This window comes from Rhodococcus sovatensis (assembly GCF_037327425.1).
Classification (GTDB): domain Bacteria; phylum Actinomycetota; class Actinomycetes; order Mycobacteriales; family Mycobacteriaceae; genus Rhodococcoides; species Rhodococcoides sovatense.
The window spans coordinates 5,920,487-5,977,759 of record NZ_CP147846.1 but is presented as its reverse complement, the minus strand read 5'-3'; the positions used below and the strand labels follow the sequence as shown (position 1 = coordinate 5,977,759).

The 57,273-nt window shown below is 62.4% G+C and carries 55 protein-coding genes and 5 pseudogenes (2 of these 60 only partly in view); 34 read left to right on the top strand and 26 right to left on the bottom strand.

Features of this window, described 5'->3' with window-relative positions; genetic code table 11:
* The 4 genes in view from WDS16_RS28005 to WDS16_RS27990 are tightly spaced (at most 8 nt apart) and all read right to left on the bottom strand, a layout consistent with a single transcriptional unit that may run on beyond the window.
* On the bottom strand, nucleotides 1-1,335 hold the 5' portion of the coding sequence (locus WDS16_RS28005) for a mannitol dehydrogenase family protein (RefSeq protein ID WP_338889506.1). It extends 84 nt beyond the left edge of the window; 1,335 of the gene's 1,419 nt are visible here — the first part of the coding sequence; it begins with the start codon at nucleotides 1,333-1,335; its stop codon lies off the left edge, out of view.
* On the bottom strand, nucleotides 1,332-2,270 hold the full coding sequence (locus tag WDS16_RS28000; protein ID WP_338889505.1) for a sugar kinase: 939 nt from the start codon (nucleotides 2,268-2,270) through the stop codon (nucleotides 1,332-1,334). Before WDS16_RS28000 ends, WDS16_RS28005 begins: the two co-directional genes overlap by 4 nt.
* Before the next feature lie 8 nt (nucleotides 2,271-2,278).
* Entirely contained in the window at nucleotides 2,279-3,484 is a 1,206-nt protein-coding gene (manD, locus tag WDS16_RS27995) for a D-mannonate dehydratase ManD (protein WP_338889503.1), read from the bottom strand.
* A complete protein-coding gene (locus tag WDS16_RS27990) occupies nucleotides 3,481-4,533 on the bottom strand; it encodes a zinc-binding dehydrogenase (protein WP_338889501.1) in 1,053 nt (350 codons plus the stop codon). Before WDS16_RS27990 ends, manD begins: the two co-directional genes overlap by 4 nt.
* A 137-nt stretch (nucleotides 4,534-4,670) precedes the next feature.
* On the opposite strand from WDS16_RS27990, the gene WDS16_RS27985 reads away from it, so the two are divergent.
* The 5 genes from WDS16_RS27985 (at nucleotide 4,671) to WDS16_RS27965 (ending at nucleotide 8,318) form a co-directional block, all read left to right on the top strand.
* Complete coding sequence (locus WDS16_RS27985) at nucleotides 4,671-5,372, top strand: GntR family transcriptional regulator (RefSeq protein ID WP_338889500.1); 702 nt, start codon at nucleotides 4,671-4,673, stop codon at nucleotides 5,370-5,372.
* Between the two features lie 68 nt (nucleotides 5,373-5,440).
* Nucleotides 5,441-5,578 carry a hypothetical protein gene (locus tag WDS16_RS27980; protein ID WP_338889498.1) on the top strand — a complete coding sequence of 46 codons (138 nt, stop codon included), beginning with the start codon at nucleotides 5,441-5,443 and terminating at the stop codon, nucleotides 5,576-5,578.
* 55 nt (nucleotides 5,579-5,633) lie between these two features.
* Nucleotides 5,634-6,350, top strand: coding sequence for a haloacid dehalogenase type II (locus WDS16_RS27975; protein ID WP_338889496.1), 717 nt, complete (start codon nucleotides 5,634-5,636; stop codon nucleotides 6,348-6,350).
* On the top strand, nucleotides 6,347-6,991 hold the full coding sequence (locus WDS16_RS27970) for a GntR family transcriptional regulator (RefSeq protein ID WP_338889495.1): 645 nt from the start codon (nucleotides 6,347-6,349) through the stop codon (nucleotides 6,989-6,991). The genes WDS16_RS27975 and WDS16_RS27970 overlap by 4 nt, the downstream gene beginning before the upstream one ends.
* 82 nt (nucleotides 6,992-7,073) lie before the next feature.
* Complete coding sequence (locus WDS16_RS27965) at nucleotides 7,074-8,318, top strand: alpha-hydroxy acid oxidase (RefSeq protein WP_338889493.1); 1,245 nt, start codon at nucleotides 7,074-7,076, stop codon at nucleotides 8,316-8,318.
* On the opposite strand, the gene WDS16_RS27960 is transcribed toward WDS16_RS27965, so the two are convergent.
* The 6 genes from WDS16_RS27960 to WDS16_RS27935 form a co-directional block, all read right to left on the bottom strand.
* Entirely contained in the window at nucleotides 8,305-9,462 is a 1,158-nt protein-coding gene (locus WDS16_RS27960) for an RNA polymerase sigma factor (protein WP_338889491.1), read from the bottom strand. The two genes, WDS16_RS27965 and WDS16_RS27960, sit on opposite strands and share 14 nt — an antisense overlap.
* Before the next feature lie 2 nt (nucleotides 9,463-9,464).
* Complete coding sequence (locus WDS16_RS27955; RefSeq protein WP_338889489.1) at nucleotides 9,465-9,872, bottom strand: YciI family protein; 408 nt, start codon at nucleotides 9,870-9,872, stop codon at nucleotides 9,465-9,467.
* Between the two features lie 110 nt (nucleotides 9,873-9,982).
* On the bottom strand, nucleotides 9,983-10,819 hold the full coding sequence (locus WDS16_RS27950) for an ABC transporter permease (RefSeq protein ID WP_422395730.1): 837 nt from the start codon (nucleotides 10,817-10,819) through the stop codon (nucleotides 9,983-9,985).
* Nucleotides 10,816-11,760, bottom strand: a complete 945-nt coding sequence (locus tag WDS16_RS27945; RefSeq protein ID WP_338889487.1) for an ATP-binding cassette domain-containing protein — start codon at nucleotides 11,758-11,760, stop codon at nucleotides 10,816-10,818. The genes WDS16_RS27950 and WDS16_RS27945 overlap by 4 nt, the downstream gene beginning before the upstream one ends.
* Before the next feature lie 33 nt (nucleotides 11,761-11,793).
* Nucleotides 11,794-12,675 carry a hypothetical protein gene (locus tag WDS16_RS27940; RefSeq protein WP_338889485.1) on the bottom strand — a complete coding sequence of 294 codons (882 nt, stop codon included), beginning with the start codon at nucleotides 12,673-12,675 and terminating at the stop codon, nucleotides 11,794-11,796.
* Nucleotides 12,676-12,766: 91 nt separating this feature from the next.
* Nucleotides 12,767-13,249: a histidine kinase gene (locus tag WDS16_RS27935; RefSeq protein WP_338889484.1), complete on the bottom strand. Its 483-nt coding sequence runs from the start codon at nucleotides 13,247-13,249 to the stop codon at nucleotides 12,767-12,769.
* Nucleotides 13,250-13,366: 117 nt separating this feature from the next.
* On the opposite strand from WDS16_RS27935, the gene WDS16_RS27930 reads away from it, so the two are divergent.
* Both WDS16_RS27930 and WDS16_RS27925 read left to right on the top strand, forming a co-directional pair.
* Complete coding sequence (locus WDS16_RS27930) at nucleotides 13,367-14,164, top strand: alpha/beta fold hydrolase (protein ID WP_338889483.1); 798 nt, start codon at nucleotides 13,367-13,369, stop codon at nucleotides 14,162-14,164.
* 39 nt (nucleotides 14,165-14,203) lie between these two features.
* Nucleotides 14,204-14,749, top strand: coding sequence for a DinB family protein (locus tag WDS16_RS27925; RefSeq protein WP_338889482.1), 546 nt, complete (start codon nucleotides 14,204-14,206; stop codon nucleotides 14,747-14,749).
* Nucleotides 14,750-14,873: 124 nt separating this feature from the next.
* On the opposite strand, the gene WDS16_RS27920 is transcribed toward WDS16_RS27925, so the two are convergent.
* The 4 genes from WDS16_RS27920 to WDS16_RS27905 form a co-directional block, all read right to left on the bottom strand.
* Nucleotides 14,874-15,026: a hypothetical protein gene (locus tag WDS16_RS27920; RefSeq protein ID WP_338889481.1), complete on the bottom strand. Its 153-nt coding sequence runs from the start codon at nucleotides 15,024-15,026 to the stop codon at nucleotides 14,874-14,876.
* 172 nt (nucleotides 15,027-15,198) lie between these two features.
* Nucleotides 15,199-15,369, bottom strand: coding sequence for a CsbD family protein (locus tag WDS16_RS27915; protein WP_338889480.1), 171 nt, complete (start codon nucleotides 15,367-15,369; stop codon nucleotides 15,199-15,201).
* A gap of 182 nt (nucleotides 15,370-15,551) precedes the next feature.
* A complete protein-coding gene (locus WDS16_RS27910; protein WP_338889479.1) occupies nucleotides 15,552-16,727 on the bottom strand; it encodes a 4-hydroxybenzoate 3-monooxygenase in 1,176 nt (391 codons plus the stop codon).
* Nucleotides 16,728-16,777: 50 nt separating this feature from the next.
* On the bottom strand, nucleotides 16,778-17,527 hold the full coding sequence (locus WDS16_RS27905) for an IclR family transcriptional regulator (RefSeq protein ID WP_338889477.1): 750 nt from the start codon (nucleotides 17,525-17,527) through the stop codon (nucleotides 16,778-16,780).
* Nucleotides 17,528-17,663: 136 nt separating this feature from the next.
* On the opposite strand from WDS16_RS27905, the gene WDS16_RS27900 reads away from it, so the two are divergent.
* Nucleotides 17,664-18,113 (top strand): hypothetical protein, encoded by a 450-nt coding sequence (locus WDS16_RS27900; protein ID WP_338889476.1) that lies wholly within the window; start codon nucleotides 17,664-17,666, stop codon nucleotides 18,111-18,113.
* A 140-nt stretch (nucleotides 18,114-18,253) separates the two neighbouring features.
* Here the strand turns inward: WDS16_RS27900 and WDS16_RS27895 are convergent, their stop codons facing one another.
* The 6 genes and pseudogenes from WDS16_RS27895 to WDS16_RS27870 all read right to left on the bottom strand — a co-directional run bounded on the left by WDS16_RS27895 (nucleotide 18,254) and on the right by WDS16_RS27870 (nucleotide 24,116).
* Nucleotides 18,254-18,721 carry a hypothetical protein gene (locus WDS16_RS27895; RefSeq protein WP_338889475.1) on the bottom strand — a complete coding sequence of 156 codons (468 nt, stop codon included), beginning with the start codon at nucleotides 18,719-18,721 and terminating at the stop codon, nucleotides 18,254-18,256.
* On the bottom strand, nucleotides 18,721-19,983 hold the full coding sequence (locus tag WDS16_RS27890; protein ID WP_338889473.1) for a molybdopterin-dependent oxidoreductase: 1,263 nt from the start codon (nucleotides 19,981-19,983) through the stop codon (nucleotides 18,721-18,723). Before WDS16_RS27890 ends, WDS16_RS27895 begins: the two co-directional genes overlap by 1 nt.
* A gap of 101 nt (nucleotides 19,984-20,084) precedes the next feature.
* Nucleotides 20,085-20,693 carry a TetR/AcrR family transcriptional regulator gene (locus tag WDS16_RS27885; RefSeq protein WP_338889472.1) on the bottom strand — a complete coding sequence of 203 codons (609 nt, stop codon included), beginning with the start codon at nucleotides 20,691-20,693 and terminating at the stop codon, nucleotides 20,085-20,087.
* The gene (locus tag WDS16_RS27880; RefSeq protein WP_338889471.1) at nucleotides 20,690-21,343 is read right to left on the bottom strand and encodes a class I SAM-dependent methyltransferase; all 654 of its coding nucleotides are present in this window, start codon (nucleotides 21,341-21,343) and stop codon (nucleotides 20,690-20,692) included. The genes WDS16_RS27885 and WDS16_RS27880 overlap by 4 nt, the downstream gene beginning before the upstream one ends.
* Nucleotides 21,344-21,422: 79 nt before the next feature.
* A pseudogene (locus tag WDS16_RS27875) lies at nucleotides 21,423-22,472 on the bottom strand (D-alanyl-D-alanine carboxypeptidase); the annotation flags it as partial.
* A 33-nt stretch (nucleotides 22,473-22,505) separates the two neighbouring features.
* Nucleotides 22,506-24,116 carry a D-alanyl-D-alanine carboxypeptidase/D-alanyl-D-alanine-endopeptidase gene (locus WDS16_RS27870; protein WP_338889469.1) on the bottom strand — a complete coding sequence of 537 codons (1,611 nt, stop codon included), beginning with the start codon at nucleotides 24,114-24,116 and terminating at the stop codon, nucleotides 22,506-22,508.
* 218 nt (nucleotides 24,117-24,334) lie between these two features.
* On the opposite strand from WDS16_RS27870, the gene WDS16_RS27865 reads away from it, so the two are divergent.
* A complete protein-coding gene (locus WDS16_RS27865) occupies nucleotides 24,335-25,696 on the top strand; it encodes a serine hydrolase domain-containing protein (protein ID WP_338889468.1) in 1,362 nt (453 codons plus the stop codon).
* Between the two features lie 106 nt (nucleotides 25,697-25,802).
* Entirely contained in the window at nucleotides 25,803-26,465 is a 663-nt protein-coding gene (locus WDS16_RS27860; RefSeq protein ID WP_338889466.1) for a PadR family transcriptional regulator, read from the top strand.
* A 12-nt stretch (nucleotides 26,466-26,477) separates the two neighbouring features.
* Here WDS16_RS27860 and WDS16_RS27855 read toward each other — a convergent pair whose 3' ends face one another.
* Complete coding sequence (locus WDS16_RS27855) at nucleotides 26,478-27,356, bottom strand: DUF1295 domain-containing protein (RefSeq protein WP_338889464.1); 879 nt, start codon at nucleotides 27,354-27,356, stop codon at nucleotides 26,478-26,480.
* Nucleotides 27,357-27,467: 111 nt separating this feature from the next.
* Between WDS16_RS27855 and WDS16_RS27850 the strand changes: the two genes are divergently transcribed.
* On the top strand, nucleotides 27,468-28,268 hold the full coding sequence (locus tag WDS16_RS27850) for a MerR family transcriptional regulator (RefSeq protein WP_338889462.1): 801 nt from the start codon (nucleotides 27,468-27,470) through the stop codon (nucleotides 28,266-28,268).
* Nucleotides 28,269-28,460: 192 nt separating this feature from the next.
* Here the strand turns inward: WDS16_RS27850 and WDS16_RS27845 are convergent, their stop codons facing one another.
* A complete protein-coding gene (locus WDS16_RS27845) occupies nucleotides 28,461-29,147 on the bottom strand; it encodes a HemK2/MTQ2 family protein methyltransferase (protein ID WP_338889460.1) in 687 nt (228 codons plus the stop codon).
* A gap of 117 nt (nucleotides 29,148-29,264) precedes the next feature.
* Nucleotides 29,265-30,437 carry a glycosyltransferase gene (locus tag WDS16_RS27840; protein WP_422395872.1) on the bottom strand — a complete coding sequence of 391 codons (1,173 nt, stop codon included), beginning with the start codon at nucleotides 30,435-30,437 and terminating at the stop codon, nucleotides 29,265-29,267.
* 290 nt (nucleotides 30,438-30,727) lie between these two features.
* On the opposite strand from WDS16_RS27840, the gene WDS16_RS27835 reads away from it, so the two are divergent.
* From WDS16_RS27835 to WDS16_RS27760, 16 genes and pseudogenes are all read left to right on the top strand, one after another.
* Nucleotides 30,728-32,359, top strand: a complete 1,632-nt coding sequence (locus tag WDS16_RS27835; RefSeq protein WP_068374608.1) for a methane monooxygenase — start codon at nucleotides 30,728-30,730, stop codon at nucleotides 32,357-32,359.
* An 83-nt stretch (nucleotides 32,360-32,442) separates the two neighbouring features.
* A complete protein-coding gene (locus WDS16_RS27830) occupies nucleotides 32,443-33,486 on the top strand; it encodes an FAD-binding oxidoreductase (protein WP_338889456.1) in 1,044 nt (347 codons plus the stop codon).
* Nucleotides 33,487-33,532: 46 nt separating this feature from the next.
* Nucleotides 33,533-34,460 (top strand): annotated as a pseudogene (locus tag WDS16_RS27825) (IS5 family transposase).
* Between the two features lie 59 nt (nucleotides 34,461-34,519).
* Nucleotides 34,520-35,644: an aromatic/alkene monooxygenase hydroxylase subunit beta gene (locus tag WDS16_RS27820; protein WP_338889455.1), complete on the top strand. Its 1,125-nt coding sequence runs from the start codon at nucleotides 34,520-34,522 to the stop codon at nucleotides 35,642-35,644.
* Nucleotides 35,641-35,985 (top strand): propane 2-monooxygenase effector subunit MimD, encoded by a 345-nt coding sequence (gene mimD, locus WDS16_RS27815; protein WP_338889453.1) that lies wholly within the window; start codon nucleotides 35,641-35,643, stop codon nucleotides 35,983-35,985. The genes WDS16_RS27820 and mimD overlap by 4 nt, the downstream gene beginning before the upstream one ends.
* 62 nt (nucleotides 35,986-36,047) lie before the next feature.
* Entirely contained in the window at nucleotides 36,048-37,094 is a 1,047-nt protein-coding gene (locus tag WDS16_RS27810) for an amidohydrolase family protein (protein WP_338889451.1), read from the top strand.
* Nucleotides 37,091-37,834, top strand: a complete 744-nt coding sequence (locus tag WDS16_RS27805; RefSeq protein ID WP_338889449.1) for an iron-sulfur cluster assembly protein — start codon at nucleotides 37,091-37,093, stop codon at nucleotides 37,832-37,834. Before WDS16_RS27810 ends, WDS16_RS27805 begins: the two co-directional genes overlap by 4 nt.
* Complete coding sequence (locus WDS16_RS27800) at nucleotides 37,831-38,856, top strand: NAD(P)-dependent alcohol dehydrogenase (protein WP_338889448.1); 1,026 nt, start codon at nucleotides 37,831-37,833, stop codon at nucleotides 38,854-38,856. Before WDS16_RS27805 ends, WDS16_RS27800 begins: the two co-directional genes overlap by 4 nt.
* A 45-nt stretch (nucleotides 38,857-38,901) precedes the next feature.
* Nucleotides 38,902-40,551 carry a chaperonin GroEL gene (gene groL / locus WDS16_RS27795; protein ID WP_338889447.1) on the top strand — a complete coding sequence of 550 codons (1,650 nt, stop codon included), beginning with the start codon at nucleotides 38,902-38,904 and terminating at the stop codon, nucleotides 40,549-40,551.
* Nucleotides 40,552-40,647: 96 nt separating this feature from the next.
* The gene (locus WDS16_RS27790; protein ID WP_338889445.1) at nucleotides 40,648-40,974 is read left to right on the top strand and encodes a putative quinol monooxygenase; all 327 of its coding nucleotides are present in this window, start codon (nucleotides 40,648-40,650) and stop codon (nucleotides 40,972-40,974) included.
* A 137-nt stretch (nucleotides 40,975-41,111) separates the two neighbouring features.
* Nucleotides 41,112-42,869, top strand: coding sequence for a sigma-54-dependent Fis family transcriptional regulator (locus WDS16_RS27785; protein WP_338889443.1), 1,758 nt, complete (start codon nucleotides 41,112-41,114; stop codon nucleotides 42,867-42,869).
* A gap of 159 nt (nucleotides 42,870-43,028) precedes the next feature.
* Nucleotides 43,029-43,718 carry a haloacid dehalogenase type II gene (locus WDS16_RS27780; protein ID WP_338889441.1) on the top strand — a complete coding sequence of 230 codons (690 nt, stop codon included), beginning with the start codon at nucleotides 43,029-43,031 and terminating at the stop codon, nucleotides 43,716-43,718.
* A 42-nt stretch (nucleotides 43,719-43,760) separates the two neighbouring features.
* Entirely contained in the window at nucleotides 43,761-44,363 is a 603-nt protein-coding gene (locus WDS16_RS27775) for a TetR/AcrR family transcriptional regulator (RefSeq protein WP_338889440.1), read from the top strand.
* 79 nt (nucleotides 44,364-44,442) lie between these two features.
* Nucleotides 44,443-45,657, top strand: coding sequence for an MFS transporter (locus WDS16_RS27770; protein WP_338889438.1), 1,215 nt, complete (start codon nucleotides 44,443-44,445; stop codon nucleotides 45,655-45,657).
* Between the two features lie 98 nt (nucleotides 45,658-45,755).
* Nucleotides 45,756-45,986 carry a heavy-metal-associated domain-containing protein gene (locus tag WDS16_RS27765; RefSeq protein ID WP_338889436.1) on the top strand — a complete coding sequence of 77 codons (231 nt, stop codon included), beginning with the start codon at nucleotides 45,756-45,758 and terminating at the stop codon, nucleotides 45,984-45,986.
* Nucleotides 45,987-46,020: 34 nt separating this feature from the next.
* Nucleotides 46,021-48,108 (top strand): heavy metal translocating P-type ATPase, encoded by a 2,088-nt coding sequence (locus WDS16_RS27760; protein WP_338889434.1) that lies wholly within the window; start codon nucleotides 46,021-46,023, stop codon nucleotides 48,106-48,108.
* Between the two features lie 66 nt (nucleotides 48,109-48,174).
* On the opposite strand, the gene WDS16_RS27755 is transcribed toward WDS16_RS27760, so the two are convergent.
* Both WDS16_RS27755 and WDS16_RS27750 read right to left on the bottom strand, forming a co-directional pair.
* Nucleotides 48,175-48,792 (bottom strand): DUF305 domain-containing protein, encoded by a 618-nt coding sequence (locus tag WDS16_RS27755; RefSeq protein WP_338889432.1) that lies wholly within the window; start codon nucleotides 48,790-48,792, stop codon nucleotides 48,175-48,177.
* A 77-nt stretch (nucleotides 48,793-48,869) separates the two neighbouring features.
* Entirely contained in the window at nucleotides 48,870-49,271 is a 402-nt protein-coding gene (locus WDS16_RS27750) for a hypothetical protein (protein WP_338889430.1), read from the bottom strand.
* Nucleotides 49,272-49,673: 402 nt separating this feature from the next.
* On the opposite strand from WDS16_RS27750, the gene WDS16_RS27745 reads away from it, so the two are divergent.
* From WDS16_RS27745 to WDS16_RS27710, 7 genes and pseudogenes are all read left to right on the top strand, one after another.
* Nucleotides 49,674-50,720, top strand: coding sequence for an ABC transporter substrate-binding protein (locus WDS16_RS27745; protein ID WP_338889428.1), 1,047 nt, complete (start codon nucleotides 49,674-49,676; stop codon nucleotides 50,718-50,720).
* Between the two features lie 92 nt (nucleotides 50,721-50,812).
* Nucleotides 50,813-51,740, top strand: a pseudogene (locus WDS16_RS27740) (IS5 family transposase).
* 66 nt (nucleotides 51,741-51,806) lie between these two features.
* Nucleotides 51,807-52,772, top strand: a complete 966-nt coding sequence (locus WDS16_RS27735) for a FecCD family ABC transporter permease (RefSeq protein ID WP_338893629.1) — start codon at nucleotides 51,807-51,809, stop codon at nucleotides 52,770-52,772.
* A complete protein-coding gene (locus WDS16_RS27730) occupies nucleotides 52,769-53,590 on the top strand; it encodes an ABC transporter ATP-binding protein (RefSeq protein ID WP_338889426.1) in 822 nt (273 codons plus the stop codon). The genes WDS16_RS27735 and WDS16_RS27730 overlap by 4 nt, the downstream gene beginning before the upstream one ends.
* 132 nt (nucleotides 53,591-53,722) lie before the next feature.
* Nucleotides 53,723-54,457: pseudogene (locus tag WDS16_RS27725) on the top strand (amidase family protein); the annotation flags it as partial.
* Nucleotides 54,458-55,405: 948 nt separating this feature from the next.
* Nucleotides 55,406-56,560, top strand: coding sequence for a TIGR03364 family FAD-dependent oxidoreductase (locus WDS16_RS27715; protein WP_338889424.1), 1,155 nt, complete (start codon nucleotides 55,406-55,408; stop codon nucleotides 56,558-56,560).
* Nucleotides 56,557-57,093: pseudogene (locus tag WDS16_RS27710) on the top strand (HAD family hydrolase); the annotation flags it as partial. The gene WDS16_RS27715 and the pseudogene WDS16_RS27710, both read left to right, overlap by 4 nt.
* Nucleotides 57,094-57,112: 19 nt before the next feature.
* On the opposite strand, the gene WDS16_RS27705 reads toward WDS16_RS27710, so the two are convergent.
* Nucleotides 57,113-57,273, bottom strand: the end of a protein-coding gene (locus WDS16_RS27705) for a GntR family transcriptional regulator (protein WP_338889422.1). The gene runs 580 nt beyond the window's last position; 161 of the gene's 741 nt are visible here — the last part of the coding sequence; the start codon falls outside the window, past its right edge — the gene reads right to left on this strand; its stop codon occupies nucleotides 57,113-57,115.

Sequence of the window (57,273 nt, the reverse complement as noted above, 5' to 3'; positions counted from 1 at the left end):
TTCTGCACCGAGATCGGTTCCGAATATGCGCTCGATACCGAGCAGTGCTGCCACCGGGTCGGGGGACGATGCTGCCGCACCGAGGATCCCAGCCATCGGGTCGTCCAGCACGCGGCCATCCAGGGTCTCGTCGATCACGAACCGAACCCATGCCGCGACCGCAACCGCGAGCCAGATCGTCGGTCCCCTCATCGCCCGAGCATCGCGCACGGTCCCGAGGATGCGCGGCCCCAGCTTCTGCGAGCCGTCCATCGCCACCTGGCCGGTGGTGTGCGGCAAGTTCGGATTCGCGAATCGACGCAGCACCTCCTCGCCGTACGCAGACACATTCAGCCCGGGATCGATTGTGGGAGAGATATTTTCGACTATCATACGCCGCGACAGCGACGCGAGGGCCGGGTCCGCGACCGCTTCGGCTATCGTCACGTATCCCGCTCGCCCACCCAGGTACGCCAGGAGTGAATGCGTCGCATTGAGGACACGAAGCTTCATCGTCTCCCACGGTTCGACATCGGCGACGAACTGCACTCCGACCAAGTCCCAGGCAGGCCGGTCGGTAGCGAAGGCATCCTCGACGATCCACTGCCTGAACGGCTCGCTGACGACGAGAGCTTCGTCGTGAAGACCGGTTTTCTCGTGAAGCCAGCTACGGTCTTCCTCGGTGGTGGCGGGAACGATTCGATCGACCATGGAGCTCGGAAACGCAACGTTCTCGGAAATCCATCGTCCGAGTCGGTCCGAATCCTGGCCCCGAGCTACGTAATCAGCGACCACATTCGCGAGCAACCTGCCGTTGTGCGGGAGATTGTCGCAACACAACACTGTCAGCGGTGAATCAGTCTTTCGGCGCAGGGCGATCCCCGCGACGAGCTGTCCGATGACGGTGCGCGGCGCGCGGCCGGCCAAATCAGCCACGATATCCGAGTCGTCCAATCGCAACCTGCCGGTAGCTGGGTCGAGCCGGTAGCCCTTCTCGGTGACGGTCAGCGACACGATCCTGACATCGGGGTCGCCGATGGACTCGACCACGGCCGCCGGATCCTCTACGGCACTGATCACTTCGATGATCGACCCGATCACCGATGCGCGCTCGACACCCACTCCCTTCTCCACCAGGGTGAACAGACCATCCTGCGGCAGCAACTGTGCTGCGACTCTGCTGCTCCGCTGGGTGACTCCTACGATGCCCCAGGATGTATCCCCGGTCAGCAGCGAAGCCTCATGCGTGAACGCCGCCTGATGCGCTCGGTGAAACGCACCGAGCCCGAGGTGGATGATTCCGCGAGTCGTCGGCCGTACGACATCGGGTGCCGTTGCACCTGATAGACGAGTCATGCGGTGACGCTGTCTCGGTGCGCTCTAACTTGTTCCAGCGACCCGATGAGTCCGGTACCGCCGCGACCACCGACACTGAGCGACGCAGCACTTGCAGCCAGTCCGACGGCTTCGACGAGATCGTCGCCCACTGCCAGTCGGCCGGTCAGTGTTCCGGCGAACACGTCGCCCGCGCCTGTCTGATCCACGACATCGAGAGCAGGCACAGACGGCTGGTCATGTACACCGTCCTCGGTCACCACGGTCACTCCGTCGGCCCCGCGAGTGACGGCGACCGAGCGAGCACCCCAATCGCGAAGCTGCGCTGCTGCAGCGAGGGGCTCCTCGATCCCGAGCAGCGCATCGATTTCTCCTGGGGCGGATGGAACGACGACGGCGCACTGTGGAGCGATTTCACGTAGGAAGTCGGCTGCGTGCGCGGCTGTGGTCAAGCGCGGCCTGAAGTTCGGGTCGTAGACGAACGTGGACGCCTTCCGTGCCGCGAACAGCACTGCCCTACGCGCAGAATCGGACAGTGCGACAGTGATTCCACTTGCGAGCACCGCGCCGGCCGACTCCACGACGTCCACCGGTACATCGGATACATCCAACTGGGAACCGACCGAACCTGAACGCGCGTAGGAGAACTGACGCTGCCCTTTCGGATCGATGTGAAGGAAGTAGACCCCTTGTTGACCGTCCACTCGCCGCACGTAAGTGTCGTCGATACCGAGTTCTCGAATCCGTTCGCACACAGCGTCGCCGAGTTCATCGTTGGACACGCGTGCAATCAGCGCGACAGAAGCACCGGCCGCAGCTGCCGCGGCACCAGCGTTGACAACATCGCCGGAGACACCGAGCACACTGGATGTTCCATTGGCAAAGGGTTCGGTCGTCGAGATCTCGATGAGCGGTTCGCCCAACAGAACGACATCGAAATTACGGTTACCGGCCATGATTCGTGTCACCAATCGTGCATGCTGCCGTCGAGACGGCGGTTGACGGGTAGGTACCGAGGGTTGTACGGGTATTTCGCGGCCGCAACCTCGTCGAACTCCACACCGATGCCGGGCTTGTTGCCTGGATGCATGAAGCCGTCGGAGAACGTGTAGTCGGTGTGGAACACGTCCTCGGTGGGCGAGACGTGCCCCATGTACTCCTGGACCCCGAAATTCGGGATCGACAGATCGACGTGGAGCGCTGCGGCCAGCGACACCGGCGACAGATCGCCAGCGCCATGCGATCCCGACTTCACGCCATATAGATCTGCCAGCGAAAAGATCCGACGGAGGTGCGTGATGCCCCCCGCGTGCGAGACCGAGGCTCGAATGTAGTCGATCCACCGATTGGTGATGAGATCTTGGCAGTCCCAGATGGAGTTGAAGATCTCACCGACAGCGAGAGGTGTAGTCGTGTGTTGACGAATTGTCGCGTACGCACTCTGGTCCTCGGCAGGCGTCGGATCCTCGATCCAGAACATCCTCATGTCCTCGAGGTCACGACCCAGTCGTCCTGCCTCGATAGGGGTGAGTCGGTGGTGGACGTCATGCAGAAGGTGAAAACCGAAGCCATGCCGCTCTCGGACGGCGCCGAGCATTTCCGGTGCATACCTCGAGTACGGCGCGGTGTCCCACGTGTCTTCCTGCGGCGCAGAATCGGAGGCTGGCTCGTAGAAACCATTCTTCGGAATTCCGTAGGTCTTGTCGAGTCCGGGAATCGCAGACTGAGCACGAATGGCTTTGTAGCCCTTCGCAAGATGATCGGCGACGTCGTCGAGCATCTCGTCGACACTGGTCCCACTGGCGTGGCCGTACACCATGATGCCATCGCGGGCGGCGCCGCCGAGTAGCTGGTACACAGGCATATCCGCGGCCTTGCCCTTGATGTCCCACAGTGCGACATCAACTGCTGCTATCGCTGTCATCGTCACCGGACCACGACGCCAGTAGGCACCTTTGTACAGGTATTGCCAGGTGTCTTCGATCCGCTGCGCGTCTCTGCCGATCAACAAGGGCGCGATGTGATCCCGCAGATACGATGCGACGGCGAGCTCACGCCCGTTCAAGGTGGCGTCACCCCAACCGACGATGCCCTCGTCCGTTGTGATCTTCAGAGTCACATAGTTGCGGCCCGGCGCCGTGACGATGACGGTGGCGTCGATGATCTTCATCGGTCTTCCTCTGAATTCTGTGCTGCTGTCTCGATGACAATCTTCAACTGGGTCGGGTCGCTGAGCGCCGCTTCGAGCGCTGCAGCGGATTCGCTCAATGGGTAGCGAGAAGTGACGAGCGAATGCAGATCTACTCGGCCTCGAGCTGCCAGACCGATGGCCTGCGCGAACGCGTCGGGTCCGTAGCGAAAGCACCCTCTGATGTCTAGTTCCCATCGCTGAACGAGGCTGATGGGGAATTCTGCTTCCTGCCGCCCCGGCACCCCGACAAGGGCGAGCACGCCAGCAGGACCCAGCGATCGGGCGGCGGCGGCAATCGCGCCCGGGTTGCCGGAACAGTCGAACGCCGTGTCTGCCGGCCCGAATTCGATTGCATCTCCCCCGGACAGCACGGCCGTCGTAGCGCCGAGTTCGACCGCAGCGTCGAGGCGAGCCTGCGATACGTCGGTGATGGTGACCTCGCGGGCACCGAGCGCGAGAACGGTCTGCAGGACCAACAACCCGATGGGTCCGGCGCCGGTGATCAGGATGCGTTTTCCGAGCACCGATCCCGCGCGCGACACTGCCCAGGTAGCGACGGCCAGCGGTTCGATCAAAGCCGCGACATCATCGGTGACCGCGTCCGGCAGCGAATGCGCGAATGCCGCAGGCATGACGACCGACCCGCGAAGCAGACCGTTGTTCGGGGGTGAACCGAAGCAGACGACGCTCGGATCGACGTTGTAATGCCCGCGCAGGCCAAGGGGGCTGTGCGGTGCAGGAACGGTCGGCTCCACCGCTACACGATCGCCGACACGATCGGCATTGATATCGGCACCGACCTCGACGATCCGACCGAACCCTTCATGGCCCAGAACCGTCGGCTGGGTCAAGGTATTGCTGCCGTTTCGGCCATCGGCGTAGTAGTGCAGATCCGAGCCGCACAGGCTCACACCATGCATCTCGACGCGGACCTGGTCTGGTCCGACATCGCCTCGTTCGATGTGTTCGATCCGCAGATCTCGACGCCCATACAGCATCGCAGCGAGGTCCTGGCCGTCCGTGTCCATGTGAGTACCTCGTGAATTCATTGCTACCGATCTCTTGAATACCAGTGCTGCCATACTAGTCATTCGGTGATCTGCGTCAAGTGAGGCCGCCTGGTACACGCAAGTCACTCGTCGCCGCGCCCGCTACGCTGACAACGGTGAGCAACCGAAAAGTCACCGCGCGCGAGGCCGCCTACAAGGAGTTGCGGCATCGCATCGTGTCGCTGAAACTTGCACCTGGGAGCCCACTGTCCGAGAACGAACTGGCCGAACACCTCTCGGTCAGTCGTACACCGGTGCGCGAGTCGCTCATCCTCCTCGCCGAGGAAGGCCTCGTACAGGTGTTCCCACAACTGGGCACCTTCGTCTCCCGGGTCGACACGGACAAAGTCGCCGATGCACAGTTCGTACGCGAGGCCATAGAAATCGCGTCCCTGAAAGATGCGGTGGCCTCGCGTTCACAGGACGACGTCGCTGCGCTGCGTTCGAATTTGAAGGACCAGAGCCAGCCAGGGCTGAGCATGGAGGACTTCTTCGAACTCGACGAGAAATTCCATCAGACACTATTGGCGGCCGGCGGGCATTCCGCGGCCTGGAGGTCCGTGGAGTCCGCGAAGGCCCATTTGGACCGCGCCCGACGTCTGGGCCTGCGGGACACCCGCCCGATCCCGGAACTCATTGCTCAACACACTGCCATCGTCGACGCCGTCGAGAATGCCGATTTCGACGCCGCCGAACGGGCAATGCGCCATCATCTGCGCGCTGTGTTCGACGACGTCGAACGAATCAAACAAGCAAGCCCGCACCTGTTCGCGGACAACAACTCTCGACCTACCAGGCGCGTCATTCCAAGCTGGTGACACGGAACCGACCTCATCTTCTCGACGCTCGGCGGTTGAACCGACCGCCCACCGGCTATTCACCACGCATGACAACCGACAAAGCGACCGACAGCACCGAGCACGACGACGAACCGAAGGGCGGGCACCCCGGCCCAGTGGACGAGGGCAAGAACGGTGGCATGGCGACGCGCGAACTGGCGCCGGAGCTCACCGAAGACGAGTGAACCGTCGTTGCGGTGTTACTGTATAACAGTCATACCGCCACACGACAGGATCACGATGGACCTCTCCGCCTACGACGCTTTGAGCTTCGATTGCTACGGCACCCTCATCGACTGGGAAAGCGGCATCACTGCCGTGTTGGCGCCGTGGGCGCGAGAGGTGGGGCTCGCCTTGGGCGACGACGAACTGCTGGCGACCTATGGGCCCAACGAAGCACGGGCCCAGATCTCCTCACCCACAGCGCTGTATCCCGAGATCCTCGCCGACGCCTTTCGCGGCACCGGCGAGGATCTCGGCGTGACGGTGTCGGATCAGTGGGCACAGCGACTGGGAAGTTCGGTCCCGGACTGGCCCGCGTTTCCCGACAGCCATGACGCACTCGCCTCGCTCGCCGAGAGCTACACGCTCATCATTCTGTCCAACGTCCATCACGCGGGGTTCGCCGGCAGCAACGCCCGACTGGACGTGCAATTCGACCGGATCATCACCGCCCAGGACGTCGGCGCGTACAAACCCGCCCCGAACCACTTCGAGGCGCTCGACGCGACCCTGACCGAGCTACAGACCCCCAAGGATCGACTGCTCCACGTCGCCCAGAGCCTGTTCCACGATCACGTTCCTGCGAAAACCCATGGCCTCGAATCGGTGTGGATCAACCGTCGCCATGATCGATCCGGCTGGGGCGCAACACCCGAGCCCACGGGCGAGTTCACCTACGCACTCGAATTCCCGTCCATGCGCGCGTTCGCCGAGGCGGCGCAGGAAGCACGATGAGCGCCCTCAACACCGTGTCGACCCGCGACGCGTTGGTCGACGAAGTTCGAACGCTGATCCTGTCCGGCGAGTTCGAGCCTGGAACTCCGCTCACCGAGACCGGACTGTCGGAGAAATTCGGAGTAGCCCGACCGACGGTACGTTCGGCGCTTCAAGTGCTCACAGCTCGACACCTTGCCGTGCAGTCCGAGGGACGGTCCTTGATCGTCCCCGCTCTCGATATCGCGGACGTCCGGGATCTGTACTTCGTTCGACTGCCTCTCGAACTCGAATGTGTATCGGCCATAGTCGAGCGCAACCTGACGCTCGACGAGGCACAGGCGCAGTTGAGCGCCATGGAACAACTTCCGGACACCGCCGACTGGGTCCGACGGGTCGAGGCCCACACCGCGTTCCACGTCGCGATCGTCGACGCCGTCGGGAGTACTCGACTGAGCCGGGTCTACTCGACGCTGCAGGACGAGATCCAGCTGTGCCTGGCGCAGATCAAGGACTCCTATCCACAGCGTGAGGAGTTGACGAACGAGCACCGCGCGTTGCTCGACGACCTCCGATCCGGCGACCTGGAACGTGCGCGGTCGCAGATGCGCGCCCACTTGGGGGGCGCCGTCACCAACTTCACAAGGCACAGTTCGAGCTGAAAACCTCGATGTCTTGCGGCACCGCCAGCGGCCGCGTTAGTGTGGTCAGACCACACCGAATCTGTACCAGCGAGGACCGTCGATGACTCAGCGCCACCTGCCCAAAATTCGCGATCTCGCACCGCTTATGCAGTTCCAGAAACCGAGTTTCGACTTCAAGGCCAACCGCCTCGCGAAGGCACAAACCGTCTACGACTTGCGCAAAATCGCGCAACGACGCACTCCACGAGCGGCATTCGACTACACCGAAGGCGCCGCCGAAGCCGAAATCTCACTTCGTCGGGCTCGTCAGGCATTCGAGGACATCGAATTCACGCCCTCGGTACTGCGCAATGTCGCGAACGTCTCGACCGGGTGGGATGTTCTCGGCGCTCCGGTAGCACTGCCGTTCGGTATCGCACCCACCGGCTTCACCCGGCTGATGCACACCGAGGGTGAAATCGGAGGTGCGCACGCGGCCGCGAAGCACGGCATCCCGTTTTCGTTGTCCACCATGGGCACTACCGCCATCGAGGACGTCAAAGCTGCAAACCCATCGGGACGCAATTGGTTTCAGTTGTACATGTGGAAGGACCGTGATCGTTCCATGGCGCTCGTCGATCGGGCAGCGCACGCCGGATTCGATACACTTCTCGTCACCGTCGATGTTCCGGTAGCAGGAGCGCGCCTGCGTGACAGACGAAATGGCTTCTCCATCCCTCCGCAGCTGACTCTCGGCACCGTCGTCAACGCCATTCCGCGCCCATGGTGGTGGTACGACTTTCTGACCACAGACACGCTGTCGTTCGCATCTCTCGACAAGTGGTCCGGAACCGTCGGCGAACTTCTGGATACGATGTTCGACCCCACGGTCAATTTCGACGACCTGCGCTGGATCAAGGAACAGTGGCCGGGAAAAATCGTCGTCAAGGGAATCCAGAACATCGCCGACGCTAAGAAGGTCGTCGATGTAGGGGTCGACGGCATCATCCTCTCCAACCACGGTGGCCGCCAACTGGATCGAGCGCCCATTCCCTTCCACTTGCTGCCCGAGGTCGTGAAGGAGGTCGGCAGCGAGTACGAAATTCATGTCGACACCGGCATCATGTCGGGAGCGGACGTCGTAGCTGCAATCGCTCTCGGTGCACGCTTCACTCTTCTCGGACGGGCCTACCTGTACGGCCTCATGGCAGGCGGGGAGGACGGGGTGAACCGCATGATCGAGATTGTCGGTGAGCAGGTGAGCAGGACGATGCGACTCCTCGGCGTCAGTTCGCTCGAGGAACTCACTCCGGCGCATGTCACCCAGCTGGTTCGGCTTGCCCCGCGGGCGCTCACGACTCGGTGATGCCCGGCCTGTGCTGACCGATGCGAGCGGCGCAGAGCGTGAGATGGTGACGCTCGGCAAGGCTGGAGGCGAGCCGTGCGGCTTCGACGTAAAGCTCTGCCGCGGTTTGTGAATCACCCGCTTTCTCATGCAGGTGCGCCGCGGCTGCGGCATACCTCGGGACGCTACGATCGACGGACGCCAAAGCGGCCAGTCCAGCCGCTGCGCCATCGGCTTCCCCCACCGCGACCGCCCTATTCAACTGCACCACCGCACTGCCGGTGATCCGAACCAGCTCGTCGTACCAGCTCACGATCTGCACCCAGTCGGTCTCCTCGACGGGCTGTGCGTCGGCGTGCAGCGCAGCGATCGCGGCATGCACCTGAAACTCACCGAGACGGTCGCGTGCAAGCGCTGCCTGCAGGATGTCGACACCTTCGGCGACGAGAGTGGTGTCCCACCGCGACCGGTCCTGCTCGGCCAGCGGGATCAGACTGCCGTCGGGGCGCGTCCGTGCACTCCGCCTGGCCTGATGCAGCAACATCAACGCCAACAAACCTGCGGTTTCCTCGTCCGCGCTCAGGACTGCCAGCTGCCTGGTAAGTCGAATCGCCTCCGACGCCAGGTCGACATCGCCTGTGTAGCCCTCGTTGAAGACCAGATACAACACCCGTCGCACAGTCGACAGATCTCCGTGCTCCTCGAACCGCACATCGCGAACAGCACGTTTGGCCCGGCTGATTCGCTGAGCCATTGTCGATTCCGGGACGAGATACGCCTCGGCGATCTGCTTGGTGGTCAATCCGGCGACCGCACGCAACGTCAGCGCGACCGCCGACGACGGGCTCAGCAAGGGATGCGCGCACAGAAAGAACAGCTGCAGCGTGTCGTCTGCGTTCTCCGTCGGCCCCGGTGGTGGCTCGGCCCAGGTGCGGAACTCACGCTCGCGTCGGGCCTCCTCGGAACGGTGACCGTCGAGGAACTTTCGCCACGCGACGGTGACCAGCCAGCCCTTCGGGTCCGACGGCATGTCGTCCGTCCACGTCCGAGTTGCCTGGATCAACGCTTCCTGCACGGCGTCCTCAGCCGACGCGAAGTCGAGACCGCGACGGGTGAGGACGCCGATTACCGCAGGTGTGAGCTCCCGAAGCAGCATTTCGTCCATGGTCAGTCTTCGATTGTTGTGGGTGAGCCCATCGCCGGACGCACCTCCAGCCACTCGTGGATGGGCTTACCGCCTGCGCCGGGAGCAGCCGACAGCTCACCCGCCAGTTCGAGCGCCCGGGCGTATGTATCGACGTCGATGAGCATCCACCCGGCGATGAGGTCTTTGGTCTCCGCGAACGGCCCGTCGGTGACAGGCGGTTTTCCCTCGCCGTCGTAGCGGACGAACGTGCCCTCAGGACCGAGTGCTTGACTGTCGACGAACTCGCCTGTGGCGCGGAGCTTGTCGGCAAAGTCCTCCATGTACTGCATGTGCGCGTCGATCTCCTGCGGGGTCCACTGATCCATCGGAACATCGTTGGCCGACGCCGGCGCACCGCGGTAGTGCTTCAGAAAGAGGTACTTCGCCATGATGATCTCCCTATGTTCGTACGAGCATGTGGTCGTACAACCCTGTGGCTGCATCCAACCCTGGGACGAAGCTGGTCGGACGTTTTCGACATCGCCGCCGCGGTTTTCTTTCAGCGGACGGATCGGCGCTCGTAGATTGCCATCGACCATGCGTACCCGACGGCGGTGATCACGACACACCACCCCAGTGCGAGTGCCGGATTCCAGCCCGCGTCGGTACCGAGCAACAATCCGCGGATAGTCTCGACGAACGGTGTGAACGGCTGGTACTGAGCGAACCACTGCAACCATGTCGGCATGGTGTCGGTCGGTACGAAACCACTACCGAGGAATGGGAGCAACAACAGCAACATCGGCGTGTTGCTTGCCGTTTCCACCGACTTCGCTGCCATCCCCATCGCGACAGCCAACCAGCTGACCGCGAACGCGATAGCCGCGATCAACCCGGCGGCGGCGAGTGCATCCACCGGTCCTGCGCTGGGACGAAATCCGACCAGTAGTGCAACGCCGAGCACGACTACCACTCCGATGATCGCTTGCACTGTGTTGCCGAGGACGTGCCCGGCAAGCACCGATGCCCTCGAGATCGCCATCGTCCGGAACCTCGCAGTGATGCCCTCGGTCATGTCCATCGCAACCGTGGTTGCAATACCTCCGGCCGTTCCGGCAATCGTCATCGCCAAGATCCCTGGAACGACATAGGTGACATAGGCAGTCCGCCCACCGGCCGAGTCCACTCCGGGTAACCCTGCGCCCAGTGCCCCACCGAAGACGAAGACGAACAGCAGCAGAAACACCACCGGCGCCCCGATCACGAACACTGTCAGACCTGGGTAGCGCACCATGTGCAACAAGTTTCGACGCAACATAGTGATCGCGTCGAGGAACGTGTGCGTGATTCTGCTGGCACCGGCATTCGGCGACGTCGCAGCTTCGATGGTGGTCATGACTCGACTCCAGTCTTGTGCGCTCGATCGGTGAGTGCGAAGAACACGTCGTCGAGGTTCGGGGTATGGATGCTGATGTCACCGATCTCGACATGCTGCGCGTCGAGGCGGTCCAACACTGTGCGTAGCGTCGACACCACCCCATCGGTAGGCACGGTGAGGGCGAGAGCTGCTTCGTCGCGGGTCGAACCGAGAAGTGAAGCGGCGGCTGTATCGAGCGAGAAGACGTCGGTGAATCCGATCTTGATGTGCCCACCGGGGACGAGTCGTTTGAGCTCGTCCGGAGTGCCGTCGGCGACGACCTTGCCGCCGTCGAGAACCGCGATACGATCGGCGAGGCCATCGGCCTCCGCGAGATACTGAGTGGTCAGAAGAACGGTGGTTCCTTCGGCGATCAGGCCGCGCACGATGTCCCACATCGTCTGGCGGCTGCGCGGATCCAGTCCTGTGGTGGGCTCGTCGAGGAAGATCACGCTGGGTGCGCAGATCAGAGTCATGGCCAGATCGAGACGCCGTTTCATCCCACCCGAGTAGGTGGCCAACGGTCTGCGGGCAGCCTCGACGAGATCGAATTGCTCGAGCAGTTCGGCTACGCGCGCCTTGGTCCGTCGCGGCCCGAGATGACGGAGTCTGGCCATCAAGACGAGATTCTCTTCACCGGTCAGCAGACTGTCCACCGCCGAGAACTGTCCGGTCAGACCGATGGCGGCCCGAACTCCGTCGGGATCACGCACTACGTCACACCCCGAGACCGTGGCCGTACCCCCGTCCGGCCGAACGAGGGTCGAGAGGATGTGGACGGTAGTGGTCTTTCCAGCCCCGTTCGGACCGAGGAGTGCAGTGACGCTCCCTGCCGGGACTGCCAGGTCGACGTCGTCGAGTACAAGACTGTTGCCGTAGGACTTTCGCAACCCACGGGCTTCGATAGCATTGATGTTCATCGGTGCTCATTCCTTTGTCGTAGCACTACTGGGTCAGCGCGAGTTTCGAACATCGGAGTATCGAACGTCGGAGTAGCGAACATCAATGTCGCCGTAGCGGTTTCGAGCTCGGATCGATACCGATTGCTCGGACTCACTGGGCGCGGCGCCGCTGTCGAGGTCGTTGCGCACACGCCCGTCCGTGGACGAGAGATCCAGCCATGCAGCGACACCGCGCCGCACCCCGATCACGAGCCCTCCGAAACCGCTCTCGACGTCCATCGATCCACTCGAGACCTCACCGAGCGTGATCGTTCCGTACGCGGTTTTCGCCCAGACGGAAGTGCCCGCATGCGCGATCTCGAGATCGCCGTAGGAGAGCTTCGCATCGATCTCACCGCCGGATTCGGAGACCGTGATGTTGCCGTAGGACGACCTCAGAAGAGCGTCACCTGCAACGCTGCCGATACGCACCTGTCCGTGGTCGGCGGTGATGTCGACATTTCCGTGCGCGCTGGCGACGGACGCGTTGCCGTGCGAGACGCGCAGCCACAGGTCTCCGGTCGTATCGAGATCGACTGCGCCGGTTCCGCTTTTGATACGCGTAGCACCGAGGGTTCCGTCGGTGCGTACTCCCCCGGCCGCTATTTCCGCAGCGAGCCGAGAGCCGGCAGGAACCTCGATCTTCACGTCGATCGACTCGGACGGACCGAACCAACTCAGGCGCGGTTTCGGCCCCGCAACGACCATCCGTCGACCATCGAAATCGACCGTCGTGTCCGCGGCCGCGCGCTGGTCTTGGTCACTCGACTTGGCCTGTTTGCCGGACGTGACGGTTACGACCGTGTCCTTTCGTGCTGACGCTGACACCTCGATCGACCCGGCCTGCAGGTCTATCGCGACGTCGATCGAGTTCGGAGTGTCGAAGGTGGGCATGATGTGCGCCTCCTGAAGTTAAGCGGATGTGGGCGTGTTTGTTCGGCCCCGCAAGTCGCGTGGCTTCGAAAAGCTTGTGGTGCTGTGAGTCTCAGCGCACCCAGCCGGCGAAGTTGTCCCCCTTGCGAAGGGTTCGCTGCGCAGATCGTCGCTGCTTGGGTTGGAGCGCGTCCGCGACCGCCCGCACGAGCCAGGTGTTGACGGACAACCCATCTGCCGACGCGGCATCGTCGACGCGTGATTTGAGGCTGTCCGGTAGGCGGAGCGTCGTGCGCGAAGTACTCGCGTCATCGAGGTCTACGGGCGACACCGCACGTTCTTCACTGTCGGCCACGGGTTGTGTGACGACGAACTCGACGTCGCGCCCACGGAGCCGGATATCGACGGAGCCGGGCGCGAGGTCCCGGGTGATCTCCCCGACCGCAGTCGACAGAACGTCGAGGATGACCATTCGAGTTGCTGCGTCCAGACCGGCGACCAGACGCTCCGCAACAGCACGGGTGTCCTCGGTACCGCTCTCGGCGGTCTGCATGAGTTGACGCCGCAAATCCTCGACGTGCCGTCCCAATTCCATGACACCATGATGACACCATCCTGGTGTCGCGTCAATGCCAGTTGGTGTCTACGGTTCAGCACGCCGGTCCAACGTTCTGCGCCGAACAGCACTACCCGGACCGCTACCATGACCGACATGACAATGCGCCACGACGTCGCAGGCACCGGCCCTACACTGGTACTCGTCCACGGGGTGGTGCATCGCAGGCAGGCCTGGAATTCGGTCGTCGACTTGCTGACGCCGTACCGCACGGTGGTTACCGTGGATCTCCTCGGCCACGGCGAATCGCCAGCCCTCGACATGAGCGGGCCCGATCTGCTCGGACAAGTAATCGATGCCCTCAGTGCACTGGTCGCCGAGTTCGAGACACCCGACGCACGAGTCCACATCGCCGGCAACTCGCTCGGCGGATGGTTGGCGCTGGCCCTCGCGTGCCGCGGACACGTCGCCTCGGCCACTGCACTCTCGCCCGCCGGTTTCTTCGTCAACGACGCCGACCGCCGCCGTGCCATCGGCACGTTCCAAGCGCTTCGAAAAATCACCCGCGGAATGGGCGATCATGCACCGAAGCTGCTGTCGTACAAAGCTGTACGCTATCCGGCGATCTCTGCATTCTTCGCTCATCCCAGCCGAGTATCCTACGACGACGCCGTCGTCGACGCCGCCTCACTACTGTCGAACGCATTGGTAGACAAGGGTCTCGACGCCACGTTCGAGCTACCGGTCGCAACGGAACCACATGTGCCCATCACCATCGCATGGGGTCGGCGCGACCTCGTACTGCCGATCTATCAGATGGCGCGAGCAAAGAAGAATCTTCCGCATGCTCGATTCGTCACGGTACCTGGCGTCGGACACGTCCCGATGACCGACAATCCCGAACTGATCGCATCAATTCTATTGTCCGGCAGCGAGTCCCCAGCGGTACCGTGACGGTGGCGAGGTGCGGATCGACATAGCAGGGAGCGAATCATGAAGCCCACCGGATCACAGCAGAACTCCGCGCCTCTGACCGATCAGCCCGGGCGCCGTTCACCGCGCCGACGACGCGATGCTCCGCCGCCGAGCACCGGCGCATCCGAGAAAGAAGTGCTGATGGGGTTCTTGAACTACCTCCGAGACTGTGTGGCCGACAAACTCCTCGACCTGGACGAATCTGCTGCTCGCACAGCCATGGTGCCGTCGGGCACCAACCTGCTCGGACTGGTCAACCACCTCACGGCAGTCGAACGATCAACCTTCCTCGGTGAGCACATCCAGAATTGGAAGAAGACCTTCAACGCCCCGACGTCGATGTCCGTCGATGCTGTCGTGTCCGACTACCGCGAGACCGTGCGCCGCGCCAACGAACTCATCGACCAGTGCCAGGATCTGTCCGGTCCCGCCCCATTGCGCGCAGGCCGAAGTACAGGGCCGTCGATGCGTTGGGCTCTGACACACATGATCGAGGAAACCGGGCGCCACGCCGGGCATCTCGACATCCTGCGCGAACTCGCCGACGGGTCGACCGGGAGGTGACGGCAGCGTCTGTCACTGCGCACGTTCCAGCCAACGCGCACTTTGCACGGTAGTTGCAACCTGCGCAGCCGCTGAAACGCGCGCGTTCAGACTCGTTGGGGCACCAACGGTTACAGGCGCCTGGTCACTCCTGGGCTTGTTCGTCTTCTTCCGGCTCGAACGACGATTTCTCCGTATGCCCGACAGCGACGCCGTCCTCGGTGTTGGGGATCGTCCCATCTTCGCCCAACTTGGCGTTCTCGTCAGAACCTGTGCTGTCCGATGCCGGGGTATCCATGGTGAAACTCCTGTCGTTGCCGTGTCGAACTGCTTATCCGCTCGGCCGGCATTGCAAACCCACGACGCGGCGGAAGTAGGCACGCCGCAAGAACCAGCGGGCGTCGGGCGTCGTCCAATCCCATGTCGTCGAATACATGTAAAAGACGCGCCCGACCGCCGCAACCAGTGACTTACTTGAAGGTGTCCTTGATGTTCTCGCCGACCTTCTTGACGCCGGCCGAGCCCTGATCCTTCTTGCCCTCGGCTTCGAGGTTCTTGTTGTCGGTGACGTCGCCGACGACCTCTTTTGCCTTGCCGAGTGCGTCTTCAGCAGCGTTCTTGGCCTTGTCGATGAAGCTCATGATCGATCCTCTCGTTATGGCGTCGACAACGGTCGTTGCCGGAAACACGCCCGCGTTGTGCAGAGAGTTAGTCGGATCCGACGCTCACAATCGCACGTCGATCACCGAGAGATCTGCATCACACCAGATCCGGCAGCGCCGCAGCCTCAGAACCCAGCTCAGCCTCAGAACCCAGCTCAGCCTCAGAACCCAATGGGTAGGCCCGCGTAGTTCTCGGCAAGTCCGGTTGCTCCCGCCTCGCTGCTCGCGACCCATCGCAACTGCGAGAGCTGCAGCTGCGCATCGAACGGATCCTCGGCGGTGTGCAGCATCGTGGTCATCCACCACGAAAAGTGCGTGCACCGCCAGACACGGCGAAGAGCGTCGTCGCTGTACGAGTTCGCCAGAGTGTCGTCGTTCTTTCGAAGCAACGCTGCCAACGCAGGTGCCAGCAGCGCGACGTCGGCGACCGCTAGATTGAGTCCCTTCGCTCCGGTCGGCGGCACGATGTGCGCGGCATCCCCGGCCAAGAACAACCTGCCGTGACGCATCGGCGTCTGCACATAGCTACGCATCGGCAGGACGCTCTTCTCGGTGATCGGACCCGGCGTCAGCTCCCATCCGTCCTGTCCGTGACCGAGCCTGGTGGACAACGCATCCCAGATCCGGTCATCGGACCACGTACTCACGTCGGTCCCGTTCGGCACCTGCAGATACAACCTGCTGACCGTCGACGACCGCATGGAGTGCATCGCGAAACCATCCGGGTGCCAGGCGTAGATGAGTTCGTCGGTCGACGGAGCGACGTCGGCGAGCACGCCTAGCCACGAATACGGGTAGGTGCGCTCCCATACCTGACGCACACTGTCCGGCATTGCCGCTCTGCTCGGGCCGAACGAACCGTCGCACCCAGCCACGACCGACGCGTCGAGGCGGACCTGAGTACCGGACGAATCGGTGAACGTGACGAAGGGCGAGTCACTTTCGATGTCGTGCAAGGCAGTATCGGTCACTTCGTAGTAGATCTGCTGACCGGCTGCTTCGCGTGCCGCAACGAGGTCCTTGGTCACCTCGGTCTGGCCGTAGACCCACACGCTCCGCCCGACGAGGTCCGTGAAGTCGATGTTGTGACGCTCCTCCGGCCACTGCAGGTAGATGCCTCGATGTTGTTGACCTTCGGCGTGCAACCGTGTTCCGAGACCGATGTCATCGAGAAGCTGGACGGTCGAATGTTCGAGAATGCCCGCGCGGATACGTGACAGCACGTACTCCTGCGACCTGGTCTCGATCAGAACCGACTCCACTCCTTGCTCGGCAAGCAGGTGAGAGAGGAGCAAGCCGGCCGGGCCGGCACCGATGATGGCAACTTCAGTTCGCATGCCCGTCAGTACACACCGTGTCTGCGGGCACACCAAGGGATGTTTTCCACTCAGTGAAAACTCCGGCGAATACCCTGCGCCGCGACCTGCAACGCCGCGACCAATGTGGCGCGGTCACGGCCAAGGTTCGGCACCACGATTCCTAGCGCCGCGACCACCTCGTCGTCGCGCCGACGAATCGGAACCGCCACCGAACATGCACCCAGAGTCATTTCCTCGACAGTTTTGGCATACCCGTCACGGTGTACGCGACGGAGCTCGCTTGCGAGCGTGCCGGGGTGCACGACCGTGTAGGGGGTGAGACGGGTCAATGAGCCGAGCACGCGTTCTCTCACCTCTGCGGGCGCGAACGCCAACAGCACTTTGCCCACCCCGGTCGCGTGCAGCGGAAGGCGCGAACCGACGCGACTCACCGCGGGCACCGAAGCGTGTCCCGCAAGCCGGTCGAGGTAGAGCACCTGGTCCCCGTCACGGATCGCGAGGTGAACCGTCGCGAGGGTCGCGCCGTAGATGTCGTGTAGAAACGGTGACGCTACTTCCCTCAGGTCGGCCTGATCGGGGGCGAGCATGCCGAGCTTCCACAACCGCCTCCCGACGACGTACTCACCCGAATCGGTACGGACCAGCGCTCCCCATTCGACGAGTTCGGCCACCAACCGGTGCGCGGTCGCCGGCGCGAGGCCGGATCCGTTCGCGATGTTCGACAGGGAGAGAGACGGGCGCGTCTCGTCGAAGACAGCAAGGATGGCGAGCAACCGCGACGACACCGATTGCCCGGGATTCCTCGTGTTTCCCGCCACGGCACAACTTCACCACATCAGCGACGCAGATCCCGCACTTTCCTGGCGCATACGATGGTCCCGATATGTACGATCCAGCGGGGGTGGACAGCCGTGCACCCCCGCTGACCGAGATTCGTCGATCAGGGGGAACCACGTGAAATTGTCCACGCGCTCGAAGCTCGCGACACTGACAGCACTGACTACGTCGGTATTGGCCGTTGGAGCGATAGCGGCGCCCACCGCCGCCGCAGCACCCGTCCAGATCACCCAGTTGACCCCGCTCATCGGTCTCGGTGGCGGCGACAACCTCAATATCGGCTCCGCAGAACTGCCGATCGGTTTCGTCAACGAAACCATCACCGTACTTGTCGATCAGGAGCAGCCCGGTGTCTCCTTCTTCGACGGGAGCGACTGGTGCCCTTGCCAACTCGAGTGGAAAAACGAGGACACCGGAGCGACGGGCATTTCCAGCGTGGGTAGCGGTGCTCTCTTCCCCAAGGCACCAACACGGGTCGTGACGGGATCGGGCCGAATCAGCACGACCTCCTCCATTCCGTATGGCATCACGTTCCTCCCTGCAGTCGGCAGCTGGCAGGTTCCCTGACAGGTCGCGCCATGGCAGTCCGGGGTCCAGGTCAGTGCAGGAGCTTCCGCCGTTGATATCGATGGTTGCTCCCGTCAGGTCGGTTGCGAGTTCTGCGTCTACTTCTTCTGTGCACACAAGCGTGAGGGTGGCACCGCGAGCTAGGTATACGAGGCCGTATTACGCACGCGTCGGGCAAGAGCCCTGATTCCATAGAACAGGAAGCTAACTGCGAACAGTCCTGCCACGAGAAACAGCCATCGCAGCGCAAACGGCTGCTGTGTCATGCCTGTGGCCGCCTCGTAAGTGGCGCTGCCCTGAGAGATGATTCCGGGGAAGAACAGCAGCAGACTCAGGCCGGCACCAAGCGCCGGAATCCGAACCGCGTTCACCCATCGGCCGAGCCCGAGAACGGACGTTCTGTCGAGCAGTGCGTACAACGGGAACAGAATCAGATCGTGCACAAGCGCCGCCCCGACGAACCACACCGCGATGGACTGCCACCACACGGCAGAACTCCACAACGCCGGAATCCCGACCGTGAGTACGACAAGCCCGACGAGCGCGAAACAGCACGACATCACCGCAAGGTGGATCGGGCCCGCGCCGTAGACACGGCGGAACGTCATCACGACTGCGGCCCGGCGAACTCGATGGAGCGAACCCATTTCGTGGCATGCACCCCCGGTATGGCTGGAATCATGATGCGAGCGGGGTATCCATGGTCGAGCGACAAGTCGACCCCGTTCACCCGGAGTGCGAGCAGGGAATCGGGATGCATCATCTGCGATCGACCGAACGTGACCCGATTGAACGAACCGGAGACCTCCAACGATCGAACCTCGCCGGTGTCGACGTAATCGATACCGGCGAGCGTAGCGAGATCACGCAATCGCACACCGCTCCAGGTCTGCACTGTCGACCATCCCTCGACACAGGAGATCGGCAGATCGACGGTGTGCATGTTCATTCGTTCGAGTTGTGTGCGTGTCAGGACGATGTCGGCGGTTCCACCCAACACCGTCAGCGTCCAGCCATCGCCAGTCTGATCACCGGTGATGCCCGCAGCCTTCGCTGTGCGGTTGACCTGAAAATCGTTGGGTCCGTCGCCGTACGAGCGCCCGCGAGGGAGAAGAATCGCAGCCGATCGCAAGAACCCGCCGGTCGTCTGACCTACTGTGAGCACAGTGACGAACAGTGCGCTTCCACCGACGAGGGCGAGCGCCCCTCGTCGACTCACAGTTGCCGGCGCGGGATCTGTTGATGCCAGACCAGATTCGTCGTCGGCGTCCGGGACGGTGTCGCGGACGCCGATGCGCATGAGTTCCAGGAAGGGTCTGGTTCGCAGTGCGGTCACCATCGTCGGAAGTTTCAGCGTCACGTGAGAAACGAAGCCCCCGAGGAAAACCCACGCGCCCCAGTAGTGGGCAGTGTAAAAGCTGAATCCGAAGATGTAGTCGTATTGGATATTGAGGATGCCAGTGATGATCTCGAACAGAATCCCGCCGACCAGCGCCAGCAGGGACAGCCGTTCGAGCGCGTGGGCGACGCTGCGAACCGGCGGCGTTTCGAACAACTTGGGAACGACCGACCAGAGTTTGGCCAACACAATTGGCACGATCACAAGACCGAGCCCGACGTGAACACCCTGTGTGAGCCTATAGAACCAGGTGGGATCCGTAGGCCACTCGAAAGCCGGGATGCGCAGCCACCCTACATCTCCCGGCATTGCCTGGCCGAATTGAGGACCGTAGGCGACCCAGGATACGAACCCGGTGACGGTGACGATCGGGAGGGCGGCGAGCAGCACTGCACCCAAGACCGACGTGAACCAAACGCCGCGTATCGGACTGCGAAAGCGACTCGGACTCAGGATCGACGCGTGGGTCATCAAGTTGTCCAATCTTCATAAATGTACTCAATGGTACATTTTTCGATGCCCAGCGTAGTCGACCACCCAAAGGAGCGCTATCCCGAATACTCGGTTCGACGTCAGGTTTCGATCCGACGCTTGCGGATTGCGGCGACGGCAGCGTCGAGCACATCGCGGAGCGGTTGCACGTCACCGGCGATTCGAGCCAGCAACATGCCGCCCTGAAGCGCTGCGATGAGCGTGTCCGCCAACGCCGCGGGGTCAGCTTCCACCTCGAGCTCTCCGCGCTCGGTCATTCGCCGCAGTCCGGCTTCGAGGGGCTGCGCCCAGCGACGGAACGCTGCATCGAGCGATGGAACGAACGCCACGTCGTTCTTCAGCTCCGCAGCGAGGGAACCGAGCGGGCAGGAGAACGGACCTCCCGGCTGCTCGTGGTTTCGTACGACCTCCCTGGCCCATGCATCTATGTCCTCGACACTGTCGATATGCGCGAGAAGTGGCTGAGCCGCGAGAACACGTTCCAGCTGCCGCGCGACAACTGCCTCCACCAGGTCCGACTTATCCGAGAAGTAATAGTAGAGCTGGGACTTCCCAGTCTCGGATGCGTCGAGGACGTCATCGAGCGTGGTTCCTGCGACGCCGCGGACGTACATCATCGCGGCGGCGGCATCAACGATCGCAGCCCTCGTTCGCCGCCCCTTCGCAGTCCGCGGTAAATCCCTGCTCACTGTATTCCTTGCATGGTCAGCTCCATGAATACTCGCTCGTCGACTTCGATGATCCGTCGAACATCCAAACCGACGCTCGAAGCGAGTTCATACACTGCACCCATTCCGACGCTCGCCCACGCAAACCACTCCCCCACGGCCTCTGTTGTTTCCCATCGCACCGACCTGCGGTACACACCGGCAGCCACAGTCTTCTCGGCCTCGACGATAACCGTTCCACCGAGACGGAGCAGCGAACAAGCCTGCCGTAGCAACACGGTCGGATCACCACCGATCCCGATGTTGCCATCAGCAAGCAGCACGTGCGACCAATACCCCGTGCCGGGCAGTGCGGAAAATATGTCACGTACGACAGCCACCCCTCCTCGTTCATTGGTGATCTCCACGGCAACAGGTGACGCATCAACACCCAGGGCCGGCACTCCGACCTTCAATAGCGCCTCGGTCAGCCGCCCCGGTCCACAACCGAGATCGAGAGTCGGGCCCGAGCACAGCGCGATCGACGCTGCGTCCGCACGCAGATCGTCGGCAGTCGCCGCTGTGCCACCCATCCACCGCGAAACCGGCAGCACGCTTCGCGATCCGTCGTGTTCGTTGATCCAAGACGGTAGGCCCGCTCGACCTCGACGAAAGACTTCGTCTGCAATCATCGGCACAATGTACCAGCGAGTACAAAGGCTGGTGTCCACGACCACTCGCCCTCAGTGTGGTCACCATGTTGGGTCTGCGTCAGTAACTCTGCTGAATGACGGCCGCGACCTTGCCGACATCCTCGTTCGCGTCGAAGACACCCGCGATCTCGGAGAAGAATCCTTGATTGACGATGATGGTGAATGCCAACCGTCGACCCGATTCTGCGTCGATATAGCCGCCCAATGCCTTGGTGTTGAGCCGAATCCGATTGTTGAACGTATCTCTGTCCACCAGCGATCCAGTCTTCGCGACCACCTTGCCCGCTGCGGGACTGTCCGGCTGTACCTGCGACAGCGAACCGTCGACTCCCAGAATCGGGAGAGTTGCCTTCCACCGATCCGCATCGGCACGCTTCGCCATGATCGTCTGGAGTTCGGTCTGATTGTTCGGAGTGACGTAGTTGCCTTCCAAGCCCGAACCGTCGATCATCGCCACCGAAGTGGTATCCAAACCTGCTGCGCTCCATAGCTTCTGAGCTTCGACTAGCCCCGCGTCACACTCGCTTCCTTTGGGAGCGTCTGCGTCGTACCCTCCCCCGGCGACCGCCAGTAAGCAGATCATCGTCTGCGCACCCCGGTTGTAGCTGACCTTCAATACGTAGGTCGCGTCCTGATCGAAGGGAAGCGAAATCAACTCCGCGATAGACGGGAGGGCCGTGACGGCGTCGACGTCTGCCAACGACGCCGTCGAATTCGGCGCCACCGGATCGCCACCCACCGCTACACCGGCCCGACCGAGCGCCTCGATGAATGCTGTGCGAGCAAACGTCGACGGGTCCTCCAGCACATGTACTTTCAGAGCAGGCCGACTGTCGGCTGCGATGGTGCCCGACAGCAGCAGCGCGCCCTCGGCAGGTGAACTCACCGAAATCTCGGTATCTCCTCCCGGCGCAACCGTCTCGACCTCACTGGTGACTCGCCACGGCGCCACTGCAGGGCTCATGACGACAGTTGCCGTCTCACCTTCGTTTGCGGGCGTCGTCGTCAGGTCGATGATGTTCTGGTTGATCACAATCGGCGTGATCGGTTCACCGGCGAGTGAGGACTGAAAGAGGCGATCGTCGACCACGACCTGGCCACTGACTCGATCGACGCCCGACTCCTAAGCCTCCGACCACCACTACTTCTCCTGTGCTTGCTGGAATGCGGCCGCCACCATGCCGACATCGTCGCCCACCTGGAAGACTCCGCGAGGAAGGTCGGGGAACACGGCGTTGCTTGTCGCGACCACGAACAGCAACCGTCGATCGTCACCCACATCGAGATAGCCCGACAGACCCTGAGTCGTCACGATCAAGCGCCCTGTCCCGGGTTCGACGTCAGCAGAGGTCGACGTCTTCCCGACGACTTTCCCCCTCGCCGGACTGTCGACGCCTACACCGGACAACGAGCCACGCTCACCCAGGATCGGCTGGCCGGCCCAGAACGTATCCGCCCAAGGCTGTTGATTCACCCACTCGAACCAGGTCGCCACGGCTGTCGGAGTCGCGGACGACGGGTCACCACCTTGTCCGTCCATGATCACGAAGTCCGACGCCGGTATTCCTGCCTCTGCGGCCAGCTCACGGACAGCCGGCAGACCATCGGCACACTGGTCCGACCCCGTCGAGGCTGCAAGCAAGCAGACGAACGTGTTCGCGCCGGTGTTGTAGCTGGTTGCGAGGATCATTCCACCGGCCTCACCCAGCGGGGCCGATTCCAATTCCGCCAACCGCAGGCTGTCTTGGTACGAGTCCTTCGGGGGAAGCGCAGCCTCGTCGTTGATCTTCGAGGTCGAAGCCACCTCGACACCTGCGCGCTGCAGGGCTTCTACGAAGAGTTTACGAGCCCAGCCGGCCGCGTCGGTGATGCGGAAAACGGTCAACGACGACTTCCCCGCCGGGACCGAACCGGTGACCCGAATGATCGTCGGGTTCGTGTCGTCTGCGGCGACCACCATCGTGGAATCACTGTCGGCAGCGCCGGTGGTCACCTGCGAGTCGATCGTGAAAAGACCGTTCCCCGGCAGCATCCGAACGGTGGCCGGCTGACCCGGCTCCCCTGGCTCTGCCGAGATATCGACGAGATTGTCGTTCACGAAGATCGACGGGACGAGGCCTTCGACTGTCTCGTACGTTTCCCACAGACGCGGGTCGACGAGTACGTCGCCGTCGATCCGCGTCACACCCGAGGCGAGCACCTGTTCGGCCAGGTCGTCGAGTCCGGCAAGCGGATCACCCGGCGCGAGAACCGCTCCGGGGATGGCGTCGGCGTAGACATGGTCGATTCCGTCGGTGGCGAAGTCGAACTTGCCCTCGGCAGCGTTGCGGCCCCCGAGCGCGAGGTCTCCGGATCCGACCAACACCAGATCACCGGCCAAGGTGCCGCCCGCCGGTACAGCAGTTGCGTAGACCGGGGTCGTGATCTTCTCGTCGATTCCGAGTTCGTCGAACACCGTGCCGACGGTGAAATGCTTCGTCTGCGAGGCGAGAAACATGAACGTGTCGGCCTGATTGCTGTAGATGACTTCGTCGGTCTCGGGGTCGATCACGAGGTACGACCACCGAGCCGCCGAGTATGGATCCGAGTCCATGATCGCCTGCGCATCGGGAGGTAGTGCCTGCCCACCCTCAGTCTGTTCGGTGGAATCCGACGAGCCGCATGCCCCGGTCAGCACAACGCCGACAACGGTGAACGAGGCCAGAATCGATCGACCGCCGAATCTGCGTCCGGGAATTCTCGAGGATGGCATGGGCACCGACTCTCTTGACGCGTTCTCATGGGTCCGTCGTGCTCTACGGACCCCCACCTGCGGACGGCGCAGTGGTATTAATTTAACCGAGTTACTGCAATTTGCACACTGCAATCCGAAATCTTGGGAGAATCGGAAGGCACGCCAGCACCGGCCCCCGGGCAGTCCCGAGCACGCAGCTATCCGCCGAGCCACCCTTCACGTATCAGGAGAGCGCAATGCCAACAGCACACCTGTCGACCCGGCGGCGTATTGCCCGACGGGCCAAGACCACCGGGGCCGCCGCCATCATCCTCACGGCCGCGCTCGTAGCCGCGTCGTGTTCGTCGGACTCGGACAACACCTCGACATCCTCGACACCGAGTGCGGGAGCGGCTGGTTCGGAAGCGTCGAGTTCGGGGGAATCCAGCGCCGCGCTCGTACCGCTCGACACAGCCGCGATGGACACCGTCGTCGACGATCTGGCAACCCAATTCCGCGAGGTCGGCATGATGGTGCTCGTCAAGACACCGGAAGGCGACTACACGAAATCGTGGGGAACACTCGGGCTCGACTCGACGGAAGTCCCCACCGCGGACACGAAAGTACGTATCGGTTCCAACACCAAGACCTGGACCGGCACAGTCATCCTGCAGATGGTCCAGGAGGGCAAGATCTCGGTCGAGGATCCAGTGAGCAAGTATCGGCCTGATGTGCCCAACGGCGAGAACATCACGATCGCCCAACTGCTCGATATGCGAAGCGGGCTGTACAACTACACCCAGACTCTCGAGCTCAACGAAGCCCTCGACAACGATCCGCAAAGAGTATGGGAGCCAGAACAATTGCTGGCCCTGGCCTTCGCCAATCCGCCGGTGGCGGCACCCGGTACCGAATACAACTACTCCAACACCAACACCGTTCTACTCGGTCTCATCGCCGAGCAGCTCGACGGCAAACCGATCGCTCAGATCTACCAGGATCGACTGTTCAGCGCGCTGGACATGACGAGCACATCCTTCCCCGCCAACACCGACACGTCGATTCCCGACACCTACGCCAACGGCTACTCCTACAGCGGCAACGTAGAGACCTTGGGCGAAGGTAAGGAATCGCTTTCGCCCGATCGGCTGGCGGCCATCGAGGCAGGTACGGTCCAACCCAGAATCACGACCAACGACAATCCGTCGTGGACATGGTCGGCGGGCCAGGGCATCTCGACCGCCAACGACCTCGTCACCTGGGTCCAAGCACTCGGCAACGGAGACCTTCTCGACGTAGAAACCCAGGCAATGCGGATGGACAGCGTCCAACCGTCGGACCCGAGCGACCCGTCCGGCAGCAGTTATGGCTACGGCATCGCACAGATGGGACCGATGTACGGGCACATCGGCGAGATGCCCGGGTACAACTCGTTCATGGGATACGACCCGGCCAATGACGTCACCATCGTGGTCTGGGGCACTCTGGCACCGACCCCCGAGGGTGCCCCGCCAGCCGCTGCGGTTGCCAAATCTCTTGTGCCGCTTATCTATGCGAGTTCCACCGACAACACCGGTGAACACATCGACGATGCCGCCGAGGACACCAGCGGCGGATAGAACATGGTAGCCACGATGAGGTGCCGCCGACGGGCCTCATCGTGGCTGGCTAGGCTTGGGCCGACTTCGATGCAAGGAGTCGAATCCACAGGGGAGGAGAGGGCAATTGGTTCAGGGCGACCTCAACACCACGTCGTTCCTGGTGCTCGGGCTCCTGGCATCCAGAGACTGGTCGGCCTACGAAATCGCAGAACAGGTCGGCCGAGGAGTGGCCGAGGTGTGGCCGCGGGCTGACCGCCAGCGCTACAACACCCCGAAGCGCCTTCTCGAGCGCGGACTGGTCACAGCCCGAACCGAGCACACCGGCGAGCGTCGTCGCAGAACCGTGTACTCCATCACGGAGGCGGGTCGCGATGCGCTCACCGAGTGGCTCGGCACCCAGTCCCGTCCACCAGCGCTGGAATTCGAGGGCCTTATCCGGGTCATGTTCGCCGAACAAGGGTCCGTCGAGGACCTTCGAGCCAACCTTCGAAACTTGCGTGAGCAGGCCAGCCAGGCACAGCAACTCTTCGTCTCCCACGCCGGACGGCTCCACGCTCCGGAAGGCGGGACCTTTCCGGAACGGCTGCACCTGATGACGCTCGCCAACAAGTTCATGATCGGCCACTTCGACAACATGATCGAATGGGCAGAATGGGCGCTCGACGAGACCGAGTACTGGCCCGATACCTCGAGTCCTGCGACGACGCACGCCGCACGCAGTCGCGAAATTCTCTCCTACACAATGAAGTTGGCGCGTCCTGCCGGTCCGGAACCTGAATCCTCCTAGACGAAGCGGGGGTCAGGTGCGCCCACTCCGAGGCGGGCTCGGAAGGAAACGGGAGACCCGGCCCATGACCTCGCGGTACTCGGGGCGGCGCTGAAGACTGCGCCGTTCCATCATCGGGATACTCACGCCGAGAAACATCATCAGCATGACGACAGCTCCCGCCATCACCCACCACGCGCCCGGGTCCGCAGCCAGTCCGAAGAGGCAGAACGAGAGCCATATTCCGAACTCACCGAAGTAATTCGGATGCCGCGACCACGCCCACAAACCCTTGTCCATGCTCCGCCCCGACTCGTTGGAGTGAATGAAGCGACGCATCTGCAGATCCGCGATCGTCTCGATACTCAACGCGCCGACACCGACAACGAATGCGACGAGGTCGAGTGGACCGAATACCTCACCGGGCCGCGTCGCAACAACGTAGACGGGTATCAGTCCGGCGAAAACCTGCAACGTCGGGAAGACATGGATGCCGAAAAGATCAGCGAGCCCCTCGAGCCGCCCAGCACGCTCGCGTAGTAGTGGATATCGCCAGTCTTCATGGTGGAGGCCCCGAAAGGTGGAGATCCAATTGCCGGTCAGCCGAATCGACCACGCCACCATGACGATCATCAGCAGCCACCACCGGGCGTCGTCGACAACGGTGCCCGCGTCGAACCACCAGTAGAACGCCAACAGCGGAGGTATGACGCTCCAGTACGCGTCGTAGAAGCTGGAATTGCGATGTATACGACTGGCAGCGAAGATCACCAGCGTCGCGAGCAGATCGGCAGTCAGGCTATCGAGCCACAACTGGCCGGTGCTCGGGCCCAGCACCAACCACGCGAATCCAACGGCGATGGCCACGGCGTATGCGATCGCCACCCGGCAGAGCGATGCGCCTCGGCTCATGGGAGCACTGTAGTGCGTCGGGCGGATTTACTCCCGCGTTGTGCGCACCTGGGGGCGCACGGCGCACAATCGGGGGGTAAATCCGGCAGCGAGTGAGGGAGAATGCCTCCCGTGGCTTCCGTGATGACAATCGGCGACTTCTCGCAGGCGAGCAGATTGAGCGCCAAGACGCTTCGCTTCTACCATCACGCCGGACTTCTACTCCCGGCGTCGATTGACCCCTCGAACGGGTATCGGCTCTACAGCACCGACCAGATCGCCGACGCGCAGGTGATCCGCCAGCTGCGCGCACTGTCGGTACCAGTCGAGGAAATCCGGTCCATTCTCTCCGCTTCCGACGTCGCGACGAGGAACGACCTGATCGCTGCGCACCTGGAACGAATGGAAGCCGAGCTGGAAGCGACCAGAGCCGCGGTCAGATCGCTTCGAGGCTTGCTCGAATACGCACCGACGCCGCTCGTCGTCGAACATCGCAGCGTCCCAGCAACACCGGTGCTGGTCATTCGCGAGACGATCGACCTTCCGAACCTCGGCGACTGGTACACCTCGGCCCTCGCCGAGCTGGATGCGTTGTCTCGGACGGGTCCTCTGCGCGCGGTCGGACCGAAGGGCGGAATCTGGCACACCGACCTGTTCCTGCACGAACGTGGAGACGCTGCGTTGTTCTACCCGATTGCATCTCCGGACGATCATGGCACTCCCCACGGACGAGTCCAGGCAGAGATACTCCCCGCTGTCGACCTGGCCGTCGCAACGCATCGAGGGCCCGACGAGACGATACGGCAGACCTACGGGGCGCTCGGGGCGTACGTCGCCGAACACGAGATCGGCATCGGAGGGCCCATCCGAGAGAACTACCTGGCGGATGCCGTCACCGAGATCGGCTGGCCCATCTTCCGTACCGGCCGCTGACCCTTCGCTCTTGACTTTCCCCAAGGTCGACGCTGTAGGAATGACGAGTATCGCGAGAACGCCGATGGGCTCCTCGACGACGGTCACACCTAGCGCTCGGGCGGTCACGGTTGCACACTTCGGCGAGTTTGGGCGAAATCCCGTCGATTCTCGACGATAGTGTGCACGCCGGTTCGCTGGTTGTGGATTCGGTTACCTGGTAGCACGCCGGCGTGCCTCGATGAGAACGAGTTCTTCACGTCTGCATCCCGGCGCGATACGGCCAGTTTCTTCCATCCAGCTCGCGCGGCTCTGCATCACTGGGCCGAAGTCTATTGTCGTCGTTCGGATCACGTCGCTGACAAGTCCACTGCTGCGCAGTTGTCTCAACGAATCGTCGACCCCCGAGAATTCGGATTGCACGACCAACAGCACTCCCTCCGGTGCGAGAAGCTCAGCAGCTCTGGTACACAACGGATCGAGCACAACTCGTCCGCAGTCGCCCGCATCCCAGGCCCGGTGCACTCCAGCACCGACCGGCGGTTCCGGCGACGGCACATACGGTGGATTCGACACAACGAAGTCGAATCTCGCTTGGCGTAGCGCGTCGGCGATCGTGCCGAGTCGAACGTCCACCTGCACACCGTTGGCAACAGCGTTTGCGGACGCACACGCGAGAGCATCGGCTGAAATATCGTATGCGACAACATCTCGCGCACCCATCCGTGCGGCCTCGATAGCAGCGATACCGCTGCCGGTACACAGATCCAATACTCGCGCCCCAGCCATATTCGATCGTGACGAAATTTCGTCGCGTAGGAGGAACGAATCCTCCTGGGGGACATAAACCCCCGCATCGACATTGATCAGCGTCTGAGTGCGTTCGCGTGCAGCGGTCATGGAGCCTCCCGGTCGTTCGTCTACGAGTGCCCGATCTGCACGATCAGCAAACGTGGGTTTCCCCGATGTCGCCATCGAGGTAGGCGCGAGGAACCACAGCGTGCTCACGGCATCGCCTCATATGCAGTCGGCGGTCAACGTGAGTGCCGACGTCTGCGTTCTCGAGCCTGAATGGTGCCGATGCCCGTGCGGGAGGCGGGCGACCGAGGCGCCGAGCATGTCCCGGTACAGCGCGATGTATGCGTCGACCATGGTTCGCGCCGAGCAGTGCCGCTCCGCGTGAGCTCGGACGCCGGCGCGCGGGAGTTCCGTGGCCCGTGCAACGGCCGCAGCCAGGGCCCGGACGTCCCCCGGAGGCACGAGAACACCACTGTCGGTCGACACGATCTCGGGAATTCCGCCCCGTGCGAATGCTGCCACGGGAGTTCCACACGCGAGAGCCTCCGCCACCACGAGCCCGTACGGCTCGTCCCACAACGGCGTCGCGAGAACCGCTGCCGCGCCACCTACCAGGCCAGCCAGCTCGCGCTGTTCCAGGTGACCGACGTACGTGGTTCGCTCACCGAGACGGGGGCCTACCTCACGAAAGAAGTAGTCCGGATCGGAAATGGGCCCCGCAAGCTTCAACGGATAGCCCGCCATCTCTGCGGCCTCGATCGCCACATGCGGACCCTTTTCCGGTGTGAACCGTCCCGACCACACGAGATACGGACCCCCATCACCGGCCGGCCAGTCGTCTACGCCGACCCCATTGGGCACGATGTCGACCTCGCTCAGGACCGTGTGCCACATCGACGCCGTATGCCTACTCACGGCGGCAAAGCGACCGCTGTTCCCGTCGGATGCCGCGACCGCGGATTCGATCCACGGCGTCGGCGGGGTGTGCAGCGTCGTCAGGAACGGCGTGGTCAACGTCGACGCCATTGCGACCGGAAGATAGTGGAGGCTGTGGTTGTGGACGATGTCGAACCGATGGTCCGACGCCAGATCCAACATCAGACGCTGGTAGGCGTGATGATCGGACATGAAGTCGTCCGACGGCATGGACACGTCGGATTTCGCCCACTGCGTCAGTTGCAACTGCTGGACATCGAGAAGGTCACTCGGCAGATCGGGGTCCGAACCCGGTCCTGCGAACAGAGTGACGCGGTGCCCCGACCGGACCAATTCCCTTGTCAAATGCCAAATATGGGCCTCGAGGCCGCCTGCGAATGGTTGCGCAATAGGGAACCTGTTGGACGCGATCAGTGCAACACTCAATCTGCCGCTGGTCACTGAAACGTCACCGATAACCCCAACTGGTTCGCTCTGTCGTTCACGCCCATCCCTCGCCACACAAGGACGGGCACACACCGCCCGCCGCCGAATGATGTCGATACCCCCCGTGACAACGCTGCAAACTCCCGGGTAACCCCGCCCACCCTCGGTCACCGGCTCACTCGATCGCCACAGGGCAACACCACCCTGTGTTCTGAATCTCAAAGCGAGACGGATGAGACGCAGATCACGGTGTTCAATCGGGTGCACATCTTCCCGACAAGGCCGGCAACCCCGCTGACCTCGCATCCAGGAGGCGCACATTGAGTAGGCAAAGCCTTACCAAGGCACACGCGAAGATCTCGGAGCTTACGTGGGAACCCACGTTCGCCACACCTGCGACTCGCTTCGGCACGGACTACACGTTCGAGAAAGCACCGAAGAAGGATCCGCTCAAGCAAATCATGCGGTCCTACTTCCCCATGGAGGAAGAAAAGGACAACCGCGTCTACGGCGCGATGGACGGCGCCATTCGCGGCAACATGTTCCGCCAGGTCCAACAACGCTGGCTCGAGTGGCAGAAGCTGTTCTTGTCGATCATTCCGTTTCCGGAGATCTCGGCAGCGCGGGCGATGCCGATGGCCATCGACGCAGTACCCAATCCGGAGATCCACAACGGCCTGGCCGTGCAGATGATCGACGAGGTCAGGCACTCGACGATTCAGATGAACCTCAAGAAGCTGTACATGAACAACTACATCGACCCCGCTGGGTTCGACATGACAGAGAAGGCGTTCGCGAACAACTACGCCGGCACCATCGGACGGCAGTTCGGCGAAGGCTTCATCACCGGTGACGCCATCACTGCCGCGAACATCTACCTGACCGTCGTCGCGGAGACAGCGTTCACCAACACGCTGTTCGTCGCGATGCCCGACGAAGCTGCCGCCAACGGTGACTACCTGCTCCCGACGGTTTTTCACTCGGTACAGTCCGACGAGTCTCGCCACATTTCCAACGGCTATTCGATCTTGCTCATGGCACTGGCCGACGAGCGGAATCGTCCGCTGCTGGAACGCGACTTGCGCTACGCATGGTGGAACAACCACTGCGTCGTCGACGCCGCGATCGGCACGTTCATCGAGTACGGGACCAAGGATCGACGCAAGGACCGCGAGAGCTACGCGGAGATGTGGCGTCGTTGGATCTACGACGACTACTACCGCAGCTACCTGATCCCCCTCGAAAAGTACGGCTTGACCATCCCTCACGACCTGGTCGAAGAGGCCTGGAACAGGATCACGAACAAGGGGTACGTGCACGAGGTCGCCCGCTTCTTCGCGACCGGTTGGCCGGTCAACTACTGGCGCATCGACACCATGACCGACAAGGACTTCGAATGGTTCGAGCACAAGTACCCAGGCTGGTACAGCAAGTACGGAAAGTGGTGGGAGAACTACAACCGCCTCGCCTACCCCGGCATCAACAAGCCGATCGCGTTCGAGGATGTCGGATACCAGTACCCGCACCGCTGCTGGACATGCATGGTGCCCGCTCTCATCCGTGAAGACATGGTCGTCGAAAAGGTCGACAACCAGTGGCGCACGTACTGCTCGGAGACGTGCTACTGGACGGATGCGGTAGCCTTCCGCGGCGAATACGAAGGCAAGGACACCCCGAACATGGGCCGTCTCACCGGATTCCGCGAGTGGGAGACCCTGCATCACGGGAAGGATCTCGCCGACATCGTCTCCGATCTCGGCTATGTCCGTGACGACGGCAAGACTCTCGTCGGTCAGCCGCATCTCGATCTGGATCCGAAGAAGATGTGGACCCTCGATGACGTCCGCGGCAACACCTTCCAGAGTCCGAACGTGCTGCTGAACCAGATGACCGAGTCGGAACGGAACGCGCACATCGCGGCCTACCGCGCCGGCGCCACTGTGCCTGCCTGATCTCAGCCTCGGTGGGCAGCGACTGAGAACAGCCGCTGCCCACCGATTTCAGCGTCATCGAACATCCACTTCAGGAGACCCTTGTGGCCGACACACACCGCATCACCTTCGAACCGGTCGACATCGAGATGGAAGTCCGCGAGGACGAACACATCCTCGATGCAGCGTTTCGACAAGGAATCCATCTCATGCACGGCTGTCGAGAAGGACGCTGTTCGGCCTGCAAGTCGTTCGTCCTCGACGGCGATATCCAGATGGAGAATCACTCGACGTTCGCGTGCAACGAAGCCGAGGAAGACGAGGGATTCGTACTGCTGTGCCGCACCAAGGCATACAGCGACTGCACCATCGAGCTGCTGAACTTCGACGAGGACGAACTGCTCGGCGGCATTCCGATCCAGACGGTGACCACAAGGGTCGCGTCCCTTGAATCGGTGACCTCAGACATCGTGGCTCTACGCCTCGAACCCGTCGAACCGGCAGTGTTCGAATTCAAGCCGGGCCAATACGCGGACCTACGAATTCCTGGCAGCGACGACGTGCGTTCCTTCTCGATGGCCTCGACACCATCGACTCCGAATCAGGTCGAGTTTCTCATCAAGAAGTACCCGGGCGGCAAATTCGCAGCGCTGCTCGACGACGGGATTACGGTCGGGGATGAGATCAGCCTGACCGGCCCCTACGGTTCGTCCACTCTCAAGGACGGCCACGTCCTTCCCGTGGTGTGCATCGGCGGCGGTGCCGGAATGGCCCCGATCCTGTCGATCGTGCGCCATATGAAAGAAACCGCGAACACCCGACCCGTCCACTTCTACTACGGTGCGCGCACACCGAACGACCTCTTCTACGTCGACGAAATCAACGCTCTCGGTGATGGTTTGGTCGACTTCACCTTCGTTGCCTGCGTATCCGATTCGGTGGGCGTAGCGTCCTCCGGCGCGATATCAGTGGAAGAAGGCAACGTCACCGACGTCGTCCAACGGCTGGAACCGGACATTGCCAAGTCGGAGGTCTACCTGTGTGGGCCTCCCCCGATGGTCGATGCCGCACTGGAGCTTCTGGACGTATGCGGCACGCCGACGGATCAGATCTTCTACGACAAGTTCACCAGCCCGGCATTCGACTAGAGCGTGTCTCCCAAATTTGAGAGGTGCTGTCAGCGATGATATTTCGATGACGCGCGTGGGAGTGATCAGTGACGAGTTCTGGGAGATCGTCGAGCCAGTGATACCCACCGACGTGGGAAAACGTGGGCGGCGGTTCGCCGAGCACCGGCAAATTCTGGAGGGCATCGCATACCGATTCCGTACCGGGTGTCCGTGGCGAGATCTGCCGGAGGACTTCGGTCCGTGGCAGACGGTGTGGAAACGCCACCACCGATGGTCCTTCGATGGCACCTACGACGAGATGCTTGCCGCGGTGGCCGAGGTGTTCGGTCTCGACCCGGAAGAACTCGACGGCGATATCGGGGCGGTGCTCTCGATCGACTCGACCAGCGTCCGGGCGCATCAGCATGCGGCCGGTGCGCGAGCCGACACTCTCACAGGGGGCCTTGTCGAATTACAAGAAATCCGTCGACGAACCCGCTGACCACGCGTTGGGTCGATCTCGCGGAGGATTCACCACGAAGATCCATGCACTGACCGACCTGACGTGCTCGCCGGTGACGATGCTGCTGACCGGTGGGCAAGCCGGGGACAATCCACAGTTGGTGCCGTTGCTCGATGCCCACCGAGCTGCCGGTGGGGACCAGGACTACCGATTGCTCGCCGACAAGGCGTACACCCATCCCAGTACCCGCACCGAACTGCGTCGCCGCAAGATCAAACACACCATTCCCGAGCGCAGCGACCAGAAGCAGCGACGGGCCGACAAGGGGTCCGCCGGTGGTCGTCCACCGGGTTTCGATCCGACGATGTACAAGCACCGCAACACCGTCGAGCGTGGCTTCGGGCGGCTCAAACAGTGGCGTGGTGTGGCCACTCGATATGACAAGTACGCCATGACATTCCTCGGGGGCGTTGTCCTGTGCGCGGCAGTTCTGCACTCCCGCAACCACAACCACCGCCCGGCGATGAAAACGAAAACGGACCCAATTTAAGAGACACGCTCTAGACCGTTACCCCGATACCAGCCCACACCTCACCCGAGAGGCCAGACATGACTGCAACCCAAGACTCGACAGCCACCGCGGAGCCGAAGCAACGCAGCTTCCCCACGATCGAGTTCACCGACTCCGAAGCCGGCGCGAAGGTATTCCCGAGCTCGAAGAGCCGGACCTACAGCTACTACACGCCGGCCAAACGCCGGGCGACCATGTACGAAGACGTGACCGTCGACGTGCAGCCCGACCCCGACCGGCACCTGACGCAGGGGTGGATCTACGGCTTCGGCGACGGGCCCGGTGGATACCCCCAGGACTGGACGGTTGCGAAATCTTCGAACTGGCACGAGTTTCTCGACCCCAACGAGGAGTGGGACCAGACCATCTTCCGCAACAATTCCGCGGTGGTGCATCAAGTCGAGCTGTGTTTGAGCAACGCCAAACGTGCGCGTGCGTACGACGGTTGGAATACCCCGTGGCTCAAATTCATCGAGCGAAATATCGGCGCGTGGATGCACGCGGAGAACGGTCTGGCATTGCACGTGTTCACCTCGATTCAGCGTTCGGGTCCGACGAACATGATCAATACCGCTGTCGCCGTCAATGCCGCCCACAAGATGCGCTTCGCGCAGGACCTCGCGCTGTTCAATCTCGACCTGTCCGAGGCCGATGTCTCGTTCGACGGATCGGCGCATGTCGACGTGTGGAAGAACGCCCCGGAATGGCAACCGGTTCGGGAAGTCGTCGAACAGCTCACCGCGGTGCCGGACTGGTGCGAGCTGCTCTTCGCCACCAACATTGTCTTCGAACAGCTCGTCGGTTCTCTCTTCCGCACCGAGTTGGTGATGCAGATTTCCGCCCGAAACGGCGACTACATCACGCCCACCATCGTCGGCACTGGCGAACACGATTACGACCGCGACCTCAATTACACCCGCACACTGTTCCAGCTCCTCACCCGCGATCCCGAGCACGGCGAAGCAAACCGGGTTTTGTTCGGTGAGTGGATGAACGTGTGGGTACCGCGGTGCCTCGACGCGGCACGGGCGCTCCAGCCGATCTGGTCTCAGCCTGCAGACAAGGCCGTCACGTTCGCCTCCAGCTTGGACGCAGCCGTCGCCAAGTTCACGGTTCTGCTCGAATCCCTCGGCCTCGACATCCCCAAGGAGTTGGCACGATGACCATGCAATTCGGATCGAACACGGAATTTTCGAACATGTGCGGCGTGACCTTGATGAACACCCCGGTCGGGCGGGTGGTTGCCGAGGTCATGGGCGCCAAGGACGGCGTCGAACTGACCGAGTACCCCTCGATGATTCGCGTCGACGGCACCAAACTTCTGTCGTTCGACTACGAGGAATTGACCGATGCCCTCGGACAGGAATTCGACGGTTCCGTATTCGAGGAGATCAGCTCCACGCACTACGGGCGCATGGTCCACCTCGATGACAAGACGATGCTCTTCGCCAGCCCCGAAGATGCAGCCGAGTACATCGGGTTCGACCTCGCAGAACTCCCCTGACGTACGAGTCAGTCAGCATTTCGCAGCAAAAGAAGAACTCACGAGAGTTGGAGATCGAGACCATGTACGAAAAGAACGGCGACAAATACTTCATCGTTGACGGCCACGTCCACCTGTGGGACGCACGCGAGAAGAACCAGAAGAACATTCACGGCAAGCAGTTCATCGACTGCTTCTACGACTACCACAAGAACCTCAGTCCTGAATCCGAACTGTGGGACTACGAGACCTACCAGTACTACGGCGAGGATCGCCTGTACAAGGATCTGTTCGTCGACGGGTACGTCGACCACGCAATATTTCAAGCGACACTTCTCAGCGACTTCTACCACACTGGTTTCGGTCAGACCGAGGACGCATTCGCTCTGACACAGAAGCACTCGGACAAGCTCACCTACAACCATGCCTACGATCCCAGGTTCGAGGAGGCCGGCCTGGAACAGCTCCGCAAGGACGCCGATCGTATGAACCTGCAGGGCGTCAAACTCTACACCGCCGAATGGCACGGTGACTCCCGCGGATACAAGCTCGACGAGCCCTGGTCGCGGCGCTACCTCGAAGAGTGCATCAAGCTGGGTATCAAGAACATTCACGTGCACAAAGGCCCGACGATCCGGCCTCTGGACCGAGATGCGTTCGACGTCGCAGATGTCGACAAGGTCGCGACGGATTACCTCGATCTGCGCTTCGTCGTCGAGCATGTCGGACTGCCTCGGCTCGAGGACTTCTGCTGGATCGCCACCCAGGAATCGAACGTCTACGGCGGCCTCGCAGTTGCGTTGCCGTTCATTCACACCCGTCCTCGGTACTTCGCCCAGATCATCGGCGAACTTCTCTACTGGCTGGGTGAGGACAAGATCCTCTTCGGCAGCGACTACGCACTGTGGACTCCCAAGTGGCTCATCGAACAGTTCGTGGACTTCCAGATCCCCGAGGACATGCAGTCGGAGTACGCACCGATCACCGTCGATCAGAAGCGAAAGATACTCGGAGCCAACGCGGCCGCGCTGTACGGCATCGATATTCCCGCCGAGCTCCGTCCCGCGGGTAACCCGGGCCAGGAAGGTGTCGAGGTGGCCGCAGGGGCGAAAGAAGCCGTGCCGTCATGACCACCCTGGCCCTGTGCTCTCCTGTCGACGTCGTCGAGGCACTCGCCACCGTCACGGACCCTGAACTCGACGAGCCCATCACCGACCTGGGATTCGTCAGATCGGTGACGCTCGACGACGACGGCGTCGAAGTGCATCTGCGGTTGCCCACGGCGTTCTGCTCACCGAACTTCGCCTACCTGATGGCGTCCGATTCACTCGACGCCCTTCGACTCGTCGAAGGAATCGGCAAGGTCAGGGTCCTGCTCGACGACCATCACGACAGCGCCAAGATCAACATCGGGTTGGCAGCCGACGCCGGTTACCGGGGCACCTTCGGTTCGGAGGCCGAAGACAGTCTCGAGGAACTACGAAGTGTGTTCCTCCGCAAAGCCCATCTCGCCGCGATGGAACGCTCGATCACTGCCCATCTTGCACAGACCGGTGAAGGCGTCGAGCGCATACACACGCTCACCCTCCGCGATATCAGGAGCGAGCGACACACCACCGCTCTGCTTCGCCGGCGCAGCGCGATCGGACTGAGCATCTGCCCGAACAGCCGGGTGTTCGTCGACGAACACGGACGATCCGTTGCACCAGAGGCGATCCCTCTGAAGCTTCGGTTCGCGAAATCCGTTCGGATCTCCATCGAAGGCAACTCCCACTTCTGCCGTGGGCTACTCGCAACCCGATACGACGACACCGAACCGATCGGCGCGTCACCGCGCATCAACGACATCAGAACCAGGAGATTTCCATGAGGGCAGTACAGGTGGTGGGCTACCACTCGAAATTGGAAATGACCGAGATCCCTGCGCCCAGCATCGAAGGGCCCTTCGACGTGATTGTGCGTATAGGAGGTGCGGGCGTGTGCCGCACCGACATCCACATCCTCGAAGGACAGTGGGAGGAGAAAAGCGGAGTCACCCTGCCCTACACCATCGGTCACGAGAACGCAGGCTGGGTGGAGGCCGTCGGAGACGCGGTCCGCAATGTGACGGTCGGCGACAAAGTGATTCTGCACCCGCTGGTGACCTGCGGCCTGTGCCGCGCGTGCCGCTTCGGCGACGACGTGCACTGTGAGAACAGCGAATTCCCTGGAATAGACCGCAACGGCGGCTACGCCGAGTACCTTCGAACCACAGCCCGCAGTGTCGTCAAGATCGACGATTCGCTCGAACCTGCTGACGTCGCAGCCCTCGCGGACGCCGGATTGACCGCCTATCACGCTGCAGCGAAGGTTGCGCGCGATACCCGACCTGGTGACACCTGCGTCGTCGTCGGGGCAGGTGGATTGGGACACATCGGGATTCAGGTCCTCAAGGCCATCTCAGGGGTCAAGGTCGTCGTCCTCGACCGCAACCCCGATGCCATCGCCCTTGCATTGAACATCGGTGCCGATCGCGGGATCGTCGCAGACGGAAACCACGTCAAGGAAGTTCTCGAACTTACCGATGGGCATGGCGCAGAGGCGGTGCTGGACTTCGTCGGTGAAGGCGGCGCCACCCGCGACGGTGTCGCGATGCTCCGCCGGGCGGGCAATTACTACGTCGTCGGATACGGAGAGAACATCGACATCCCGACGATCGACGTCATCTCCACCGAAATCAACTTCATCGGCAACCTCGTCGGGTCGTACAACGACCTGCAGGAACTGATGGCACTGGCAGCCAATGGCCAGGTATCGCTGCACACCACCAAATACCCGCTCGACGACTTTCAACAAGCACTCGACGACCTCGACGCGGGGCGCGTCCGAGGCCGAGCGATCCTCGTCCCCTAGAGCCGCACCAGCGCCCACCAACACACCCTCGAAAGGAACGAACTCATGGCCAAGGAACTGCGGTTCAACACCGAAGCGCGAGCACTACTGGAGCAGGGCGTCAACGCCCTCGCCGACGCAGTGAAGGTGACGCTGGGGCCCAAGGGACGGAACGCGGTGCTCGAAAAACTCACCGGTCCGCCCACGATCACCAACGACGGCGTCACTATCGCTCGGGAGATCCAGCTCCGAGAGCCGTTCGCCAACATGGGTGCACAGTTGGTGAAAGAAGTCGCCATGAAGACGAACGGTGTCGTCGGCGACGGAACCACCACCGCGACCGTGTTGGCGCAAGCGATGGTCCGGGAGGGCCTGCGCGCAGTGGACGCCGGCGCGAACCCGATGCGACTGCGTCGGGGAATCGAAACGGCAGTCGCCTCGGTCGTCGAGTCATTACGTGCACAAGCAGTCGAAGTGGTGGGCAGCAACGACTTGGAGCGCATCGCCACCCTCGCCGCCAGCGACGACGAGGCAATCGGACAGTGTGTCGCCAAGGCCGTCGAGTACGTCGGAAGATCCGGCATCGTCACCACCGAGGAGAGCGAAACTCTCGGAATGGCAGTCGATGTCGTCGACGGTATCGAGTTCGATCACGGATTCATCTCGGGCTACATGATCACCGATCCCGAGCGCGCGGAAGCAGTGCACGAGAACCCGGTCATTCTTCTGACGAACAAGAAGATCAACCAGGTTCAGGACATCATGCCGAGCATCGAGGCTGCCAAGCGCGCAGACCGCCCGCTCGTCGTCGTGGCCGAAGACGTCGACGGACCGGCTCTGCAACTGCTCGTGGGCGGCAACATGCACAAGACCATGCAATCGGTCGTCGTTCGCGCCCCTGGTTTCGGACACCGGCGGGTCGCTGAGCTTCAGGACTTGGCCATTGCGCTCGGCGGGCAGGTGATTGCCAAGGACACTGGCCTCGAACTCTTCGAGGTCACGGTCGACCAGCTCGGGTCGTGCGACCGGATCACCGTCACCGAGAACGCCACCACGATCGTCGGTGGCCGGGGCGATCAGAAGCTCCTCGAAGCGCGAGTCTCTCAGTTGGAGAGTCAACTCGAACGCTCCAAGATCGACGGTGACCGCGACAGCCTCGAATTGCGCATCGCGCGGTTGACCGGCCGGGTCGCGGTGGTTCGGGTCGGCGGTGCGACCAGTGTCGAGCTGAAGGAGCGGATGCTTCGTGTCGAAGACGCCGTCGCAGCTTCCCGAGCCGCACTGGAATCGGGAATCGTCTCCGGCGGTGGGACAGCTCTGGCTCAGTCTCACCGCGCGCTGACGGAGTTGGAATTGACCGGTGATCAGGCGATCGGTGTCGAAGTGGTCCGCAAAGCTCTGACCGAGCCGCTGCGGTGGATTGCCATCAATGCCGGCTTCGAGGGCGACGATGTCGTCGAGGTCGTCACCGGTCTGCCGCTCGGACACGGATTCAACGCACTTACCGGCGAATACGGCGACATGTTCGACGACGGCGTCATCGATCCGTTCAAGGTCACCCGGGCGGCTCTAGAGAGTGCAGCATCGATCGCAGCACTGTTGATCACCACGGAAACCGCTGTCGTGGAAGAGGTCTTCGGCAACCCTGGCGCGATCATGGCACCGGGATTCGGCGATCTCGCCGAAGGAATGGTTCGTCCGTCCAACATCTACTGAGGCCGAGTTCGACTGCAACACAAATGGGATCGATCGATGGGGTGGCGCTGATTCAGTTCCGGCGCCACCCCGTCATCCACCTGGGATCGGAGAGACATGATATTCATCGTCGTCAAGTTCGACGTTCAGGAACAACACGCTCGACAGTGGCTCGACAAGACCGCGAAGTTCACCGCGGCAACACGAGCCGAGCCAGGAAACCTGTGGTTCGAGTGGAGCGTGAGCGCCGACAATCCGCTCCGATACGTACTCGTCGAAGCCTTTGCCGATAGCCAAGCGGGCACCGAGCACGTGCAGTCCGAGCACTTTCGCGCCGGATTGGACGCGATGAGGCCGATGTTGAGCGCAACCCCCAAGATCGTTCACACGATCGTCGACCAACAGGATTGGTCGGAGATGGGCGAGTTGGAAATCGTCGGATGACGACGAGATCGGAAAACCACTACCGGTCGGTGACAATCGGCTAACATCAGCCTGTTACGGCGTGCTCGTCCGAGTCGGGAGCACACTTTTTGCAATCACGGAATCCCCCGTTGCGCTCGATGTGTAGGCGGAGAAGCATGAGCAAGGAAATCTCGGTGCGGGACCTTCGCAGGGCTCGTGAAAAGTACTTCACTGAGCAGCAGTTCGACGATGCCGTACGCGATCCCATCTCCTTTTCCTGGGAACGTTCGCGGTCGTTGAATGTCCAGCCCGACATTTTGCACGCGCCCTACGTCCGCGACCCGGATCTGGAAAGCCCGCTGGTGGTAGCGGCGACACCTGTTCTACGGCAGCTCGCCGACGGACTGGTCGACGAGCCCGTGTCAGTCATCCTCACCTCTGCAGACGGGGTGGTTCTGAACAGAACAGCCGGGAGCAGCCAGTTGTTGAGGATGCTCGACAACGTCAACCTCGCCCCCGGATTCAGCTATTCCGAACAGTTCGCCGGAACCAACGGCATCGGAACTGCGCTCGAAACTCGGCAACCCACCCTGGTCTCTGGGGCGGAGCACTACGTCGAGAGTTTGGGGAGTTTGGTCTGCGCGGGCGTTCCCATCGTGCACCCCATCAGTGGTTCGGTTGTCGGAGTACTCGATGTCACCGGCTGCGTCGAAGATGGCGCCCCGCTTCTCGTCACGCTGGCACGGTCGGCTACCGCGCAGATCGAAGGCCGATTGCTGGCGCAATCGAGCGAGGAGCAGACCTCGCTGCTCAACGCCTACCTCCGAGCCTGCAGACGATCGCAACAAGTCGGGGTTCTCGCGCTCGGCGACGACATAGTCCTGCTCAACAGAAAGCTGCGGCGAGCCCTCGACCCCCAGGATCAGGCAGCGGTGGTCGAGCATGCCGTCGATCTGACCAGCGGCTCTGGAAGTAGTCGGCACATCCTCACGTTGCCCAGCGGACAGACAGTTCGGCTCTCCCCTGCCGTGGACGCCACGTTGTCCGCACGCCGCGGTATGGCCGTCTACTACGCATATCTCACCGATCCCACGGCGACCACGGTCGCCATCGAGAGCGCAAAAGCACTTCCAGGGATCGTCGGCGACAGCTCCTCCTGGAGGCACAGCAGCCAGCAGATCGCACATTGCGCCAGACAGCAAGAGTGGGTGGCCGTATCCGGTGAATACGGAAGCGGACGGTTCAGCATCCTGAAAGCCTCTGCAATTCAACATATCTCGACTACAACGAAGTTCTTCACCGCCACCGAACTCGCGACGGCCGAGGGCACGATGCACTCGCTGGAATCCGAGCTCGAACAAGACGGCTTCAGCGTGATCATCCGCGACGTCGACACATTGCCCGATATCCATCAACGCGCCATCGCGAGCATGATTCAAGGCCGCGAGCACGCAGGATGGATCGGGGTCACGATCGGCACCGAAACCAACAACACGGACAGCAACGCCCTGGTCCAGCCGTTCTTCGGCCATACGGTCCACGTACCTGCCCTCAGACACCGGATAGAAGACGTACACAAACTGGTCCCCTACATACTTCGTCAGCTCAGCCGCGGACAGGACCTGACCATGTCCCCTGCCTCCATCCGCCAGCTCACCAAATACAGCTGGCCCGGAAACGTCGCTCAACTCCGTGAAATCCTGCAAGAAATCGTGCACAACCAAAGGTCGGGGATCGTCGAAGTAGACAAGCTGCCGCCCATCTGTCGGTCGCTGAGTCGCCGCACCCTCACCCCGATCGAAGCTCTCAAGCGTGACGCCATCGTGCACAGTTTGGAGAGCAACGGCGGGAACAAGCAAGCAGCAGCGGACGCCCTGGGGATGTCTCGCGCCACCATCTACCGGAAGATCCGTGAGTTCGGCATAGACCTGTAGCTGCGGCCTACCTGTCGCCGGACCTGTTTGCACACTACCGTCGAAAATCGACGGACTTCCGTCGATTTTCGACGGTAGTGTGCACGGGGGTCCGCGGATTCGTGGACAACTGAACGCGCAACCCGGGTTCTCGGAGCTCGGGCGACCAGGGAAGCGGACATGTCGCGGTACGACGCTTACATATTCGACGTCCAGGGAACTCTCATGGACTTCTACACGCCAGTGTTCGACGCGTTGGCCAACTTTTTCGGGTCGGAAGAGAACTCGGTGCCGATCGGGGATCTCGTACGGGCATGGCGCAGGGACTACTTCTCCCGGGTAGCGTCACTCGACCAATCCGCAGCCCACTGGTCGCCGGTGCAGGATGCGTATACGGCAGGGCTCGATGCAGTCTCGAAAGCGCTGAACGTTCCCATCGATCCTGCGCACCACGCCGAATTGGCCCAAGCCTGGAAGCGCTTGACACCGTGGCCGGACGTCCCAGAAGGACTGCAGAAGATTCGCCAGGATGCAGTGGCGGCGACGTTGTCCAACACCGACATGTCCACTATGGTTCAGCTGTCCAGGACTCATCAGCTCGAATGGGACGCGGTCCTCACCGCGGAGGTGTTCGGTGCGTTCAAGCCTGAACCCTTCGTGTACGAACGGACGTGCCGTTACCTCGGCGTCGAACCGGGACAAGCCGCGATGGTCGCGTCGCATCCGTACGATCTCCGCGCCGCCCGAGCGGTAGGACTCGCGACTGTATTCGTGTACAGGCCATACGAGTTCGGCTGTATCGACGATGCCGTGAACGACGCCGAAGGCGAGTTCGATCACTGGGTCGACGACATTCGCAGCATTCCCTGATCCTTTCTAGACAGATCGATACACAATTGCTACCGTTCACCCATGGGCAGAACCGCCGAATTCGATCGGGACACAGCCATCGAGGCAGCACTCGGCGAGTTCTGGGCCCATGGCTTCAACGGGACGAGCACCGAGACGCTGTGTCAAGTAACCGGTTTGGGTCGAAGCAGTCTGTACAACGCTTTCCGAAACAAGATCGGACTGTACGAGGAATGCATGTCGACGTATCTCGCTGCGGCCGACGAATCCGTAGATTCGATATTGAAACGTGAGTCGTCGACAGTGTACGAGCGAGTGTCGACGTTGTTCGATGACCTGATCGACAGCGAGTTGGAGCGCCGCGCTTCAGGCGGCCCTTCGGGATGCTTCTCCGTCAACACTGCACTGGAGGCTGCAGACAATCCCGAACTGTCAGGCCCGTACGAGCAGTTGCAGACCAACCTGCAGAGAAGGTTGGCCGTCATGACGGACTACCTGCGCGCAGGACAAGCAAGCGGCGATATCGCACGCACTTTGCCGCCTTCCGCTCAGGCCGAGATCATCAACGGGGCAGTCGTCGGAATCAGGGTGGCTGCCCGAGTGGGATCAAGACCTGAGTCGATGCGCGCTATCGCGAGTGGCGCGTTGATAGTTCTGACGCCGTAGACACAAGGCATTTCGCCATTTCCAGAGTCGACAACTCTTTCTGTACAGAACAGTACAGAAAGAAGAGAAGGACAGCCCGATGAGCAGCACCGAATTGTCCGGGTCACACACTTCTGACCTCGACCGGGTCACCCGAGTCCCCCTCCCGGTCTACGTACTCGCATTCACCATCCTGGCGTTCACGACGAGCGAATTCATGGTGTCGGGCTTGATGAACGACCTCGCACGGGATCTGCCTGCATCCATCCCCAGCGTCGGCTACCTGATTGCGATCTATGCCCTGTCGATGGTGGTCGTGGCCCCGCCTGCCTCGATCTATCTCACCAAGTTCCGCCCCAAGTCCGCCCTGGTCGCCATTTCGATCGTGTTCATCATCGGCGAATTGATCGCCGCTGCAGCACCCAGCTACGCCGCCATCGTGATCGGTCGCATCCTTACCGGGGCAGCCGCAGGCACCGCGTACGGCGTGACGCTGTCGATTGCCGCCCAGGCAGTACCGGAGAGCATCCGAGGGCGTGCAATCGGCATTGTCATGGGAGGCAACACGATCGGTACAGTAATCGGACTACCCGTCGCCAGCTTCCTCGGAAACGCGTTCGGTTGGCGAATTGCCTTTGCGTTCGTTGCCGTGCTGGCGGCTAGTGCGCTCGCGGCGAGTGTCGCTCTGATCCCGGCAGTGGGCACCAGCCCGCGACCCAAAGTTCTGGCTCAGTTGTCGGAGCTGAGAAACGGCAGCCTATGGCTCGCCTACGCGACGAGCGGATTGCTGATCGGCGCGGTCTTTTCCATTTTCAGCTACTTCTCACCCGTCCTCACCGAACGCGCCGGTTTCGATCAGAGTTGGGTACCGATCATTTTGGCCGCATACGGAGTCTTGTGCGTTGTCGGTATCACCGTTGTCAGCCGATTCTCCGACAACTTTCCACTGACCGTGGCGAGCGTCGGTGCGGTAGTCGTATTCCTGTCCGGCCTGCTGTTCATCTTCGGTGACACCAACTCGGTGGCGGTCTTGGTCGGCGTCGCAGCGCTCGGTTTCGCGGGTGTGAGCCTCGATCCCGCATTTGCGGTGCGCGTCATGAAGGTGGGCGGAACCTCGTTTGTGGTCAACACCGTTCATACCTCGATCATCTGCTTCGGCATCTTCCTGGGTGCTTCGCTCGGCGGTGTGATCATCGACTGGTCCGGCTCAGTCCATTCGGTGTACTACCTGTCCCTCGCATTCGCAGGTGCAGGAATCGTCGTGCTGGCGCCGAAGCTGGGCGCAGTTCGAGCCGAGATGCAGACTGAGAACTGAACGAAGACCTTTCCAAAGGATACGGGGAGGGGGTATGGTCCAATACGTACCCGGATACCCCCTGGGGGTATAAATCCATGAAAACGAAGGAGCTTCGCATGATCACCACGAATTACCGAGTCACCGGCATGACTTGCGGCCACTGCGAGTCATCGATCCGCGAAGAAGTCCACGCCGTGCACGGCGTGGAAACAGTCGATGCATCGGCGTCGGCAGGGACGCTGACGGTGACCAGCACCGTAGAGCTCGACCAGGCTGAGGTCATCGCCGCCGTTCGCGAAGCCGGATATACAGCAGAACCCCAACCCGCAGACTCGCGCGCCGAGTAGCCATCGAACTCGGTGGATAGAAGGGACTCGCACGATGAACAACCACACCCATACCGGCGTCGACGACGGGGTGGCCGGGCACAGCACGGCCCACTCCGAACACGAGGGGCACACGGCACACGCTGGTCATGCCGGCCACTCCGAACACGCCGATCACGTAGGCATGTTCCGACGCCTGTTCTGGGTCATGCTGGCCCTCGCGGTCCCGGTGATCCTCGCTTCGGACATGTTCGCAATGCTCGTCGGCTACTCACTGCCCGACGCGTCGTGGATCGCCTGGGTATCCCCGGTGCTGGGCACCGCGATGTTCGCCTGGGGCGGCTCCCCGTTCCTCAGCGGGGCAGTGAGCGAGATACGTTCACGCGCACCGGGAATGATGCTGCTCATAGCCCTGGCGATCACGGTCGCGTTCGTCGCATCGATGGGAGCAAGCCTCGGCGTGCTGGACCATCAGCTCGACTTCTGGTGGGAACTGGCCCTGCTGATCGTGATCATGCTTCTCGGACACTGGATCGAAATGCGATCACTCGCACAGACCACGTCCGCTTTGGATTCGCTGGCAGCTTTGCTTCCCGACACCGCCGAACGCATCGAAGGCGACGATGTGGTGGCGGTATCCCCGGACCAGTTGCAGCTCGGTGATGTGGTCGTCGTCCGTCCCGGCGGCCGAGTGCCGGCAGACGGCACCATCGTCTCCGGCTCGGCGAGTATGGACGAATCCATGGTCACCGGTGAATCCCGCACCGTCCGCCGCGGCAGCGGCGATCAGGTCGTCGCTGGGACGGTCGCCACCGACTCCGGTCTCCGGGTCCAGGTCACCGCAGTAGGGGAAGACACCGCCCTCGCCGGGATCAGCAGGCTGGTCGCCGACGCACAGAACTCGACATCACGAGCTCAACGTATCGCCGACACCGCCGCGGGCTGGTTGTTCTGGTTCGCTCTCGGAGCCGCAATCATCACCGCCGCAGCGTGGACACTGTTCGGGATGCCTGACGACGCCGTCATCCGCACGATCACGGTGCTGGTCATCGCCTGCCCGCACGCACTCGGTCTGGCCATCCCGCTGGTGGTCTCCATCGCCACCGAACGAGCTGCCCGCGGCGGTGTCCTGGTCAAAGACCGGCTCGCACTCGAGACCATGCGGACAGTGGACACCGTGCTCTTCGACAAGACCGGCACACTCACCACAGGCGAACCCACCGTCACCGCGATCGACGTGACCGCCGGGCGCACTGCCGACGAGGTCCTCGCACTCGCCGCTGCCGCCGAATCCGATTCCGAGCATCCACTTGCGCGCGCCATCGTCGATGCCGCACGACACCAGGACCTGACCGTCCCGACCGCCACCGACTTCCGTTCGTCCCCCGCTGTCGGGGTATCTGCCGACGTCGACGGAACCCGAATTCAGGTCGGCGGGCCCGCCCTGCTCGAGCAGGAACACCTAGCCGAACTGGCGGTCGCCGAGCGGTGGCGCGAAGACGGGGCGATCATCCTGCACGTCCTCGCCGGCGGCGCCATGATCGGGGCGCTCGCACTCGCGGATGCGATCCGGCCCGAATCGCGCACTGCGATCGACGCGCTCCACGCCCGCGGAATCGCGGTGGTCATGATTACCGGCGACGCGGATGCCGTCGCGAAGTCCGTCGCTACCGAACTCGGCGTGGACCGCTACTTCGCCGGAGTGAAACCAGGGGACAAGTCGCACACCGTCGCTGCCCTACAACAGGAAGGACGCACCGTTGCGATGGTCGGCGACGGAGTCAACGACGCGCCCGCGCTCGCGCAAGCCGATGTCGGCATTGCAATCGGTGCGGGCACCGATGTTGCAATCGCATCGGCCGGCGTGATTCTGGCCAGCGACGACCCACGGTCGGTGTTGTCGGTGATCGAACTCTCCCGTGCCTCGTATCGGAAGATGAAGCAAAACCTTTGGTGGGCAGCGGGATACAACCTGATCTCTGTTCCGCTCGCGGCGGGAGTGTTGGCGCCTGTCGGGTTCGTGCTCCCCATGTCGATCGGGGCGATTCTGATGTCGTTGTCGACGGTCATCGTCGCCGCCAACGCACAGTTGCTGCGTCGACTGGACCTCGCACCCCAGACCAACGGAGAACCAAGACGGTAGCTGCGCACTGACCGAAGGCCGCACCCTCCAGTAGGGGCTGCGGCCTTCGGTCGTCTGTAGAACAAGTCAGCCAAGCAGGCGCTGCATGGCCTCGATCTCCTGCTGCTGAGTGTCGACGATCGCGCGAGCCATCTGCTGAGCATCGAGATTGGAGCCGTCGGAAATCTCGGTGTTCGCCATCTCGATCGCGCCGCGGTGGTGGGCGATCATCATCGTCAACCACTGGCGGTCGAACTCAGGACCCGAGGCCGCCATCAAACCGCCCATGTCCTCCTGCGTCATCATGCCGCTGCCCGAGCTGTGATCCATTCCGCCCATGCCCGCAGCCGGGGCTGGCTGGCCCCACTCGGTGAGCCACGCAGTCAACTGATCCATCTCGGGCTGCTGCGCGGCTTCGATCGCCGACGCCAAAGACAACACCTCGGGATTATCGGTGCGTCCGTTCGCCATTGCGGCCATCTCGACTGCTTGCGCATGATGCGGATACATCATCTGCGCGAACATCACATCGGCGTCGTTGAACTTCGCCGACGCACTGGCCCCCTCAGTAGAGGACGGAGCAGACGAGGACACATTCATCGAGTGCCCGTCCATCGGAGAATCGGTCGAGTCGTCGCTACAGCCGACGACAAGAAACGCGCTCATAGTGGCAGCAGCCAGCGACATTACAAATTTCGTACGCATATCAAACTCCTTGCAAGAGTGCTTGTTCAGGGAAACGGATGTCTTTCGATCCGCCGGTGCGCTCACCGGGCTCCCTGTCACACTCGCAAGGTCACTGATTTGTCCAGCTGCGACAGCGTCCACGGAGGATCGCGCCCCATCGACGACTCGGTGCGACCGCCCATTCCTGTCACGGTTGTCGGCGCAAGCTCGATACCGCCGCTCATCGCCGGAACCGTCAACGCAGGCCACGACACCGTCGTCCCCGCACAGGGATGCATCATCTGATGCACAGACGGGCAATCATGCTCGCCGAAGGCCACCGGAATCGAACTGTCGCTCGGCGCCATCGCGAGGTGGGCACCCATCGACATCGACGTATTCGTCGACGGCGTCGATGTCACCGAGTGCATCGACAGCACTCCGAACACCGTCAGCGCAACCAGCAATCCTCGCGCCAGGGCAACGCCCCGTCGCCGCTGCCGGATGGCTGGTTGCATGTCACCGACCATACCAGCGAATACCCCCTGGGGGTACCAGATTCCCACTACATGTGAACATGACTCAGCAGCGGACTCATGCGATGGTAGGCAGCCGAGCAGGCGAAATCTGCGGGAAAAGACCGCCATCGTCGAAGTAGATGCATGTGAGCGTGGCCTTCTAGGTGCGAGGGAGATGCCACCCAGACCCGACGCTCGTGCGCTGAGCCGACCCGAGCCTCGTGGCGACGGACTCATTCTGTCAGGCAGCATGATGCCTGCGTTCACCCGCGGCATGCTGCCTCGATCGATTTCCATTGGTAGCCGCTGAAGGTTAGCCTGTGCTCACGCGCTCCCATGTGCGCCACGCCGTCGGGCAATCCTCGGCGGCTCACTGCTGTCTGGACCAGAAGGACACCTGAAGTGCTCAACGTTCGCCGCCGCGCCGGCGCCCTCGCCGCCTCGGCCGCCTTGATCGGCTCACTCGTTGCATGCGGAACCTCCGAGGAGGTTCCTGATGTGGTCGCCGGGGCCACCGACGGCGGCACCTCGTACCCGCTGACGATCGAGAACTGCGGCCAGTCGGTGACCTTCGAGTCGGCCCCGCAACGAGTGGTCTCTCTCGATCAGAACTCCACCGAAATCTTGCTGGCCCTCGGCGTCCAGGACCACATGGTCGGCACCGCGTCGTGGACAGATCCGGTGCGGGAGAACCTCATGGATGCGAACGCCTCGGTGCCCCGACTCGCCGACAACGCACCCACCTACGAGGTCGTCGTCGACACCGAGCCCGACTTCGTCACCGCATCGTTCGGACGGCACTTCGAGCAGGGCGGCGTCGCAGAACGATCACGCTTCGCCGAGACCGGTGCTGCGACGTACCTTTCACCTACCGACTGCGACGCCGGCCGCAGCGTCAACGGTGGCAACACCCGAACGACGCCCCTCACCATGGATTCGCTGTACCAGGAGATCACCGAGCTTGCAGCGATCTTCGACGTGAACGCCCGTGGTGCCGAGTTCGTGGATGAACTGAAGACTCGCATGGCCAATGCCACCGAGCAGACCGCGAACGCCGATGTGTCCGCGGCATTCTGGTTCGCAGACACCAAGAGCCCGTACATCGCAGGCGGACGAGGGTCGGCCGATCTGCTCGCGCGAACGGTCGGCATGACAAACGTATTCGCCGATACCGACGACGACTGGCCCGCCGTCGGCTGGGAGACCATGGTCGATCGAGATCCCACCGTCCTCATTCTGGGCGACCTGGCGCGCAACCGCTTCCCTGGCGACCTGCTCGCCGACAAGATCGCGTTCCTCGAGGCCGACCCCGTCACCAGCACGATGGCCGCCGTCCGCGACAAGCGCTACATCTCGCTGCACGGTGCCGAGATGAACCCGTCGATCAGGGCCGTCGACGGCGTCGAAAAGGTCTCGGCCGGCCTGCGCGAGCTGGGACTCTCGTCCTGACCGCGATCACCGCTCCGAAACCTACGGTCGATCGCTCCCCTACTAGAGCGTGTCTCCCAAATTTGAGAGGTGCTGTCAGCGATGATATTTCGATGACGCGCGTGGGAGTGATCAGTGACGAGTTCTGGGAGATCGTCGAGCCAGTGATACCCACCGACGTGGGAAAACGTGGGCGGCGGTTCGCCGAGCACCGGCGAATTCTGGAGGGCATCGCATACCGATTCCGTACCGGGTGTCCGTGGCGAGATCTGCCGGAGGACTTCGGTCCGTGGCAGACGGTGTGGAAACGCCACCACCGATGGTCCTTCGATGGCACCTACGACGAGATGCTTGCCGCGGTGGCCGAGGTGTTCGGTCTCGACCCGGAAGAACTCGACGGCGATATCGGGGCGGTGCTCTCGATCGACTCGACCAGCGTCCGGGCGCATCAGCATGCGGCCGGTGCGCGAGCCGACACTCTCACAGGGGGCCTTGTCGAATTACAAGAAATCCGTCGACGAACCCGCTGACCACGCGCTGGGTCGATCTCGCGGAGGATTCACCACGAAGATCCATGCACTGACCGACCTGACGTGCTCGCCGGTGACGATGCTGCTGACCGGTGGGCAAGCCGGGGACAATCCACAGTTGGTGCCGTTGCTCGATGCCCACCGAGCTGCCGGTGGGGACCAGGACTACCGATTGCTCGCCGACAAGGCGTACACCCATCCCAGTACCCGCACCGAACTGCGTCGCCGCAAGATCAAACACACCATTCCCGAGCGCAGCGACCAGAAGCAGCGACGGGCCGACAAGGGGTCCGCCGGTGGTCGTCCACCGGGTTTCGATCCGACGATGTACAAGCACCGCAACACCGTCGAGCGTGGCTTCGGGCGGCTCAAACAGTGGCGTGGTGTGGCCACTCGATATGACAAGTACGCCATGACATTCCTCGGGGGCGTTGTCCTGTGCGCGGCAGTTCTGCACTCCCGCAACCACAACCACCGCCCGGCGATGAAAACGAAAACGGACCCAATTTAAGAGACACGCTCTAGGAGCCATCTGTGGCGCTGGGTGTTGGCTGCGCTCGGCGGCCTGGCGCTGTGCGTGGTCTCGATCCTCGTTGCCATCACACTGGGTCCCGCGAACATCTCGTTGGTCAACGTCCGTGATGTGGTGCTGAACCATCTCGGCATCACGGACGTGCCGGTGAAGGTGTCGAAGAATGCGATCGTCTGGGAAGAGCGGCTGCCACGAGCACTGGTCGCTGCCGCCAGCGGCGTCGGCCTCGGCATCTGCGGTGTCATCATGCAGTCGCTGCTGCGCAATCCGCTGGCGGACCCGTTCGTGCTCGGCGTCTCCTCCGGTGCATCGACGGGTGCCGTCGTGGTCGGTGTCCTCGGTGTCGGAGGTGCCGCGCTCGGCCTGTCCGGGGGTGCGTTCATCGGTGCACTCGTCGCGTTCGGCCTGGTGCTCTTTCTCGCCCGAATGTCCGGCAGCGGCAACGATCGCGTCATCCTCGCCGGCGTAGCAACCACTCAATTGTTCTCGGCCCTCACTTCGTTCGTGATCTTCGCGTTCGCCGATTCCGACGAGACCCGCGGAGTGATGTTCTGGCTGCTCGGTTCGTTCGAGGGTGTGCGCTGGAACGACGTCGTGCTGTGTGTGACCGTGGCCGGCATCGGCGCAGTTGTGTGCTGTTACTACGCGTACGTGCTCGACGCGTTCGCGTTCGGCAACTCGGTGGCGTCCTCGCTGGGATTCGACGTCAAGAAGGTTCGGCTGGCGCTGCTCGTCGGCACCGCTCTGATCACCGCGACTCTCGTCAGCGTGGCCGGTGCCATCGGTTTCGTCGGCCTGATTCTTCCGCATGCTGCGCGACTGCTGGTGGGGCCCAATCACAGTCGCCTGGTGCCGACGACCGCGATCATCGGCGCGATCTTCATGGTCTGGGTCGACGCCGTCTCGCGGGTCGCGTTTGCGCCGACTCCACTGCCAGTGGGCGTCGGAACCGCGCTGGTCGGCGTTCCAGCCTTCATCGCAATCATGGCCCGCAGAAGGGGAATTCGATGACCCTGCACGCCTCGAACGTCTCCTGGAAACGGGGCGGCACTCTGGTGGTGGACGGGGTCACGCTGCATCCAGGCCCCGGTCGCATGGTGGGGTTGTTGGGCCCCAACGGTTCCGGCAAGTCCTCGCTGCTCCAGCTCATGGCCGGAGCAGCCAAACCCACCTCGGGCGTCATCGAACTCGACGGTGCAGAACTGTCCTCGATACGGCGCAAGGAGGTTGCTAGGGCCGTCGCCGTCGTCGGTCAGCACGCCCACACCGACGTCGATGTGACGGTCCGCGACGTGGTGCGGCTCGGGCGAATCCCGCATCGCGGAGCCTTCGGTGGCAACGACGCCGACGAGGACGCCGTCACCGACGCACTCATGCAGACCGGGCTAACCGACAAAGCGGACCGGCTATGGCGCGCACTGTCGGGAGGCGAACAGCAGCGAACCCACATCGCTCGCGCGCTCGCTCAGCAACCCCGCGAGATGCTGCTGGACGAACCCACCAACCACCTCGACATACACCATCAACTCGAACTCCTGGCACTTGTGGCGCGCCTGCCGATCACCAGCATCGTCGCGCTGCACGACCTGAACCTGGCCGCGATGTTCTGCGACGAAGTACTGGTACTCAAGGCCGGTACCGTCGTCGCGGGCGGCAGACCCGCGGATGTGCTTACCGAGGAACTCATCGCCGAGGTCTATGAGGTACGGGCGCGAGTGTCCGTCGACGGCGACGACAGTCGAGTGCACATCCGATTCGACGCAGCGGCCGGACACGCGCTCTTCGAAGAGAAGCACACCGCAGGTATGCGGGCCTCTTCCCGCTCCTGATCGGCATCGACCACGAGCGTGACGGTCACCCACTCTGCGAGGCTCCAGTACCTACGGAACCAGCAAGGTTTCTTTACTGTCCCATCGGACCGCCGCAGACCATACTGGAACTCCCAGCAGCGAGGAGGAACGGTGAGCTCGGCCTACTGGCGTCAATCCATCGAAGCGCAGGTGTCCGCGGTCCACGACGGAAACGTCACCGCCGAGGACCTCGCACAACAAGTTCGTGACGCGATAACGCAACGAGAAGACACGCTCCATGCATGGGTCGAGTTGAACGACCTGGCGCAGCAACCTACTGGAGAGAGAAGTGGACCGCTGGTCGGCATTTCGCTGGGGGTCAAGGATCTCATCGACGTCGAGGGGCTTCCCACACGCGCTGGTTCTACGGTCACCCCGGTCGGACCCGCGCCGAGCGATGCGCACTGTGCCGCCCGTTTTCGTGAGCTCGGGGCAATTGTCCAAGGCAAAACCGTCACTACCGAATTCGGCTACTTCGCACCCGGGCCGACCCGAAATCCACATTCCCCCGAACACACCCCTGGCGGGTCCTCCAGCGGTTCGGCCGCGGCGGTCGGCGCTGGTGTCGTCCCGTTGGCGTTGGGGACGCAGACCGCAGGGTCACTGACACGACCAGCGTCGTACTGCGGTGCTGCCGGCCTCGTTCTCACTCAGGGCGCCACGAGCCTTCGCGGTGTCACCGGTCTGAGCGAATCGCTCGATACCCTGGGAATGATCGCTCGGACCACCGAAGACCTGCGGTACGCGTACTCAGCATTCCACGGTCCGGCCGACGCCGCGCCGACCTCAGAACCGGTCCGCAGAGCTCTGGTGTGGCACGGTAGCGACCTGGACGCTGTGGAGCCGTCGGCGGTGACACCATGTTGATCTCTTCGTCGTCGAGCACCGGTTCTCGAGCTAGGCCGTACGTGAGGCTGCGTGCATCGACGCTTTCTGCTGCGACCCGTGTCTTCAGTCCGCTCAAATAGTTGGTCGATGCCGCCAGAGGTTGGCCCAGTTCGTGCGCCGATATCATCGCCGTGTAGCCCAACAAGGCCAAACCAGCGCCGCCCGTCCCAACTCGACGTCCGAGACCGGCCGTCACATAGGCGTAGAAGGCACCTGCGTCGACGACGTACCGACTCATCGCCGAATACCCGACGCTGAACAGAAGCAACACCGCCGCAGATACGACGTAGGTCATCGGCGTCGCAACACCGTTGCCGAGGGCAAGCATGACCGGGAGCGCTCCACCGATCGCGGTGAGAGGAGCCGCAGCAGCGACGACTAGAAGAACAACACCGAACACGCCGAGGGTTCCGCGGAGTCGATGCGCCTCGCGTTGTCGTTCCGGAGCAGAGGTGGGTGATTCACTCATGTTCGACCTCGATTGTGGGTGTCCGCTGGAATGAGGCTGTCGACATCGCTGCGCGGCCCGACGAACCCGGTGAGTTGGGCCGCTACGGCGTCGACGGAAACCTCGGTGAGCCAGGTCACCATTGCCCTGGTTCGGACGACTATACGTACTGGGCTCGGCCACACCAACAGGTTGCGAAAAATCGAGGCGCTCTTTCGAGAAACTACCGATATCTGTTGTGGAATAACCACTTTCGCCAGGTGGTCGATACGACGTTCGCTAAAGGAATTCCCAATTGCGGAGGTAGGTGGACGAGTCCAGAATCGATGTTCGAGCAGGCGCAAAGCGCGTCATGGTGATGGTGATGGGTGCGGAAGAAACAGGAAGGTTATATATACAAGATGTAAATTTCCAAGACCTGTATTGACAAGTTGGCCTCGAGGGGCAACAGTCTGTACATGCACAATCAACGAAACTACGACGTCGTGGTCGTCGGCTCCGGCATCGTCGGCCTCGCGCACGCGTATCACGCCTACCAGCGGGGACTGACGGTCGCCGTTGTCGATCATGCCGACACCATCGCCGGTGCGTCGGTCCAGAACTTCGGGCACGCCTGCATCACTGCACAATCAGGCGAGGCACTGCGCTACGCAAAGGCGGGACGCAAGCACTGGTTGGACCTGTCTCGCACCGCGGGCTTCTGGTCGCACGAGTCGGGTACACACTGCGTCGCCCGACACAACGACGAACTCGCTGTCCTCCAGCAATTCGCCGACGCTCGCGGTCCCGAGCAGGCTCAGCTCCTCGATCGTGTCCAGATCCTCGACCGCCTCCCAATCTCGGCGGACGGTGTCGTCGGAGGTACGTACATGCCTCTCGATCTCCAGGTCGACCCCCGTCGAGCCGCGCCGTCGATCGCGCAGTGGCTGGAAAGATCCGGCGTCGATTTCTACTGGCGAACGGCAGCAACATCATTCGACACCGGTACCGTGCATACTTCCCGCGGAGATCTGCACGCCGACGCCATCTTCGTGACGGTCAACTACGACATCGACCGCCTCTTCCCCGAGTACGCCGAACGGGGCGGACTTCTGCGATGCCGTCTGCACATGATGCGCGCGCGGATCGAACTCTCGGCGCCGCTACCGACTCCCCTGTTCACCGGTTGGTCGCTACTTCGGTACTCCGGATTCGAGGGGTTGCCCGCAGTCGCTGACGTTGCATCCCGGCTCAGCAAACAATACCCGGACTACGTCGCACTCGACCTGCACCAGATGTACACCCCACAGCCGGACGGCTCGATCCTGATCGGCGACACCCACATTCGCGACATCTCGTCGTCACCGTTTCAAAGCGAATCGGGATTCGACGCCTTGATCACCGAAGCGAAAGCCATGTTCGGCGTCGACCGGATCGAGGTCAGCGAACGCTGGCAGGGCGTCTACAGCTCGGCACAGGACTCGGAATTCCTTCTCGTCGAACCGATCCCGGGAATCCACGTCGTCACCGTCACCACAGGCATCGGCATGACCACCAGCATGGGACTGGCCGAATCCAGTCTCGACAACACACTCGAACAGCACACCACCACCCCGATAGGAGTCGACGCATGAATATCCCCGATACCCATCCGATCAGCCTCGTCGTGTTCGACATGGCCGGAACCACCGTCGAAGACAGCGGACTGGTGCAGCAGTCCTTCGCCGCCGCAGACCAGCATGCAGAACTCTCACGCGACCCAGCGGACAAGGCCCGCATGCTGGCCTACGTCACCGACACAATGGGCCAGTGCAAGATCGACGTATTCCGACACCTCAGCGGGGGCAACGAAGAACAAGCCCAGTCCGCCAACAAAGCTTTCGAGCGCTGCTACGGCCGACAGGTCTGCGATGGCAATTGCAGCGCTGTCCAGGTGCGGAAGAGCTGTTGCGCTCTTTGCGTTTTGCCCAGGAGACACAGCAGGCAATTCTCTCTACGCTCGCGTGGCAGGACATTGCCGACGTCGTCCTGTGCCCCGGAGACGGGGTCCGGGGGCGACCCTTCCCCGATATGCCGCTGACCGCTTCTCCGCACAGGCGCCCCGTCGGTGCAGTCCATGCTGGTCGTCGGCGACACCACCTCCGACATCACCAGCGGTCTCCGGTCGCTTTTCTCGCGGCTCGAGCTCAGGTGTCGGGCGCGATCATGCGCGGATCGACCGTCCGTGAGTTGACGATGCTGAAGACCACCTGGTCCGATCGGTAGCGGTCGTCCGCGTATTCGAACGCTGTTCCGTTCTCATCGCGCGAGGTGCGGCGTTCACGCAACAACGGGCTCCCCACGGCAA

Coding starts and splice junctions, on each gene's coding strand:
- WDS16_RS27915 (WP_338889480.1), bottom strand. CDS start 15,369: ATGAGCTTCATCGACAAGGCCAAGAACGCTGCTGAAGACGCACTCGGC.
- WDS16_RS27855 (WP_338889464.1), bottom strand. CDS start 27,356: ATGAGCCGAGGCGCATCGCTCTGCCGGGTGGCGATCGCATACGCCGTG.
- WDS16_RS27980 (WP_338889498.1), top strand. CDS start 5,441: ATGACAACCGACAAAGCGACCGACAGCACCGAGCACGACGACGAACCG.
- WDS16_RS27975 (WP_338889496.1), top strand. CDS start 5,634: ATGGACCTCTCCGCCTACGACGCTTTGAGCTTCGATTGCTACGGCACC.
- mimD (WP_338889453.1), top strand. CDS start 35,641: ATGACCATGCAATTCGGATCGAACACGGAATTTTCGAACATGTGCGGC.
- WDS16_RS27935 (WP_338889484.1), bottom strand. CDS start 13,249: ATGGAATTGGGACGGCACGTCGAGGATTTGCGGCGTCAACTCATGCAG.
- WDS16_RS27785 (WP_338889443.1), top strand. CDS start 41,112: ATGAGCAAGGAAATCTCGGTGCGGGACCTTCGCAGGGCTCGTGAAAAG.
- WDS16_RS27730 (WP_338889426.1), top strand. CDS start 52,769: ATGACCCTGCACGCCTCGAACGTCTCCTGGAAACGGGGCGGCACTCTG.
- WDS16_RS27955 (WP_338889489.1), bottom strand. CDS start 9,872: ATGGCGAAGTACCTCTTTCTGAAGCACTACCGCGGTGCGCCGGCGTCG.
- WDS16_RS27800 (WP_338889448.1), top strand. CDS start 37,831: ATGAGGGCAGTACAGGTGGTGGGCTACCACTCGAAATTGGAAATGACC.
- WDS16_RS27990 (WP_338889501.1), bottom strand. CDS start 4,533: ATGGACACGGACGGCCAGGACCTCGCTGCGATGCTGTATGGGCGTCGA.
- WDS16_RS27895 (WP_338889475.1), bottom strand. CDS start 18,721: ATGACGTTCCGCCGTGTCTACGGCGCGGGCCCGATCCACCTTGCGGTG.
- WDS16_RS27930 (WP_338889483.1), top strand. CDS start 13,367: ATGACAATGCGCCACGACGTCGCAGGCACCGGCCCTACACTGGTACTC.
- WDS16_RS27945 (WP_338889487.1), bottom strand. CDS start 11,760: ATGAACATCAATGCTATCGAAGCCCGTGGGTTGCGAAAGTCCTACGGC.
- WDS16_RS27820 (WP_338889455.1), top strand. CDS start 34,520: ATGACTGCAACCCAAGACTCGACAGCCACCGCGGAGCCGAAGCAACGC.
- WDS16_RS27910 (WP_338889479.1), bottom strand. CDS start 16,727: ATGCGAACTGAAGTTGCCATCATCGGTGCCGGCCCGGCCGGCTTGCTC.
- WDS16_RS27780 (WP_338889441.1), top strand. CDS start 43,029: ATGTCGCGGTACGACGCTTACATATTCGACGTCCAGGGAACTCTCATG.
- WDS16_RS27920 (WP_338889481.1), bottom strand. CDS start 15,026: ATGGATACCCCGGCATCGGACAGCACAGGTTCTGACGAGAACGCCAAG.
- WDS16_RS27950 (WP_422395730.1), bottom strand. CDS start 10,819: ATGACCACCATCGAAGCTGCGACGTCGCCGAATGCCGGTGCCAGCAGA.
- WDS16_RS27770 (WP_338889438.1), top strand. CDS start 44,443: ATGAGCAGCACCGAATTGTCCGGGTCACACACTTCTGACCTCGACCGG.
- WDS16_RS27750 (WP_338889430.1), bottom strand. CDS start 49,271: ATGCAACCAGCCATCCGGCAGCGGCGACGGGGCGTTGCCCTGGCGCGA.
- WDS16_RS27805 (WP_338889449.1), top strand. CDS start 37,091: ATGACCACCCTGGCCCTGTGCTCTCCTGTCGACGTCGTCGAGGCACTC.
- groL (WP_338889447.1), top strand. CDS start 38,902: ATGGCCAAGGAACTGCGGTTCAACACCGAAGCGCGAGCACTACTGGAG.
- WDS16_RS27765 (WP_338889436.1), top strand. CDS start 45,756: ATGATCACCACGAATTACCGAGTCACCGGCATGACTTGCGGCCACTGC.
- WDS16_RS27880 (WP_338889471.1), bottom strand. CDS start 21,343: ATGATTGCAGACGAAGTCTTTCGTCGAGGTCGAGCGGGCCTACCGTCT.
- WDS16_RS27970 (WP_338889495.1), top strand. CDS start 6,347: ATGAGCGCCCTCAACACCGTGTCGACCCGCGACGCGTTGGTCGACGAA.
- WDS16_RS27810 (WP_338889451.1), top strand. CDS start 36,048: ATGTACGAAAAGAACGGCGACAAATACTTCATCGTTGACGGCCACGTC.
- WDS16_RS28000 (WP_338889505.1), bottom strand. CDS start 2,270: ATGGCCGGTAACCGTAATTTCGATGTCGTTCTGTTGGGCGAACCGCTC.
- manD (WP_338889503.1), bottom strand. CDS start 3,484: ATGAAGATCATCGACGCCACCGTCATCGTCACGGCGCCGGGCCGCAAC.
- WDS16_RS27790 (WP_338889445.1), top strand. CDS start 40,648: ATGATATTCATCGTCGTCAAGTTCGACGTTCAGGAACAACACGCTCGA.
- WDS16_RS27755 (WP_338889432.1), bottom strand. CDS start 48,792: ATGCGTACGAAATTTGTAATGTCGCTGGCTGCTGCCACTATGAGCGCG.
- WDS16_RS27960 (WP_338889491.1), bottom strand. CDS start 9,462: ATGGACGAAATGCTGCTTCGGGAGCTCACACCTGCGGTAATCGGCGTC.
- WDS16_RS27870 (WP_338889469.1), bottom strand. CDS start 24,116: ATGCCATCCTCGAGAATTCCCGGACGCAGATTCGGCGGTCGATCGATT.
- WDS16_RS27775 (WP_338889440.1), top strand. CDS start 43,761: ATGGGCAGAACCGCCGAATTCGATCGGGACACAGCCATCGAGGCAGCA.
- WDS16_RS27940 (WP_338889485.1), bottom strand. CDS start 12,675: ATGCCCACCTTCGACACTCCGAACTCGATCGACGTCGCGATAGACCTG.
- WDS16_RS27890 (WP_338889473.1), bottom strand. CDS start 19,983: ATGACCCACGCGTCGATCCTGAGTCCGAGTCGCTTTCGCAGTCCGATA.
- WDS16_RS27715 (WP_338889424.1), top strand. CDS start 55,406: ATGCACAATCAACGAAACTACGACGTCGTGGTCGTCGGCTCCGGCATC.
- WDS16_RS27845 (WP_338889460.1), bottom strand. CDS start 29,147: ATGACCGCTGCACGCGAACGCACTCAGACGCTGATCAATGTCGATGCG.
- WDS16_RS27760 (WP_338889434.1), top strand. CDS start 46,021: ATGAACAACCACACCCATACCGGCGTCGACGACGGGGTGGCCGGGCAC.
- WDS16_RS27865 (WP_338889468.1), top strand. CDS start 24,335: ATGCCAACAGCACACCTGTCGACCCGGCGGCGTATTGCCCGACGGGCC.
- WDS16_RS27925 (WP_338889482.1), top strand. CDS start 14,204: ATGAAGCCCACCGGATCACAGCAGAACTCCGCGCCTCTGACCGATCAG.
- WDS16_RS27965 (WP_338889493.1), top strand. CDS start 7,074: ATGACTCAGCGCCACCTGCCCAAAATTCGCGATCTCGCACCGCTTATG.